54 protein-coding genes and 2 pseudogenes (1 of these 56 only partly in view) are annotated in these 56,196 nt (G+C 67.3%); 25 read left to right on the top strand and 31 right to left on the bottom strand.

Features of this window, described 5'->3' with window-relative positions; genetic code table 11:
- The 4 genes from FGL98_RS11450 to FGL98_RS11435 all read right to left on the bottom strand — a co-directional run.
- Window positions 1-783, bottom strand: the 5' portion of a protein-coding gene (locus FGL98_RS11450) for an exodeoxyribonuclease III (protein ID WP_146316901.1). 12 nt of this gene lie to the left of the window's left edge; only the first 783 of its 795 coding nucleotides appear in the window; the start codon lies at window positions 781-783; its stop codon lies off the left edge, out of view.
- Between the two features lie 73 nt (window positions 784-856).
- Complete coding sequence (locus FGL98_RS11445) at window positions 857-1,273, bottom strand: DoxX family membrane protein (protein WP_146316900.1); 417 nt, start codon at window positions 1,271-1,273, stop codon at window positions 857-859.
- A gap of 174 nt (window positions 1,274-1,447) precedes the next feature.
- Window positions 1,448-1,846 carry a hypothetical protein gene (locus FGL98_RS25415; RefSeq protein ID WP_186526111.1) on the bottom strand — a complete coding sequence of 133 codons (399 nt, stop codon included), beginning with the start codon at window positions 1,844-1,846 and terminating at the stop codon, window positions 1,448-1,450.
- Between the two features lie 114 nt (window positions 1,847-1,960).
- On the bottom strand, window positions 1,961-2,416 hold the full coding sequence (locus tag FGL98_RS11435; RefSeq protein WP_146316899.1) for a hypothetical protein: 456 nt from the start codon (window positions 2,414-2,416) through the stop codon (window positions 1,961-1,963).
- A 176-nt stretch (window positions 2,417-2,592) separates the two neighbouring features.
- Between FGL98_RS11435 and FGL98_RS11430 the strand changes: the two genes are divergently transcribed.
- Window positions 2,593-2,787: a hypothetical protein gene (locus FGL98_RS11430; RefSeq protein ID WP_146316898.1), complete on the top strand. Its 195-nt coding sequence runs from the start codon at window positions 2,593-2,595 to the stop codon at window positions 2,785-2,787.
- Between the two features lie 23 nt (window positions 2,788-2,810).
- Here FGL98_RS11430 and FGL98_RS11425 read toward each other — a convergent pair whose 3' ends face one another.
- From FGL98_RS11425 to FGL98_RS11410, 4 genes are all read right to left on the bottom strand, one after another.
- Window positions 2,811-3,386, bottom strand: a complete 576-nt coding sequence (locus FGL98_RS11425) for a peroxidase-related enzyme (RefSeq protein ID WP_146316897.1) — start codon at window positions 3,384-3,386, stop codon at window positions 2,811-2,813.
- 96 nt (window positions 3,387-3,482) lie between these two features.
- Entirely contained in the window at window positions 3,483-3,692 is a 210-nt protein-coding gene (locus tag FGL98_RS11420) for a CsbD family protein (protein WP_146316896.1), read from the bottom strand.
- Window positions 3,693-3,787: 95 nt separating this feature from the next.
- Window positions 3,788-4,258, bottom strand: a complete 471-nt coding sequence (locus tag FGL98_RS11415; RefSeq protein ID WP_146316895.1) for a hypothetical protein — start codon at window positions 4,256-4,258, stop codon at window positions 3,788-3,790.
- 52 nt (window positions 4,259-4,310) lie between these two features.
- Window positions 4,311-4,784, bottom strand: coding sequence for a hemerythrin domain-containing protein (locus FGL98_RS11410; protein ID WP_146316894.1), 474 nt, complete (start codon window positions 4,782-4,784; stop codon window positions 4,311-4,313).
- A 270-nt stretch (window positions 4,785-5,054) separates the two neighbouring features.
- On the opposite strand from FGL98_RS11410, the gene FGL98_RS11405 reads away from it, so the two are divergent.
- On the top strand, window positions 5,055-6,635 hold the full coding sequence (locus tag FGL98_RS11405) for an amino acid permease (protein ID WP_222432128.1): 1,581 nt from the start codon (window positions 5,055-5,057) through the stop codon (window positions 6,633-6,635).
- A gap of 7 nt (window positions 6,636-6,642) precedes the next feature.
- Here FGL98_RS11405 and FGL98_RS11400 read toward each other — a convergent pair whose 3' ends face one another.
- A complete protein-coding gene (locus tag FGL98_RS11400; RefSeq protein ID WP_146316893.1) occupies window positions 6,643-7,812 on the bottom strand; it encodes a pyridoxal phosphate-dependent aminotransferase in 1,170 nt (389 codons plus the stop codon).
- Window positions 7,813-8,120: 308 nt separating this feature from the next.
- On the opposite strand from FGL98_RS11400, the gene FGL98_RS11395 reads away from it, so the two are divergent.
- Both FGL98_RS11395 and FGL98_RS11390 read left to right on the top strand, forming a co-directional pair.
- Window positions 8,121-8,456, top strand: a complete 336-nt coding sequence (locus FGL98_RS11395) for a PadR family transcriptional regulator (RefSeq protein WP_146316892.1) — start codon at window positions 8,121-8,123, stop codon at window positions 8,454-8,456.
- A gap of 2 nt (window positions 8,457-8,458) precedes the next feature.
- Entirely contained in the window at window positions 8,459-9,103 is a 645-nt protein-coding gene (locus FGL98_RS11390; protein WP_146316891.1) for an HAAS signaling domain-containing protein, read from the top strand.
- Between the two features lie 107 nt (window positions 9,104-9,210).
- Here the strand turns inward: FGL98_RS11390 and FGL98_RS11385 are convergent, their stop codons facing one another.
- The gene (locus FGL98_RS11385; protein WP_146316890.1) at window positions 9,211-10,563 is read right to left on the bottom strand and encodes an MFS transporter; all 1,353 of its coding nucleotides are present in this window, start codon (window positions 10,561-10,563) and stop codon (window positions 9,211-9,213) included.
- Between the two features lie 9 nt (window positions 10,564-10,572).
- Entirely contained in the window at window positions 10,573-11,838 is a 1,266-nt protein-coding gene (locus FGL98_RS11380; RefSeq protein WP_342779969.1) for a hydroxyacid-oxoacid transhydrogenase, read from the bottom strand.
- Between the two features lie 96 nt (window positions 11,839-11,934).
- Here FGL98_RS11380 and FGL98_RS11375 point away from each other — a divergent pair, with 96 nt between their 5' ends.
- The gene (locus FGL98_RS11375; protein WP_146316888.1) at window positions 11,935-12,729 is read left to right on the top strand and encodes an IclR family transcriptional regulator; all 795 of its coding nucleotides are present in this window, start codon (window positions 11,935-11,937) and stop codon (window positions 12,727-12,729) included.
- A 9-nt stretch (window positions 12,730-12,738) separates the two neighbouring features.
- Here FGL98_RS11375 and FGL98_RS11370 read toward each other — a convergent pair whose 3' ends face one another.
- Window positions 12,739-13,443, bottom strand: coding sequence for a GntR family transcriptional regulator (locus FGL98_RS11370; protein ID WP_222432127.1), 705 nt, complete (start codon window positions 13,441-13,443; stop codon window positions 12,739-12,741).
- Window positions 13,444-13,450: 7 nt separating this feature from the next.
- Here FGL98_RS11370 and FGL98_RS11365 point away from each other — a divergent pair, with 7 nt between their 5' ends.
- The 3 genes from FGL98_RS11365 to FGL98_RS11355 all read left to right on the top strand — a co-directional run bounded on the left by FGL98_RS11365 (window position 13,451) and on the right by FGL98_RS11355 (window position 18,260).
- Window positions 13,451-16,300 carry an FAD-binding and (Fe-S)-binding domain-containing protein gene (locus FGL98_RS11365; protein ID WP_146316886.1) on the top strand — a complete coding sequence of 950 codons (2,850 nt, stop codon included), beginning with the start codon at window positions 13,451-13,453 and terminating at the stop codon, window positions 16,298-16,300.
- Window positions 16,301-16,632: 332 nt separating this feature from the next.
- The gene (locus tag FGL98_RS11360; protein ID WP_146316885.1) at window positions 16,633-17,496 is read left to right on the top strand and encodes a hypothetical protein; all 864 of its coding nucleotides are present in this window, start codon (window positions 16,633-16,635) and stop codon (window positions 17,494-17,496) included.
- 29 nt (window positions 17,497-17,525) lie between these two features.
- Window positions 17,526-18,260 carry a class F sortase gene (locus FGL98_RS11355; RefSeq protein ID WP_146316884.1) on the top strand — a complete coding sequence of 245 codons (735 nt, stop codon included), beginning with the start codon at window positions 17,526-17,528 and terminating at the stop codon, window positions 18,258-18,260.
- Window positions 18,261-18,320: 60 nt separating this feature from the next.
- Here FGL98_RS11355 and FGL98_RS11350 read toward each other — a convergent pair whose 3' ends face one another.
- Together FGL98_RS11350 and FGL98_RS11345 are read right to left on the bottom strand one after the other, a co-directional pair.
- Window positions 18,321-19,325 (bottom strand): phosphotransacetylase, encoded by a 1,005-nt coding sequence (locus tag FGL98_RS11350; protein WP_222432126.1) that lies wholly within the window; start codon window positions 19,323-19,325, stop codon window positions 18,321-18,323.
- A 78-nt stretch (window positions 19,326-19,403) separates the two neighbouring features.
- Window positions 19,404-20,765, bottom strand: coding sequence for an aspartate aminotransferase family protein (locus tag FGL98_RS11345; RefSeq protein ID WP_146316883.1), 1,362 nt, complete (start codon window positions 20,763-20,765; stop codon window positions 19,404-19,406).
- A 237-nt stretch (window positions 20,766-21,002) separates the two neighbouring features.
- Here FGL98_RS11345 and pdxR point away from each other — a divergent pair, with 237 nt between their 5' ends.
- The gene (gene pdxR, locus FGL98_RS11340; RefSeq protein ID WP_146316882.1) at window positions 21,003-22,463 is read left to right on the top strand and encodes a MocR-like pyridoxine biosynthesis transcription factor PdxR; all 1,461 of its coding nucleotides are present in this window, start codon (window positions 21,003-21,005) and stop codon (window positions 22,461-22,463) included.
- A gap of 16 nt (window positions 22,464-22,479) precedes the next feature.
- On the opposite strand, the gene FGL98_RS11335 is transcribed toward pdxR, so the two are convergent.
- From FGL98_RS11335 to xsc, 3 genes are all read right to left on the bottom strand, one after another.
- Complete coding sequence (locus tag FGL98_RS11335) at window positions 22,480-22,968, bottom strand: MarR family winged helix-turn-helix transcriptional regulator (protein ID WP_146316881.1); 489 nt, start codon at window positions 22,966-22,968, stop codon at window positions 22,480-22,482.
- Entirely contained in the window at window positions 22,958-24,391 is a 1,434-nt protein-coding gene (locus FGL98_RS11330; protein WP_222432125.1) for an MFS transporter, read from the bottom strand. The genes FGL98_RS11335 and FGL98_RS11330 overlap by 11 nt, the downstream gene beginning before the upstream one ends.
- Before the next feature lie 197 nt (window positions 24,392-24,588).
- The gene (gene xsc, locus FGL98_RS11325; protein ID WP_146316880.1) at window positions 24,589-26,400 is read right to left on the bottom strand and encodes a sulfoacetaldehyde acetyltransferase; all 1,812 of its coding nucleotides are present in this window, start codon (window positions 26,398-26,400) and stop codon (window positions 24,589-24,591) included.
- Window positions 26,401-26,586: 186 nt separating this feature from the next.
- Here xsc and FGL98_RS11320 point away from each other — a divergent pair, with 186 nt between their 5' ends.
- From FGL98_RS11320 to FGL98_RS11310, 3 genes are all read left to right on the top strand, one after another.
- Window positions 26,587-27,411, top strand: coding sequence for an IclR family transcriptional regulator (locus tag FGL98_RS11320; RefSeq protein ID WP_146316879.1), 825 nt, complete (start codon window positions 26,587-26,589; stop codon window positions 27,409-27,411).
- A 120-nt stretch (window positions 27,412-27,531) separates the two neighbouring features.
- A complete protein-coding gene (locus tag FGL98_RS11315) occupies window positions 27,532-28,554 on the top strand; it encodes an AAA family ATPase (RefSeq protein ID WP_146316878.1) in 1,023 nt (340 codons plus the stop codon).
- The gene (locus tag FGL98_RS11310) at window positions 28,554-30,287 is read left to right on the top strand and encodes a cobaltochelatase CobT-related protein (protein ID WP_146316877.1); all 1,734 of its coding nucleotides are present in this window, start codon (window positions 28,554-28,556) and stop codon (window positions 30,285-30,287) included. The genes FGL98_RS11315 and FGL98_RS11310 overlap by 1 nt, the downstream gene beginning before the upstream one ends.
- 36 nt (window positions 30,288-30,323) lie before the next feature.
- Here FGL98_RS11310 and FGL98_RS11305 read toward each other — a convergent pair whose 3' ends face one another.
- On the bottom strand, window positions 30,324-31,613 hold the full coding sequence (locus FGL98_RS11305; protein ID WP_146316876.1) for a D-arabinono-1,4-lactone oxidase: 1,290 nt from the start codon (window positions 31,611-31,613) through the stop codon (window positions 30,324-30,326).
- 239 nt (window positions 31,614-31,852) lie between these two features.
- On the opposite strand from FGL98_RS11305, the gene FGL98_RS11300 reads away from it, so the two are divergent.
- From FGL98_RS11300 to FGL98_RS25410, 4 genes are read left to right on the top strand one after another with little or no spacing between them, the layout of a single operon-like run.
- Window positions 31,853-32,074: a DUF3311 domain-containing protein gene (locus tag FGL98_RS11300; protein ID WP_146316875.1), complete on the top strand. Its 222-nt coding sequence runs from the start codon at window positions 31,853-31,855 to the stop codon at window positions 32,072-32,074.
- The gene (locus tag FGL98_RS11295) at window positions 32,071-33,543 is read left to right on the top strand and encodes a sodium:solute symporter family protein (protein ID WP_146316874.1); all 1,473 of its coding nucleotides are present in this window, start codon (window positions 32,071-32,073) and stop codon (window positions 33,541-33,543) included. The genes FGL98_RS11300 and FGL98_RS11295 overlap by 4 nt, the downstream gene beginning before the upstream one ends.
- Before the next feature lie 35 nt (window positions 33,544-33,578).
- The gene (locus FGL98_RS11290) at window positions 33,579-35,252 is read left to right on the top strand and encodes an amidohydrolase (RefSeq protein ID WP_146316873.1); all 1,674 of its coding nucleotides are present in this window, start codon (window positions 33,579-33,581) and stop codon (window positions 35,250-35,252) included.
- 47 nt (window positions 35,253-35,299) lie between these two features.
- Window positions 35,300-36,211 carry a CobW family GTP-binding protein gene (locus tag FGL98_RS25410; RefSeq protein WP_186526110.1) on the top strand — a complete coding sequence of 304 codons (912 nt, stop codon included), beginning with the start codon at window positions 35,300-35,302 and terminating at the stop codon, window positions 36,209-36,211.
- A 100-nt stretch (window positions 36,212-36,311) separates the two neighbouring features.
- Here the strand turns inward: FGL98_RS25410 and FGL98_RS11280 are convergent, their stop codons facing one another.
- From FGL98_RS11280 to FGL98_RS11255, 6 genes are all read right to left on the bottom strand, one after another.
- Entirely contained in the window at window positions 36,312-37,130 is an 819-nt protein-coding gene (locus tag FGL98_RS11280; RefSeq protein ID WP_246136511.1) for an ABC transporter ATP-binding protein, read from the bottom strand.
- Between the two features lie 44 nt (window positions 37,131-37,174).
- Window positions 37,175-38,239, bottom strand: coding sequence for a taurine ABC transporter substrate-binding protein (locus tag FGL98_RS11275; protein WP_281289172.1), 1,065 nt, complete (start codon window positions 38,237-38,239; stop codon window positions 37,175-37,177).
- Between the two features lie 50 nt (window positions 38,240-38,289).
- Window positions 38,290-39,147, bottom strand: coding sequence for an ABC transporter permease (locus tag FGL98_RS11270; protein WP_146316869.1), 858 nt, complete (start codon window positions 39,145-39,147; stop codon window positions 38,290-38,292).
- Between the two features lie 532 nt (window positions 39,148-39,679).
- Complete coding sequence (locus FGL98_RS11265) at window positions 39,680-40,696, bottom strand: aldo/keto reductase family protein (protein ID WP_146316868.1); 1,017 nt, start codon at window positions 40,694-40,696, stop codon at window positions 39,680-39,682.
- Between the two features lie 119 nt (window positions 40,697-40,815).
- Window positions 40,816-41,502, bottom strand: a complete 687-nt coding sequence (locus FGL98_RS11260; RefSeq protein WP_222432123.1) for a DUF5995 family protein — start codon at window positions 41,500-41,502, stop codon at window positions 40,816-40,818.
- 140 nt (window positions 41,503-41,642) lie between these two features.
- The gene (locus FGL98_RS11255; protein ID WP_146316867.1) at window positions 41,643-41,984 is read right to left on the bottom strand and encodes an antibiotic biosynthesis monooxygenase family protein; all 342 of its coding nucleotides are present in this window, start codon (window positions 41,982-41,984) and stop codon (window positions 41,643-41,645) included.
- Window positions 41,985-42,065: 81 nt separating this feature from the next.
- On the opposite strand from FGL98_RS11255, the gene FGL98_RS11250 reads away from it, so the two are divergent.
- On the top strand, window positions 42,066-42,362 hold the full coding sequence (locus tag FGL98_RS11250; RefSeq protein WP_222432122.1) for a DUF1905 domain-containing protein: 297 nt from the start codon (window positions 42,066-42,068) through the stop codon (window positions 42,360-42,362).
- A 75-nt stretch (window positions 42,363-42,437) separates the two neighbouring features.
- Here FGL98_RS11250 and FGL98_RS11245 read toward each other — a convergent pair whose 3' ends face one another.
- Entirely contained in the window at window positions 42,438-43,319 is an 882-nt protein-coding gene (locus FGL98_RS11245) for an SDR family oxidoreductase (protein WP_146316866.1), read from the bottom strand.
- 84 nt (window positions 43,320-43,403) lie between these two features.
- On the opposite strand from FGL98_RS11245, the gene FGL98_RS11240 reads away from it, so the two are divergent.
- Together FGL98_RS11240 and arr are read left to right on the top strand one after the other, a co-directional pair.
- The gene (locus FGL98_RS11240; protein ID WP_146316865.1) at window positions 43,404-43,982 is read left to right on the top strand and encodes a TetR/AcrR family transcriptional regulator; all 579 of its coding nucleotides are present in this window, start codon (window positions 43,404-43,406) and stop codon (window positions 43,980-43,982) included.
- A 143-nt stretch (window positions 43,983-44,125) separates the two neighbouring features.
- Window positions 44,126-44,536, top strand: a complete 411-nt coding sequence (gene arr / locus FGL98_RS11235) for an NAD(+)--rifampin ADP-ribosyltransferase (protein WP_146316864.1) — start codon at window positions 44,126-44,128, stop codon at window positions 44,534-44,536.
- Window positions 44,537-45,130: 594 nt separating this feature from the next.
- On the opposite strand, the gene FGL98_RS11230 is transcribed toward arr, so the two are convergent.
- Window positions 45,131-45,343, bottom strand: coding sequence for a hypothetical protein (locus FGL98_RS11230; protein ID WP_146316863.1), 213 nt, complete (start codon window positions 45,341-45,343; stop codon window positions 45,131-45,133).
- Between the two features lie 17 nt (window positions 45,344-45,360).
- On the opposite strand from FGL98_RS11230, the pseudogene FGL98_RS27105 reads away from it, so the two are divergent.
- The 3 genes and pseudogenes from FGL98_RS27105 to FGL98_RS25405 form a co-directional block, all read left to right on the top strand.
- Window positions 45,361-45,909 (top strand): annotated as a pseudogene (locus FGL98_RS27105) (DUF222 domain-containing protein); the annotation flags it as partial.
- Window positions 45,910-45,929: 20 nt separating this feature from the next.
- Window positions 45,930-46,094, top strand: a pseudogene (locus FGL98_RS27100) (HNH endonuclease); the annotation flags it as partial.
- Window positions 46,095-46,244, top strand: coding sequence for a hypothetical protein (locus FGL98_RS25405; RefSeq protein WP_186526118.1), 150 nt, complete (start codon window positions 46,095-46,097; stop codon window positions 46,242-46,244).
- 148 nt (window positions 46,245-46,392) lie between these two features.
- On the opposite strand, the gene FGL98_RS11220 is transcribed toward FGL98_RS25405, so the two are convergent.
- From FGL98_RS11220 to FGL98_RS11205, 4 genes are all read right to left on the bottom strand, one after another.
- Window positions 46,393-47,643 carry an MFS transporter gene (locus FGL98_RS11220; RefSeq protein WP_146316862.1) on the bottom strand — a complete coding sequence of 417 codons (1,251 nt, stop codon included), beginning with the start codon at window positions 47,641-47,643 and terminating at the stop codon, window positions 46,393-46,395.
- Between the two features lie 57 nt (window positions 47,644-47,700).
- A complete protein-coding gene (gene ald / locus FGL98_RS11215; RefSeq protein WP_146316861.1) occupies window positions 47,701-48,816 on the bottom strand; it encodes an alanine dehydrogenase in 1,116 nt (371 codons plus the stop codon).
- 214 nt (window positions 48,817-49,030) lie between these two features.
- Window positions 49,031-49,582 (bottom strand): DinB family protein, encoded by a 552-nt coding sequence (locus FGL98_RS11210; protein WP_146316860.1) that lies wholly within the window; start codon window positions 49,580-49,582, stop codon window positions 49,031-49,033.
- Window positions 49,583-50,007: 425 nt separating this feature from the next.
- Window positions 50,008-51,213, bottom strand: coding sequence for a PucR family transcriptional regulator (locus tag FGL98_RS11205; RefSeq protein WP_146316859.1), 1,206 nt, complete (start codon window positions 51,211-51,213; stop codon window positions 50,008-50,010).
- 83 nt (window positions 51,214-51,296) lie between these two features.
- Here FGL98_RS11205 and FGL98_RS11200 point away from each other — a divergent pair, with 83 nt between their 5' ends.
- Window positions 51,297-52,382 (top strand): ferredoxin reductase, encoded by a 1,086-nt coding sequence (locus FGL98_RS11200; RefSeq protein WP_146316858.1) that lies wholly within the window; start codon window positions 51,297-51,299, stop codon window positions 52,380-52,382.
- A 37-nt stretch (window positions 52,383-52,419) separates the two neighbouring features.
- Complete coding sequence (locus FGL98_RS11195; RefSeq protein ID WP_146316857.1) at window positions 52,420-53,595, top strand: fatty acid desaturase family protein; 1,176 nt, start codon at window positions 52,420-52,422, stop codon at window positions 53,593-53,595.
- A gap of 10 nt (window positions 53,596-53,605) precedes the next feature.
- Here the strand turns inward: FGL98_RS11195 and ilvA are convergent, their stop codons facing one another.
- Entirely contained in the window at window positions 53,606-54,853 is a 1,248-nt protein-coding gene (ilvA, locus tag FGL98_RS11190; protein WP_146316856.1) for a threonine ammonia-lyase IlvA, read from the bottom strand.
- 84 nt (window positions 54,854-54,937) lie between these two features.
- Here ilvA and FGL98_RS11185 point away from each other — a divergent pair, with 84 nt between their 5' ends.
- A complete protein-coding gene (locus tag FGL98_RS11185; protein ID WP_186526107.1) occupies window positions 54,938-56,077 on the top strand; it encodes a MalY/PatB family protein in 1,140 nt (379 codons plus the stop codon).
- Window positions 56,078-56,196: the final 119 nt, after the last annotated feature.

The following is a 56,196-nucleotide window of genomic DNA, read 5'->3' as shown; positions in this document are numbered from 1 at the left end:
GTAGTCGACCACGACGGCCGCGTGATCACTCCATCGATGCGCGTAGGTCGCCGCTCGCCCGACCCACGCCTGCCGCACGCCGACGGCCAGGTCGGGCGTGGCGATCTGGTAATCGATGCGCCAACCGGCGTCGTTGTCGAAGGCCTTTCCACGCCAGGACCACCAGGTGTAGGGGCCGTCGACCTCCCCCGCCTGCGTGCGCAGCACGTCCACCCAGCCGTCGTCGAACCAGCCGGACAGGTGGGCCTGCTCCTGCGGCAGGAACCCCGCCTTGCCGCGGTTGCCCTTCCAGTTCTTCAGGTCCAGGTCGCGATGGCAGATGTTGAGGTCACCGGTCAGCACGACAGACTCGTGCTCCTTGAGCAGCGCAAGCCGGGCGGTGATCGCCTCCAGGAACGCATACTTCTCCTGCTGCTTGGCGGTGCCCGCCTCGCCGGTGTGGACGTATGCGGACACGACCGTCACCGAGTGACCGCCCTCCGGCTCGACGACTGCTTCCAGCCAGCGCCCGCCGCGCTCGTGGTCGTGCAGGCCGGACTCGCGCGCGGTGACCGGGTGCGGGCTCAGCACCGCAACGCCGGCCCGCCCGGCGACATCCGAGGGGGCATGCGCGAGGTTCCAGGTGGTCAGCTCGGTCCCGGCCAGCGCCTTGGCCAATTGCTCGTCGCTCGCGCGAACCTCCTGCACGGCGATCGCATCGGCGTTCTGCGCGGCGAGCCACTCCAGTCCCCCACGGCGAGCCGCCGCCCGAATGCCATTGACATTGGCCGTGATGAGTCGCATCACGCCATTGTCGACGACGCCCCCATCGGCTGACGGCCCGGGTCGCCGGTCAGGGCGCCCTGGCGGATCGACGTCAGTCGCCTCGTCTGCGGCCCAGCGCGTCGATCAGCAGCCCGGTTCCGATGCCGAGCATCCAGACGTCCTTGCTGATGGCGGTGCCCTGCTGGCTCGGCCACATGCTGCCCGGCTCGCGCAGGGCCGGTGTGCGCGCATACATGCCGACCAGGCCGCCGGAGAATCCGGTCAGCGCTGCGCCGGCGATCTTTGCCGGGACCAGCGGCGTCAGCAGAAGGACGCCGGTCACCATCTCACCCACCGACAAAGCCTTGAGGAAGGTTGTCGGCTTCATGCTGCGCAGGAAGGGGTAGGCGCCCGCCGCCATCCCGTGCAAGCCCTGAGCCTGTTCCTCGTCGCCATCCCATTTGCTCAATCCGGAATGCAGAATGTAGGCGCCGGTCGCGACTCGCGTGGGTAGGTTACGGAACTTCATGACGCCTCCAACGGTGTGGCCACCGCAATAGTTGATTTGTTGACTACTTCCTCATTGTGCTCCGCCGTGCCGTAATCCGGCCAGTCCGCAGGCCGGCAACTCGCCTGTAGGGACGGCGCGGCAAACGGCCGGCGCGAACAGTGTCCGCACCGGCCGCTGCTGCAAGCAGGCAGCTTAGAAGCCGCCGCCTTCGTTGTCGCCCTGGTCGCCGCCCTGGTCACCACCGCCGCCCTGCTGGCCGCCCTGGTCACCGCCACCACCGAAGCCACCGGAGTCGCCGCCCTGCTGGCCGCCCTGGTCACCACCGCCGCCCTGCTGGCCGCCCTGGTCACCACCGCCGCCCTGCTGGCCGCCCTGGTCACCACCGCCGCCCTGCTGGCCGCCCTGGTCACCGCCGCCGCCCTGCTGGCCGCCCTGGTCACCGCCACCACCGAAGCCACCGGAGTCGCCACCCTGACCGCCACCCTGCTGGCCGCCCTGGTCACCGCCACCACCGAAGCCGCCGGAGTCGCCACCCTGCTGGCCGCCCTGACCGTTGTCGTTGTTCTGCTGGTTCTCGTCCTCGAAGCCCATGCTCACTCCTTGAAGTGCTCGGTGATCTCGGTTTGGCGGCGTCATTGCCGCCTTTTGAAGATAACCACAGATGAGGCGTGGGTGGGGGCTCAGAGCTTGAACAGATCGCCGGATTTACTGCCAGGTACGGTTTTTCTGTGAGCAACCTGGATCGGCGACCTCGCGCCCTTGCGCTGTCACCACGATCTTGGCCACCGTCGCCCTCTGCGGATGCTCCGGCGGCGCTCCGAGTGGAGCAACCAAACCCGCTGCCCCTACGTCGAACTCGGCTGCGGCATCGGCAGCGGGCTCGGCACCGTCCGTCAGCGACACGTCACCGGCCTCGGCGTCACCAGAGTCTGCGGGTGCACCGCATCGGGCCGCGCTGAAGACGATGCTGCTTGTCGACTCCGACCTGCCGAGCGGGTGGGAGCCAGCCACCAACACCGAAAGCGACGACCCGACTTCGGGTGCGGCGGTCGACACCTGCATCGGCCTGAAGGACACTTCCGCCGACAAGGTCGGGACAGCCACGTCGGACGACTTCAACAAGGGCCACGCGCCCATCTCCTCAGGTGCCGACAGCTTCACGTCCGACGACCCGATCACCCAGCATCGAGACGCATTCAACAACCCCAAGAAGCTGCAAACCTGCCTCGCGACGGCGATGCGCACGCAACTGAAGGACAGCGCCCCCTGCGGGCGGCTCGATCGGGGACATTGCGGTCACGGCCACCAGGGGCCCAGCAGCGGGCCAGCCGGCCAGCGTGGAGGGCTCGATCGGGGCATCGATCAAGCTGAGCGCCAACGGGCACACGGCAACCCTGTACCTGCAGCCGACCTATCTTTCGCGCGGCACCGTCCGGGCACGGGTGACCTTCGAGGACATCGCGGCCACGGTGCCGGCCAGCCTGCAGAACACGCTCGTCAACGCCGTGGACAAGCGCCTGCCCTCCACCTGACCCACCGGGCGGCCGACCGTGGGCTACTTCTGTCTCGGCACCCGCCCCATCAGGTAGAACTCGACGTTCGGCATCAGTCTGGTCGTGCTCGCGACCCTGTTGCTCAGCCCGAAGAACGCGGTGATCGACGCGATGTCCCAGGCGTCCTCGTTGTCGAAGCCATGCGCGCGTAGGGCCGCAAAGTCGGCGTCGTCGACCTCGTCACTGGAAGCGTTGACCTTGTGCGCGAACTCCAGCATGACGCGCTGCCGTGCGGTGATGTCCGCCGTCCGGAAGTTGGTGGCGACCTGATCGGCGACCAACGCCTTCTTCTCATAGATCCGCAGCAGCGCACCGTGCGCGACGACGCAGTAGGTGCAGCTGTTGGCCCCGGAGATGCTGGTCACGATCATCTCGCGATCGCCCTTGCTCAGGTGTGACTCCTCTCGCCCCATCAACGCGTCGTGGTAGGCGAAGAACGCACGGAACTCCGCCGGCCGACGAGCCAGCAGCAGGAACACGTTCGGGATGAAACCTGACTTCTCCTGGACCTCGAGGATGATCTCGCGGATGTCCTGCGGCACCTCGGCGAGTTCAGCATAGGGATAGCGCGGCTGCATACCCGCAGCCTTGCACAGTCTCGCCCGTAGGACAGCAAAGCGGTGACCACCTGGGTGGCCACCGCCTCCGCGCCGGGTATGCCGGTGCGCTGCGAACTAGTTGTCGAACGCGTCCTTGGCCTCGTTGGCGGCACCCTTGATGTCGCCGTCCTTGAGGTTCTCTCCGGCCTGCTTCACGCCGGCCTCGGTCTGCGTTGCCCGCCCCTGTGCTTCCTGGTCCCGGTCACCGGTCGCCTTGCCGGCGGACTCCTGGGCCTTGCCCTTGCCCTTGTTCATGAGGTTCGAGAGGTTTTCCTTGATGCCCATGCTTCTGCGCTCCTTGCTGTTGAGCAAACGGTCGCTTCATTCCTACCCCGCATTCGGCCCAAGATCCAGTTCGGAGCGGGTCGGCGGCGCAGATCTCAGCCGGCGAGCGCGGAACCCAGGGCGATCAGCACCAGCGTGAGCAGGCCGATCAGCGCCCGCAACCAGGCGGCCGCCCGCGCGTCGCGGTCGATACGGGCGGCCAGGGCTTCATCGGTCGGGCGATCGAGCAGTGCGCGTCGCAGGCGGGTCATCCGGCGCGCCTGCGCCACGCCCACGACGGTCACCACCACGAGCAGGACGGCAAGGCCGGCGGTGGCGTATGCCGTCCCGCCCCAGTGGATCTGCGTCATCAGGCCGGCGCCGGTCCCCAGCATCACGACCAGGGCCACACTGGCGACCACGCCATAGGTGCGACCCAGCGCCCGGAAGAAGGCCACTTTCGCGGGGGCGTTCAGGGTGGTCACTGCGACTCTTGCCACCACGGCGATGGCGACATAACCACCGACCCAGATCGCCGACGAGAGCGTGAAAAGGCCGAGCAGGATCGCGCGGGCGGCGTGGGGCATGGCGTGCTCCAGGTGTGTCAGATGCTGGACGGGTGCGAGACGGAGGTCGAGCTCAGGCGCCGGTGCGCTCGCACACCCAACCATCCGGCATACTCCCCGAGTCCAGGAAGTCGGTCAGCCGTGCGGTCGTGGCGTCGTCGAGGGCGGCATCCACCTGCGGGTAGATGATCGGCTCCTCCTTCGTGTTGTGCGCATCCAACTGACCGAGCAGCTGGTCACACAGTTCGTAAACCACACTGGACCTGGGGTCCTCTTTCAGTTGCATGGCAAGCAGATCGAGGGTCGCCCACAGCTGCCCGTGCTCCCGCAGCATCACAAAGACCGGGGCGACCATCCCGCCGGCGCGCAGCGCCGGGAAGACGAACTCCTCCTCGAGGTAGATGTGCCGCCGCAGTCCCTCCATGGCAGCGGTGAGGGGCGACGTGTCGAGGCCTTCCTCCGACATCGCCGCGACGAAGGTCTCGATGCCACCGTCGATCTCGTGATGTTCGCGCTCCAGCGCGGCGGCCAGCATGCCCTGCTCCATCAGCATCTCCTTGAACTCACCGTGGAGTCCTTCAGTAAATACGACTCGATGTAGTAAATACTACCCGGTTCCCGCCCGTGCAATTGCGCACTCGCCGTGCGAACGATCCACAGCGCGCACCGCTACTGCTGGCTCCCTCAAGCGACGTGAAACTGGCACTCAGAATGCCAGCCATCGGGTTCTACGGTTGCCTGAGGCCCCGACGTGAGGGGAATCACATCACCTACAACGCGCGAACGAGCGCGGGTCGTCGACCAGCACGGAGGGCACATGCACACGGACGAGATCGAATCGGCTGAGGAGTCCGGGCTCGGCAAAGGGCTCAAACAGCGCCACATGAATCTGATCGCCCTGGGCGGAGTGATCGGCGCGGGTCTCTTCGTCGGCAGTGGCGTGGTCATCCAGTCGGCCGGGCCAGGAGCCGTCGTCTCGTTCGCCGTCGGCGGAGTGATCATGGTGCTCGTCATGCGGATGCTGTCGGAGATGGCGGTGGCCCGTCCCGCGCTCGGTTCCTTCTACGTCTATGCCCGGCAGGCCATGGGGGATCGCGCCGGTTTCACCGTGGGCTGGCTCTACTGGTACTTCTTCGTCATTGTCGTCGCGGTCGAGGCCGTGGCGGGCGGGCGCATCCTGCAACTCTGGGTCCCGAGCGTGCCGCTCTGGGTGCTCAGCTTCGGGCTCCTGGTCGTCCTGACGGGCACCAACATGGTCTCGGCCCGCAGTTACGGCGAGTTCGAGTACTGGTTCTCCTCGATCAAGGTCATCGCGATCACCCTCTTCCTGGCTGCCGGCGTGCTCTACCTGACCGGCTTGTGGCCGCACTCCGAGCCGGGTCTGTCCAAGCTCGTCGCGCACGGCGGGTTCACCCCGATGGGCTGGGGCGCTGTGCTGGCGGCCGTCGTGCCCTGCATCGCGTTCTACACCGGCGCCGAGATCGTCACGATCGCCGCCGCGGAGTCGGCCGAGCCGAAGGCCGCGGTCGCCCGGGCCATGAAGACGATCGTCCTGCGCGTGATGACCTTCTACGTCGGCTCGATCTTCGTCGTCGTGTCGGTGCAGTACTGGAACGCCAAGAACGTCAGTGTCAGTCCGTATGCAGCAGTGCTGGGCCAGCTGAACGTGCCCGGCGTCGAGACGATCATGAACATCATCGTCCTGACCGCGGTGCTCTCCTGCCTGAACTCGTCGCTCTACACGTCATCGCGGATGCTCTTCGCCCTGACCCGGAACGGCGATGCGCCGAAGTTCTTCACCCGCCTGTCCAAGTCCGGGGTGCCGCGCAAGGCGATCATCGCCGGGACCACGGTCGGCTACGTGTCCGTCATCGCTGCCTACACCTCGCCGGATCTGGTCTTCAACTTCCTGGTCAACTCGTATGGCGCGGTCGCGCTCTTTGTCTATCTCGCCATCGCCATGTCGCAGGTGGTGCTGCGGCGCCGACTGGAGCGCGAGGACCCCGGCTCGCTGACCCTGAAGATGTGGCTTTTCCCCGGCCTGTCCTACGCGACGATTGCCGCCATGGCGGCCATTATCCTCGCGATGGCGTTCGACCCCAACACGCGCAACGAGTTCTGGCTCAGCATCGTCACCCTGGTGGTGACGCTGATCGCCTACGAGATCAAGGTGCGTATGCAGCGCCGCGGGCGCGGCGGTGAGACCCCGACTGGGGGTGGGACCTCACCCGAGGCATCACCGGCCGTGTCCGTGCCTCCTGCTGCGGTCAAGGTCGGAGCCTCGAACCCGCTCGACGATCCCGCCCTCGCGCTGATGTCGCCGAGCGACCTGAAGACCACGGCCACACGGAGGACAAGCCTGATGCGGCACCACAAGCGGCCTGAGGCCACCCTCTGAGGCACCGCTACGCGGAGCGCCTGAGGTCGTCCAGGTGAGCCAGGATTCGCCGGCACCCCTCGGCGGCGGCGTCCGCGGGCAGCGCGGTGGACAGCCGCACGTATCGATCGGACAAGGGCCCGAAGGTCGATCCCGGGGCCACCGCTACACCCTGGGCGGCGAGCAGGCTTTCGGCGAACTCGGCAGAGCTGCGCCCGGAGCTGCTGATGTCGACCAGCACGTAGAACGCCCCCTGGGGCTCGACGGCCAGCAGACCGGTGGGGCCGAGCAGATCGACCACGACCCTGAGCGTCTGGGCATAGCTGCCCCGCATCGACTCGACGCAGTCCTGCGGACCGGTCAGCGCCACCTCGGCCGCGACTTGGGATACGGTCACCGGGCACGAGGTGAGTGGTTCGACGAGCTTGGCGGCCGCCTGGATGACTGGTTCACCGGCCACCAGCCAGCCCAGCCGCCAGCCCGTCATGGCATACGACTTGGACACCCCGGACAGCATGAGGACATGGTCGGTGAGCCCGAACTGCACAATGGAGTGATGGCGGCCCTCGAAGACGAGGTCCTCGTAGATCTCGTCCGACAGGAGGTAGATGCCCCGTTGTTCGGCCAGGTCGGACAGGTCCCGCATGGCCTGTGCGTCGAAGACCGCGCCGGTGGGGTTCGACGGTGAGTTCACCACGATCAGCTTGGTGCGGTCCGTGATCAGTCGCTCCAGTGCGGAAACGTCGATCGAGAAGCCTCGGGATGCTTCGAGGGCATAGCTCACTGCCGTGCCCCCGGCCACCGTCACCGCAGAACGATAGTTCGGCCACCCGGGGTCGGGCACGAGCACTTCGTCGGTGGGGTTCACCAACGCCTGGACCGCGAGCGCCACTCCCATGACGGCGCCGGAGGTGATGCACACGTTGTCGACGGAGACCGAGATCGAGTTTCGCTCGGCGACTCTGCGCGCCACTGCCTCGCGCAAGCTGAGGAGCCCGATGTTGGGGGTGTAGCCGGGCAGGTGTGAGCCCAGCCGTTCGGCGACAGCCGATCTGATGTGGGCGGGCGTGTCGAAGTATGGTTGGCCCACCTCCATGTGGATCACGCTGGCGCCCCTGCGCTCCGCCTGCGCCGCCATCATCATCAGGGCCCTGATGCCGGACGGCACGATCTCGTCGACTCTGTGTGCTGTGGTCATTGCGCGGTCTCCCGATCCGTGCCGATTCCGCCGCCGAAACCGGCCCTGAGATGTCTCTGACTCTGTGTATGGAGATCCGCGGCGAACAACCCACCATCATCGGGATCCTGGCCTACCCGGTCCACCGTATAGCCGGCACCGTCCGGCGCCGGGTTCGCGGCGGCGGCATGCGACCGGCAATGGTGTTCGGGGCCGGACACCCGTCAAGGCCGAGCGGTACCCGCCATGCGTTGCCGGTCGGTGGCCATGGCGCGGGCGGCCCGTCTCGCGGGCTTGACGAGTAGGTGTCACCTAGTACTATGTGACACATGGAAGCGGGGCAGCTGCTCACTCACCTGCGGCGGGGAACGTTGGAGTTCTGCGTGCTGGCGGCGCTGCACGGCGGTGAGCGGTATGCCGGGGATCTGATCGCCGAGCTGGGCGCCGACGGCGTACTGGTCACGAGCGAGGGCACCGTCTATCCACTGCTGGCCCGGCTGCGCCGAGACGGGATGGTCGAGTCGACCTGGCGGGAGTCCGCATCCGGTCCTCCGCGGCGCTACTACCGTCGGACCCGTCGCGGTGACGCCGCGGTCCGGCATTTCACCGACCAGTGGGGCATCTTCCGGGACGCGGTGGACCGCGTGCTGACCGAGGAGCAGTGACCATGTCGAATCTGACCGCACCCAGCGTGCACCACTACCTGGACGAACTGGATCGGGCGCTGCACGACCTACCGCGTGCTCGCCGCCGGGAGATCCTCCGCGACATCAGCGCACACATCGACGCGGCGTTGGCCGACGCGCCCGAGCAGTCGCCGGCGGTGATCGCCACCATTCTGGATCACCTCGGCACACCCACCGAGATCGCCGAGGCGGCCCGCGCGGAGCTGCCGCCAGACAGGTCGCGGATCGCGGCCCGCGATGTCATCGCGATCGTGCTGCTGCTCGTCGGCGGGGTCGTCGTGCCGTTCGTTGGCTGGCTCGTCGGCGTGGTGCTGCTGTGGACCTCGACCGCCTGGCGCACCAGGGACAAGCTCATCGGCACCCTACTGGTGCCCGGCGGCCTGTTCGCCCCGGTGCTGCTGGGCGGCGGGGCTACCTTCTTCGCCAGCACGACCGAAGACGCCAGTTGCGGTTCCGTGTCGGCGCCGACCCCATCCAGCGCCGCCACGGTCGTGCAGCAATGCACCACCACCGGCGGGCCCGGCATCTGGTCGACGATCCTGATCATCGTGCTCCTGATCATCACGGTCGGCGGACCGCTGTTCAGCACCTTCTGGCTCATCCGCCACGCCCGCCGCACCGCATAGTCCGGTCCCGTCACGTGCAGCCCACCTTCGCGCCCTCGAGATGTCATTATCCGGGCGTATTTCGCGACTTCGGGCGGAATACTGCGACGTCGATGCCGGGGACCGGCCTACACGGTCAGTGCCGATTCGATCCGGGTGCGCTTGGTTCGGGCCGGCGACTGCGGACGAATCATCAGCGTGCACACCGCGCTGATGACGCCGGTGATCACGAAGTAGCCGATGATCAACGACACCCCGCCACCTGCTCGATCCAGCAGGAACGTCAGGACCAGCGGTGTCAGACCCGAGGCCACGATGCCCGACATCTGGTACACGACGGAGATGCCGGTGTAGCGAACGTTCACCGGGAAGAGGTCCGCGAAGAACGCGGCTTCCGGGGCATACAGCACGGGGTAGAGAATCCCCAGTGCCAGCACGATGCCCACGCCGAGCAGCACCGCGTTGCCCGTGTTGATGAGGGGGAAGGCAATGAACGGAGCGATCGTCGCGAGAACCACTCCGAGCAGATACGTCCGCCTGCTGGTGAACCGGTCACCGAGGTAGCCCCAGACCGGGATGAAGACGAGCAGGGCAGCGGCTCCGATCATGACCGAGATGAGAGCGGGCCCACTTTTCAGATGCAGGGTGCCCGAGGCATAGGAGATCGAGAACACGGCCCAGGCGTTGAACGCCACGCCCTCGACCCAGCGAGCACCCATGCCAAGCCACAGGTTCCGACGGTTGGTGGGACTGGCCACCAGGTCTCGCGCCGGGATCTGCGAGCGCTCCTGGCGCTCCTCCAGCTTGATGAAGGCCGGGGACTCCATCACCTTGAGCCGGATCATCATCCCGACGACTACCAGCAGCAGGCTCAGCCAGAAGGTGATGCGCCAGCCCCAGGCCGTGTAGGAGGAGTCGCTCATGATCGCGCCGATGAACGCGAAGATTCCGGTGCCGAGCATCAACCCGACGGCAAGGCCCATCTGTGGCACGGACCCGAAGAGGGTGCGCCGCCCCTTCGGCGCGTACTCGACGGACATCAGCACCGCGCCGCCCCACTCGCCACCCACGGCAAGTCCCTGGAACACCCGCAGCACCACCAGGATGATCGGGGCTGCTACGCCGATCGTGGCATAGGTGGGGATGCAGCCGATCAGGAAGGTTGCGACGCCCATGATCATCATCGTCATGACCATGCTCTTCTTGCGGCCGACCTTGTCACCGATGTGACCGAAGATCAGGCCGCCGATCGGCCGCGCGACGAAACCGACCGCGAAGGTCGCGAAGGCGAGCAGGGTGCCCACCACCGGGTCATGGCTGGGGAAGTACTGCTTGTTGAAGATCAGACCCGCGGCCACTCCGTAGAGGAAGAAGTCGTACCACTCGATGGTCGTCCCCATGACGCAGGACAGCAGCACCGTGCGCAGCTGTCGCCGGTCCGGCGGCTTGTCCACTGACTTGGTCGTGCCGAGATCAGCCATGTCAGCTCCTCAGAAGGATGCCCGGAAGATGTCGCCGAGTGCTTCGGCGGTGACCGGACGTGGGACGACCGAGAGCTGACGACTCTGCTTCATCGCACCGGCGACAAGAAGATCGATGTCGGACTCGACGTAGCCGAACGTGCTCAGGCTGGTGGGGATCCCGATATCGGACATCAGGTCGCGAAGGGTGCCGGCCAACGCCTCGGCCCCGTCGACGGTGGTGAACGTGCGCCCGGACAGCAACTCCGCCGCCCGAAGGTGGCGCTCCGGGTCGCCCGGATAGGTCCAGTTGAAGACCTGCGGCGCCGTGACCGAGACGGCCTGCCCGTGCGGAACCATCGGCATCTCCGGGTAGCCGGCGGCCTTGTAGCCCTTGACGGCGCCGGCGATCGGGTAGGCGTTCGCGTGCGGCAGGTGGGTGCCGGCATTGCCGAAACCCGTTCCGGCGTAGGTCGATGCCAGCGCCATCTGCGTGCGAGCCTCGAGGTCGCGGCCGTTCATGACGGCTCGCCGCAGGTTTGCACCTACCAGCTTGAGCGCCATCTCGCACCAGACGTCACTGATCGGGTTGGCCCCGCAGAACGCCGGGCGCGCCATCGGGTCGGCCGTGGCGGGCTTCGCGTCGAACCGCACACTCGTGTAGCTCTCCAGAGCGTGGGACAGCACATCCATACCGCTCGCGGCAGTGACCTCCGTCGGCAAGCTGATCGTGGTGGTGGGGTCCACGATCGCCAGGACCGGCCGCAGCGCGGGGTGGCTGACTCCGGCCTTCAGGTGCATGGAGAGCAGGTCGACCACACAGATCGTCGTCGACTCCGACCCGGTGCCAGCGGTGGTCGGCACCGCGATCAACGGCTTGAGGGGGTTCGTGGGCACCCGTCCCTGACCGATCGGCGGGGTGATGTAGTCCAGCAGGTCACCGTCGTGCGTCGTCAGCAGATTCACGGCCTTCGCCGTGTCGATCGACGATCCGCCGCCGACCGCCACGAAGCAGTCCCAGTCGCGCGCCCGGGCGAACTCGACCGCCTCGGCGATCGAGTCGTCGGTGGGCTCCACACCGACGCGGTCGTAGACCTCCGTTTCGATGCCGACGGCCTCCAGCGATGCGCGCACGCGGGCCGGTATGCCGGTCTCCGCGACACCCTTGTCGGTCAGCACGAGCGCGGACCGTGCCTTGCGGGAGCCAACCTCAGCGCCGATCTCGTCGAGCGCGCCGACGCCGAACTTGAGCGGCGGCGCCGCCCAGGTGAACACGGACTCGTTCATGGTCTGCATATCGTCCTCCATAATGTGGTGATTACCGCCACACTATAGATATGTGAGGTGCCTCACAAGAGTTCGTCGCATGTCATTTTCAGTAGGCTCGGGGTCATGACCTCGGCCAAGCCCTCGCCAGCCCATCCCGGCGGCACTCAGGCGATCCAGCGCGCGCTGGGCCTGCTGCTGGCCCTCTCCGAGCACGACGAGCTGACCATCACGCAGCTGGCCGGCCAGACCGGCCTGACCGCGGGAACGACGAGCCGGATGGCCAAGGCGCTCGCGGCCGAGGGAATGATCCGACGAAATCCCGTCACGGACGCCTACCACCTGGGCGCCCGCACCGCGCTGCTCGGCCAGGCCGCGCAGCGCGTGCTGGGACTGGACAAGGCCCTGCCCGCCATGCGCGAGCTGGCACGCCAGACCAAGGAGTCGGTGAACCTGAGCATCCGCGAGGGGCCGGAGTCGGTCGTGCTGCTGCGGGTGCAGTCGACCCTCCCCCTGCGGTTCGAGCAGACCATCGGCGCACGGTTCCCGCTCTACAGCACCGCGTCGGGCAAGGTGATTCTTGCCTTCGGCGAGGCGCCGGAGGGCTACCTGCAGGCCTTGCCGGAGCGGCTTGACCCCGTCGCGCCCGGGACCCTGGCGACCCGGGGTCAACTGATCCAGCAGCTGGAGGAGATCCGCGGGCGCGGCTACGCGGTGGACGTGGAGGAGAACGTCGAGGGCGTGCGATGCGTGGGTGCACCGGTGCTGGACGAGTCCGGACATGCCCACGCGGCGATCGTGCTGCAGGCCCCCGCTGTGCGGATGCGCCGCGACCGGGTGGCAGCCCTCGGGCCTCTGGTGATCGACACAGCCGCCGAGGTGTCGCACGTCGTGCCGGACGACACCTCCTTGAGCCACTGAGTCACTGAGTCACCTGTCCTCGTCGACGACGTCCTCCCACACCTCAAAGGCCGCGCTGTCCCCGTCCTCCCAGCACTGCTGCACCAGCAGCCGCCCGGTCGCGACCAGGTGCCGGTGCATCGACATCTCGGCGCGTGCGGCATTTCCCGCCACGATGGCATCCACGAATGGCTGATGTTCACCGAGTATGTCGGTCAGTGAGCGTGAGCGGCCCATTGTCGAGGGCCCCAGGGCTCGGGTCACGTCGCGAAGCTCCTCGATGACCGCCGTTGCGCGGCCATTGCCGGCGATCCGCATGATCTCGTGGTGCAACGCCTGGTCGTGCTGAGCGAATGCGGCTGAATCGTCCTGGCCGGCGGCACGGGTCATCCCGTCCACGGCGTCGGTCAACCGGTCGACGCCTGCCACGCTGCGGACGGCCGCCGCGCGCCGCGCCGCGGCCGGTTCCAGCGCCAGGCGCAGCGCGAAGATCTCGGCCACGTCGCGTGCGCCGGGCACCACGATACGAAATCCACGGTTCCGAGTGAACTCGATCAGACCTGACTCCGCCAGGGCGAGCAACCCCTCACGCACCGGGCTACGGGACACCTCGAAGCGATCTGCCAGCTGCTGGACCGAGTACAGCTCATCGCGCAGCAGCGTCCCGTCCCGGATCCAGGACCGGACCTGGGCCGCCACCTCTTCGGCAAGGGTTGCACTCGCGTGATTGACCATGAGTAACATGTTACACGTGACTGAACTCCTCTCTCGACTCCGCGCTGCCGGCGTCTCACAGGTCGCGGACGACACCACCACAGCGGCCGCCTATTCCTCCGATGCCTCGCTGTATCGGATTCCCCCACAAGGGGTGGCATTTCCCCGCACGTCCGAGGAAGTCGTCGCCGCATTCCACGTGGCCGGCGAACTCGGCGTGCCGGTCACCGCGCGCGGTGCCGGCACCTCGGTGGCCGGCAACGCCGTGGGTGCCGGGCTCGTGCTCGACCTGTCGCGCCACCTGAACCGCGTCCTTGAGATCGACCCAGCGGCCGGCCTGGCCGTGGTCCAGCCCGGCTGCGTGCAGGCCACCTTGCAGGATGCGGCGGCGCAGCACGGCCTGCGGTTCGGCCCCGACCCCTCCACGTCCACGCGCTGCACCATCGGTGGAATGGTGGGCAACAACGCCTGCGGGTCGCGGACCCTGGGCTACGGGCGGACGGTCGACAACGTGGAGCGGCTCAAAGGTGTCTTCGGGACCGGGACCATGTTCGACCTGACCGCGGTGCAGCCCGGCGCGCGCGGCAAGCGGCCGGTCGACGTCGAAGGTCGTGCCCTGCACGATCTGGTCGCCCAGAACCTGGAGACCATGCGCACGTCGTTCGGGCGCTTCGGCCGCCAGGTGTCCGGCTACAGCATGGAACATCTCCTGCCGGAGCGCGGCTTCGACCTCGCGCGGTTCCTGGTTGGCACCGAGGGCACCCTCGGGCTGATCACCGAGGCGACGGTCCGGCTGGTGCGTGACCCCGCGTACCGGGTCATGGTGGCGCTCGGCTATGCCGACATCGCCTCCGCCGGAGACGCCGCGCCGATGATCCTGCGGCACCGACCAACTGCGTGTGAAGGACTCGACGCCCGACTCGTCGACGTCGTCCGCGAGCGCCGCGGCGCCGACGCGGTGCCCGTCCTGCCGTCCGGGGCGGCGTGGCTGTTCGTGGAGCTCACTGGTGGCGCGGCCGGCGAGGTCGCCGAGCGGGCGCAGGCTCTAGCGGCGGACAGCGGGGCGGGGGCCCTGCAGACCCGGATCGTGAGCGACCCCGGCGAGGCGGCCGCTCTTTGGCGAATCCGGGCGGATGGCGCGGGACTTGCCGGACGGTCACCCGCCGGCAGGCCGGCGCATGCGGGTTGGGAGGATGCCGCCGTTCCCCCCGAGTCGCTCGGCTCCTATTTGCGGGACTTCGACCTCCTGCTGAACGAGTTCGGGCTGACGGCCTCACCCTTCGGACACTTCGGAGACGGTTGCATGCATGTCCGCCTCGACCTGCCAATGGATCGACCCGACGGGTCGCAGGTGCTGCGGGCGTTCATGATCGACGCCGCGAAGCTGGTGTCACGATACGGCGGTTCCTTGTCCGGTGAGCACGGTGACGGGCGAGCCCGGAGCGAGCTCCTGCCCCTGATGTACCCCGCCGAAGCGCTTCGCCTCTTCGGCGAGGTCAAGCGCATCTGCGACCCGCGGGACCTGCTCAACCCCGGGGTGCTGGTCGATCCCGCGCCGCTGGATGCAGACCTTCGCTTTCCCGCACCGCCGGTCCCACCGCGGCAGCTGGCCTTCTCCTGGACGAAGGACGGCGGCGACCTGAGTCAGGCCGTCCATCGCTGCACCGGTGTCGGCAAGTGCCGCGCGGACAACACCGCGACCGGTGGAGTCATGTGCCCGTCCTACCTGGCGACGGGCGAGGAGAAGAACTCGACACGAGGCCGCGCCCGAGTGCTGCAGGAGATGATCAATGGCACACTCGTGCAAGGTGGTTGGCGTGCGCCGGAGGTGCACGAGGCTCTCGATCTGTGCCTCTCCTGCAAGGGCTGCGCCTCGGACTGCCCGACCGGGACGGACATGGCGGCCTACAAGTCCGAGGTGCTGCACCAGTCTTACCGCGGTCGGATCCGGCCGCGGTCCCACTACGTGCTCGGTCGACTGCCCCGGTGGGCGCGCCTCGCCGGCCAGCTCCCACGGTTCGCGAACGTTGTGCTTCGGGTCGGTGACAGGATCCCGTTGCTGAAGAAGGCCGCGGGCGTGGACCCGCGTCGCTCCTTACCGCAGTTCGCGCCGGTGAGCTTTCGACAGTGGGCTGCACGCAATGGTGTCCGGCCGTTCGACCCGGATGCGATCCACGGACGGCAGGTGCTGCTGATGGTCGACACGTTCACCGACCACTTCTCCCCCGAGGTCGGTCAAGCAACCGTCTCGGTGCTGCGAGATGCCGGATATGAGCCGGTCACGACACCCGAGGCGGCGTGCTGCGGCCTGACCTGGATCTCCACCGGCCAGCTGGACGCCGCGCAGCGCATCCTGGCGGCCACCGTGGCGCAGCTGATCGCCCCGGCAGCCGCCGGACTGCCCATCGTCGGCATGGAGCCGTCGTGCACCGCGGTGCTGCGCCACGAGCTGACAGAGCTTGTCACCGGCCCCGAGGCGACCGCGGTCAGCCGCCGGGTGCTCACGGTGGCCGAACTGCTGTCCGGCACGCCGGGATGGGAACCGCCGGACCTGACCGGACGCCGGGTCGTGGCCCAGCCGCACTGCCATCACCACGCGGTGATGGGCTGGTCCAAGGACGCCGAGCTGCTTCGCCGCGCGGGTGCGGAGGTGACCCGGCTGGGCGGCTGCTGCGGCCTGGCCGGCAACTTCGGGGTGGAGCTGGGCCACTACGACGTGTCCGTGAAGGTCGCAGAGCACGATCTGCTCCCCGCGGTCCGGTCGATGGGTGCGGACGACACGATCCTTGCCGACGGCTTCTCCTGCAGGACGCAGCTGGCCGACCTGACCCAGCGGCGCGGAATACACCTCGCGCAGCTGCTGGAGGCAGCGGAGTAGCCCGTCCCCCTGCGTCCAGCGCATCGGACCGTTCTGCCCTCCTGGGAAAAGTCGTTCGCGGAAGTACCAATCCGCCGGCGAGTGGGCGACGAACTACTCATGTTCGTCGGCTTGACGATCTCCCTCTGGGTTGATCCGTGGCTGCGAGGTCACGGATCAACCTGGATCAACGGGAACCGTGAGCAAGGGCCGGTGAACACTGCCACCACCGCGGGTTTGATCTCGCGGCGGCGGCGGAGCAATGCGCATCGGGACGCCTGACATGCCCGGGTGTGCCAAGCAGCCGGCGGTGCAATCGCCCTGTCGGCGTCCGAGGGAGAAAGAAGCTAGTCATGCAGAAGAAGAAGCTATTGCTGTCGGCCCTGCCAGTCGCAGCCTGTGTTGCCGCACTCGGCGCCGGAGCTCCGGCTGCGCACGCCGCCGGCTCGGGCGGGACCAGCTACCAGGCGAACCTGGCCGCGGTGTCCCCGAACGCTCCGGCCGGCGCAGTCTCCGGGCAGCTCATGCTGACCTTGAACGGCAACCAGGCCACGGTCACCGAGCACGTGTCCGGCCTAGCCGCCACCCTGCCGACCGACAAGAAGACTCTGACCGCGCTGGGTATCCCCGTCGCGTTCGCCGGCGCACCGTTCCCGCACGTGCAGCACATCCACATCAACGGCCAGGACTCCTGCCCGACCGCCTCCGCCGACACCAACGGCGACGGCGTGATCAGCACCGTAGAGGGCCAGCCCGCCTACGGGATGATCGGCACCACCTTGTCGGTCAAGGGCAGCACCGGCGCGTCCGCGGCCACCGACGTGACCGTCGCACCCAGCGGCGCGAACTTCACCTACAAGCGCACCTTCACGATGAACCAGACCACCATGACGGCGATCAAGAACAACAAGGCCGTCATCGTGGTGCACGGGCTGAACCCGGCCAACGCACCCAAGGCCTCGCTGACCACGGCGAACTCCCTGGGCGTGACACTGCCCGGCGCGACCAAGAAGCTCGCACTGATCGGCACCGCGCCGACCCTGTGCGGCAAGCTGGTGGCCTCGCAGATGAACACGATGCCCTCCGGTGGGGTGCAGACCGGTGGCGGGTCCACCTCCGGAACCCAGGACCTCGGCCTGTACTACGGGGCCGGCGCACTGCTGCTGGGCGCGGGCGCGGTCTTCGAAATCCGTCGCCGCTACGCCAAGCAGCACTGAGCAGGATCTGATCAGGAACTAGGTCCTTCATGAGTACAAAGCAACTCGGCTACCGCGGTCGTCATCTGATGACCGCGGTAGCCGCGGCGCTACTGGCCGCGGCGATCATCCTGGTGATCGTCGCCTCCCGGGCGCAGGTGCATGCTGCCTCACCCGCGGCGTCCGCCGCGAACCCGGCCGCCGAAGGGAACCTGCCCGCACCCACGGTCCCCGGCACGCCCGGCGCCCGGCCATCCGCATCCTCCGGTTCCTCGGCGAGCCCGTCCACGCCACCAGTGGTTGGCCCGGTACTGCCGCGATCGAAGCCAGTGGCGCTGAGCATCCCCGCGATCGGCATCAAGCACGCCCACCTCGCCGGATACGGCACCAACAGCACCGGCGCGATCGGCATCCCCCCGGCAACCGGCGGCGTGCCTCCGGGCTGGTACACCGGCTCCCCGACGCCCGGACAGGTCGGACCCTCGGTCATCGTCGGCCACATCGACTCGGCCGCCGACGGGCCCTCCATCTTCTTCCGCCTCGGTCAGCTCAAGCCCGGAAACACGGTCCAGGTCACACTGGCCGACCACACCGTGGCCACCTTCCGGGTCGACAGTCTGGAGAAGTACCCCAAGAACCACTTCCCGACCCAAAAGGTCTACGGCAACATCAATCACGCCGGACTTCGACTGATCACATGCGCCGGCCAGTTCGACCGCGCCTGGGGCCACTACCTGGACAACGTCGTGGTCTACGCTCACCTGGTCAGCAGCCACACCAGCTGACCCGAGCCGGCCATCCGCCCGCGGCCGGGCCGCTGAGGTCGGCTCGGCTGCCTCCAACGGTTATGCGCTCTGGTGACTTTCGGCCGGGACCAGCTGCGCGGCTGCCGACGCCTGCAGGGCGCTGATCAGCGCAACGCTGACGACGTCCTCCGCGTCGCAACCGCGGGACAGGTCATTCATCGGTGCCCGCAAGCCTTGCAGGATTGGCCCGTAGGCGCGAGCTCCGCCGATGCGCTGGGCGATCTTGTAGCCGATGTTGCCGGCCGCCAGGTTGGGGAAGACGAAGACGTTGGCATGCCCGGCGACGTCCGACTGAGGTGCCTTCGTCCGGCCCACAGTGTCCACGAATGCGGCGTCGAACTGTAGGTCGCCGTCGATGCACAGATCGCTGCGCCGGTCGTGGACCAGCGAGGTCGCCTCCCGCACCAGGTCGACGTCCTGGTGCGAGGCGCTGCCGTGAGTGCTGAACGACAGCATCGCGACGGCCGGCGTCGTGCCAGTCAAGGTCGCGAAGGTGCCCGACGTGCCGATCGCGATCTCCGCCAGTCCGTCCGCATCGGGGCTGGGCACCACGGCGCAGTCGGCGAAGGCCAGGCGGCTCGCGTCGGACAGCTCCATCAGGAAACAGCTGGACAGCAGAGACGCCGACTCCTGCAGACCGATGACCTGCAGGGCCGCCCGAATCACCTCGCTACTCGAGCAGGTCGCACCGCCCACTGCGGCATCCGCCGTGCCCGCACGCACCATCGCTGCCGCGACGTACAACGGATCCGACAGGCACGCTGCGAGCCGCTGCTCATCCCAGTTGCGCCGCTGTGCCACCTGACTCAGCACGGCGCGGACCGGTGCGTTCGCCGCCTGCTCCATCGATCGGTAGTCGACGTCGGACGGCAGCGCGCCGACCGCTTTGCCCAGCAGGATCGGCGTGACACCCGCGTCGATCAGCGACTCGCATGCGGCACGCACCCGCGGGTCGTCGCCTTCAGCCAGCACCACGCGGGGAGAACCCATTCCGTAGGCATCGGCGATCCGCTCGGACCACAGCTCATTGAGCGTGCTCGGCACAGTGGCGCTCCTTCGTTCGCGAGTTCTGCTGGTGCGCCCGGGCACGGCTGCCCAGCCGTGCCCGGGTCATGCGACGGACTAGACGATCGCCTTCTCGACGTTCGTCAGGATCTGGTCGACGCCGTGCAGCAGGACGTCCAGCTCCTTCTCGCCGGCGACGAGCGGCGGCGAGATCATCAGGTTGGTCGCGCCACGGTCATCGCCACGCAGCAGCACACCCGTGCTGGCGAAGGACTCGGGCAGCACCTTGCGCAGCACCGTGAGCGCCTCCTGGTCGGTGAAGTCTCGACCGGCATCCCGGTCCGCCATCATCTCGACGCAGTAGAAGTATCCGGCGCCTCGCACGTCCTTGACGCTGCGGTGCTCCGACTTCAGGGCCTGCAGCGACTGCATGACTCGTGGCCCGTTCGCCAGCACGTTGTCCAGCACCTTCTCGTCCCGCATCGCCGAGATGTTCGCGGTCGCAACGGCCGTCGAGATCGGGTGGCCACCCCACGTCGCGCCGTGGGTGAATGCTCCACCAGTGGGCGACTCATAGAGGCGTTCCAGCAGATCCGTGCGGATGATGACGCCGCCCAGCGGCGCGTAGCCGGAGGTCGACCCCTTGGCGAAGGTGATCAGGTCCGGTGTCACACCGGTGAATCCGGCGCCGAACCAGTGACCCAGGCGACCGAAGGAGCAGATGACCTCATCGGACACCAGCAGGATCCCGTGCTTGTCACAGAGGTCGCGCAGCGCCTGCCAGTAGCCATCGGGCGCAACCAGTGCGCCGCGACCGTTCTGCACGGGCTCGGCGAAGATCGCAGCGATCGTGTCCGCACCCTCGCGCTCGATGATCTCCTCGAACCCCTTGACGCAGTCGAGGTCCTCGGCGGGCCCGCAGTCCCCCACGTAGCCAAGCGTGTTCGGCGCAGCGAACGTCCCGGGCATCAGGGGGCCGAACTGCTTCTTGATATTCGGCAGCTGGGTGACGGCAAGGGCGCCCAGCGTCGTGCCGTGGTAGGCCATGTTCCGGCTGATGATCTTGGTGCGCTCCGGCTGCCCCTGGGCCTGGTGGTACTGCCGGACGAACTTGATTGCCGACTCGACTGCCTCCGAACCGGAGTTGACGAAGAAGGTCGTGTCCAGGCCTTCGGGAGCAAGCTCGGCGATGAGGCTTGCCGCATCGATCGCGGCCGGGTGCGCCATACCCCAGTTGCTTGCATAGGCCAGTTGCTCGAACTGCGCGGCCGCGGCCGCGGCGATGTCCTTGCGACCATGGCCCATGTTCACGCAGAACAGCCCCGCCAGCCCGTCCAGGTGGCGATTGCCATCGCTGTCGGTCAGGTAGCAACCGTCGCCGGACACGAAGATCGGGAAGTCACCGCCTACCGTGTCGCTACGGGTGAAGTGCTGAACAAGGTGCTTGCGCGCACGATCGCGTAGCTGCTGGGTCTCCATGGCCGGACTCCTTCGATGGTTGCGTAGGTGCAGATATGTCGAGCATCCATCTCTTTCTGGCACCTCGCCAGAACCAGATGAGACCCGATCGAGGGAGCCAGATGCTGGTACTGTCAAGAGGCGCAGACCTGGTGCGTGTCCAGTCCAGGTCGGGCGTCCCAGCATGAGCACGGGATTGCTGGCGATCCCGCTGGGCTGCTGGGGCTTTCGCGCCGACTTCGAACCGATGGAGGAGCCATGCCTCGCACGCTCATCAGCATCGACCGCGAGTCCTCGGAGCCGATCTACCGTCAGGTCCGCCGCGGTATCGAACGCGGCATCGCGACCGGGACCTTCGACCTGTCGCACCGCCTCCCGAGCTCGCGCGAGCTCGCCGAGGAGCTCAGCGTCTCTCGCAACACCGTCACACTGGCCTACGAGGAGCTGATCGCCGAAGGACTGATCCAGGGCCGGGAGCGCAAGGGCCTATTCGTCAACTCGGAGATGGAAGCAGCCCGCGCCCACCAGCCGAGCACGCCGGCGCCCCAGATCCAGTGGGACAAGCGGATTCGGAGCTTCCCCGACGCGGACCTGCCGCACGTCGAGAAGTGGCCCGACTGGCACACCTACGCCTATCCGTTCGTTGCCGGGCAGGTGGACATCGACGGTTTCCCGGCGCGCGACTGGGTCCGCTGCCTGCGCGACGCGCTCTACAAGCCGCATGCGTATGCCAGCCTGCGCGACAGCGTGGGTGACGACGACCCGATGCTGGTCGACCAGATCAGGCGTCAGCTGCTGCCCTCTCGCGGCATCCACGTCGACCCGGCCCAGATCATGATCACCGTGGGATCCCAGCAAGGCATGGATCTGCTCGCCACCTTGCTGCTGAACTCCAGGTCGACCGTCGCGCTCGAGGATCCGGGATACCTGGATGCCCGGCACATCTTCCGACGCTCGGGAGCCCGTGTGTATGGCGTGCCCGTGGACGAACGAGGCGTGCGACCACCCGAGGACCTGACCGGGACCGACCTGATGATGGTCACGCCGAGCCATCACCACCCGACCAACGTGACGATGGCGATGGAACGGCGAATCGATCTGCTGAGCAAAGCATCTCGGGCCGGTACCATTCTCATCGAGGATGACTACGACAGCGAGTTCCGCTACCAGGGCAGTCCGACGCCGGCGCTCAAGGCCCTCGATGAGACCGGTGACGTGGTCTACCTCGGCACCTTCTCCAAGTTCCTGTCGCCCGGCCTGCGGCTCGGCTATCTCGTCGGCCCGGAGCCGCTCGTCCGTGAGCTGCGCCAGCTGCGGCGGTACGTCCTGCGGCATCCTTCGGGCCACCAGCAGCGCGCCATGGCGTTACTCATCGAGAGCGGCGACTACCACCGCTCCCTGCGACGGCAGCGCGGCCGGCTCAAGGAGCGCTGGGAGGCGATCACCGCCGCCGCGGAGGAGTTCCTGCCCTGGCATCCCACCGACTTCCCGCCCGGCGGCATGAGCCTGTGGGTGACCGGACCACCGCGGCTCGACGCGCCCGGCCTCAGCCACGAGCTGGAGGCACAAGGAGTGCTCCTCGAACGCGGTGACATCTACTACTACGCAGATCCGCCACCACGCAACCATCTTCGGCTCGGCTATGCGGCGATCCCGCTGCGGTCCATCAGGGACGGCATGCGGATCCTCGGCGAGGGCGCGCGTCGCCAGCTGCGCTGACCGATGCAGGTCGCTCCTACGCGTCGGCCGGGGGCTGGTCGAGCAAATCGGCAAGCCGGTCAAGTGCGGGTAGCGCGTTCTGGATCGCTCTCTGCTGTGCGGCGGGGAGCGACTCCAGTGCGAGGTTGATGTGCCGCTCGTTTGCCTCGATCCACGACTCCAGCTGGGCGGTGCCCGCTGCGGTCAGGCTGACTGCGGCAACCCGCCGGTCGTCGGGGTCGACCGCTCGCTGGACCAGGCCGGCTGCCATCAGCTGGGTGATCAGGGTGCTGACGGTGCTGGAGGCCAGCCGGCGGCTGGTCGCGATGTCGCGCACGCGCATGGGTGACTCGTTGGCCAGGACCTGTAGGAGCTCGACCTGTGCCATCGGCAGCTGTTCCCAGGGGTAGTCGGTGCGCACGGTGGCTCGCAGCGCCCTTCGGAGCCGGGTGACGACCTCGGTCAGGCTGTGCACCTGGCTGGGCACGGGTGCGGTCGCTGGGGGCGCGGGCTGCTCAGGCGGCATGCTCGGACTCTAACCGTTGCCGTCCACCGCTGGTGGCGATCGTGGCGAGGGCAACGACCAGCAGGACCAGGACGACGGCCCGGAAGCGGGCGGGGTCGGAGAGGGTGTCGGTCAGCTGCCAGGTGATGGTGACCAGGGCGACGCCGAGGGCGGTGCCGACGGAGCGGCCCATGTTGATCAGCCCGCCGCCGGTGCCGGAGGAGTCGGACGCCAGCCTGCCCATCACGAGCGCGTTGTTGGCCGGGGTGAAGATGCCCAGTCCGAGGCCCAGGAACGCGAGGGTGACCGGCAGCATGACCTGGTCGCCCGGTGCGGTCAGCATCGCGGCGAGGGAGGTCGCGCACAGCAGCGCCCCGACCACGGCTCGCCTCGCGTTGGACCAGTGGCGTGGCAGCGCCTTGTCCAGGCCCAGCGCGGCCAGGGCGAACCCGACGGGGAGGGCGGTCAGGACCAGGCCGGCGGAGAACGCGGACCGGGACTGGGCCTCGAACGCGACGGGCACCAGGACCAGGGGCCCGAACAGCACGAGATACCCGAACAGCGCGCCGGCCAGGTTGATCAGCAGGCCGGGAGTCTTCAGGACCGCGGTGGCCACCAGTGGCTCAGTGACCCTGCTCTGCCGGCGGATCATCAGGGCGGCGCAGGCCAGCGCGGCGGCGAGCAGAACGAATGCGGTCCAGGCCGGCCAGGGCAGCCCGGAGAAGACCGACAGTGCCATCAGCACCGCGGTGGTCACGGTGGCGAGCAGCACGACGCCGGACCAGTCGAACTGGTGGCCAGGGTGTCGAGCCCGGGTGCGGGGCAGGAAGTAGATGCCGGCGAGGACGCCGAGCACCCCGACCGGCGCGTTGATGCCGAAGACCCACCGCCAGCCGATGGTCGAGACCAGCAGGCCGCCGACGGTCGGTCCGAGCGCGAGCCCGAGTGCCTGCGCGCCCGCCTGCACACCCAGCGCCGTGCGCATCTTGGCTCGCGGCGCGCTGGTCACCACCAGTGCCACGCTGTTGGCCTGCAGCAGCCCCGCGCCGACTGCCTGCAGGACTCGGAAAGCGATCAGCGAGGTCAGCGACCAGGCCAGACCACAGGCCACCGAGGCCAGAGTGAACACGGCGAACCCGTAGAGGTAGAAGAGCTTGCGGCCATGGGCGTCGGACAGCCGGCCCAACGGGACCAGCAGGGCCGCAAGGACGATCAGGTAGGACAGTGACACCCACTGGATCCCGGCGAGCGACGCACCGAACTGACGACCCAGCGACCCATATGTCAGCGTGACGATGCTCGCGTCGAGCTGCCCCATGAATGCGCCGAAGCACACGGTACCGACCGCGAACCACCAGGCATTGCTCCGGCGGCGCACCCAGTCCGGACGAGCTCGCTCGTGCCCCAGCACGGCGACCGTATTCAACACCGGTGCTATCGACACAGACCGACTCCAATTTCACGAAATATTTGTTTGTTACAAAATAGTTCGTAGACAGAAATATTGTCAATTGCGCTGGGGAGCCCGCCCCTCCAGCGGCACCTACCCCCGGCTTTGGTCTGCCGACGGCGCGATTCACCCCGCCTGACCAGTTGGTAGGCGGGGTGAATCGTGCCGTCGCACGGAGGGTGTGGTGTGGATCAGACGTAGTCGGTGTACTTCTCCAGCAGCCGCACCGGCTTGTTCAGCGCATCGCGGCGGAACGGGTCGCCCAGCTCGCGGGTACACATGATCTCGATGACCGTGGTCCTGCCCTCGTTCATCTGGGCGTCGATCGCGGCCTTCAGGGCCGGGCCGACCTGGTCCAGCTGGTCGACCCGCACGCCGGTGGCGCCCATGTCCTTCGCGAGGTCCGCGAAGCTGGGGTTCTCCAGCTCGCCGGCAACGAAACGGCGGTTGTAGAAGTCCACCTGGTTCTTCTTCTCCGCGCCCCACTGACGGTTGTGGAAGACCACTGCCGTCACCGGGATGTGGTGGCGAGCCGCGGTCATGACCTCGACCATGCTCATCGACCATGCGCCGTCGCCGGCGTAGGCGACGGCCGGACGATGCGGGGCTGCCGCCTTGGCGCCGATGATCGTGGGCAGCGCGTAACCGCAGTTGCCGAAGCTCATCGGTGCGAAGAAGGAACGCGGCTCCTCGAAACGCAGGTAGGAGTGCGCCACCGAGTTGATGTTGCCGATGTCGGTGGAGACCATCACGTGCTCGGGCATGGCCTTCTCCAGCTCGCGCAGCACCTGCCGCGGGCTGAGCCAGTTGCCCTCCTCGCCCTTGGCTTCCTCGATCATGTCGAGGCTGTACTCGTCCTTCTCGTGCAGCCAGCCGTCGAGCTCGGTCTCCCAGGTCTCCTTCGCCTGGCGGATCGTCTCAGCGCGGGTGTCCTTGGTGGTGTCACATGCCAGCTCGCGCCCCTCCAGCCGGCGGGTCAGGTCGGCCGCCGCCGCCTTGGCGTCACCGCAGATGCCCACGCTGATCTTCTTGACCAGTCCGAGCATCGTGCTGTCCGCGTCGACCTGGATGATCTGCGCGTTCTTCGGCCAGTAGTCCAGGCCGTACTGCGGCAGCGTGCCGAACGGGCCGAGCCGGGTGCCGAGCGCGAGCACGACATCCGCCTGGCTGATCAGCTCCATGCCCGCCTTGGAGCCCTGGTAGCCCAGCGGTCCGGCCCACAGCGGGTGGCTCGCGGGAAAGCTGTCGTTGTGCTGGTAGCTGTTGACCACGGGTGCGCCCAGGCGCTCGGCAAGCGCGATGCACTCGTCGAAGGCGTCACCCTGCACGACGCCGCCACCGGAGACAATCACCGGGAACTGGGCCGTCGCCAGCAGATCGGCCGCCGCCTTCAGGCTGGCCTCGCCGCCGGGTCCACGGTCGAGGACCTGCGGCATCGAGATCTCGGTCTCGCACTCGCCGTAGAAGAAGTCGCGCGGGATGTTCAGCTGGGTGGGGCCCAGGTCGCTCTTGGCACGGTCGAAGGCCCGGGCGGTCAGCTCAGCCATCCGGGTGGGGTTGTTGACGTGCGCCTGGTACTTGGTGAACTCCTGGAACATCGGCAGCTGGTGTGCCTCCTGGAAGCCGCCCAGGCCGATCCCCTTGGAGCCGGTCTCCGGGGTGATCATCACGACCGGGCTGTGGGCCCAGAACGCCGCCGCAATCGCGGTGACACAGTTGGAGATGCCGGGACCGTTCTGGCCGATGCAGACACCGTGCCGGCCGGTGGCCCGCGCATAGCCGTCGGCCATGTGGCCCGCGCCCTGCTCATGCACGACGGGGATCAGTCGGATCCCGGCCGGGGCGAAAATGTCCATGGCATCCATGAAGGCCGAGCCCATGATGCCGAAGATGTCGGTGATGCCGTTGGCCACAAGGGTCTCGACAAACGCCTCGGACGGGGTCATCCGCTGCACACCCTTGGCAACGGTCCGCCCATCAGGCGTGGAGGTGGTGTCAGTCATCGCTGCTCCGATCGGTCAGAAGGTGGGGCGCTTGGCTCCTGGCCGCACACCATTTCGAAAATTACTGTTGAGCACGTCGTTAATCGAAATCTCAAACTGACTAGACCATAGAGACTCCGCGCGCGAGAGTCAACGTTTTCGAGACGCGGAGTTCCAAAGTTAGAGATATTGCCCTAGTGTGCTCTTATGTCCGCGAGCCATGACGACCTCACTGCACTGTCGAACATCGACGGCGACACCCCCACCCTGCGCCTCTTCGCGCTGCTGGAGCTGATCTGCTCCAAGGACGAGTTCGTCTCCCTGCAGGGGCTCGTCGCCGAGACCGGGCTGCCCAAGCCGACCGTGCACCGCATGCTGGGCCAGCTCGAGTCCGGCGGCTTCCTGGTGCGCCAGAACGACGGGCGGCTCTATGGCACCGGTGTCCGGCTGCGCCGGCTCGCCGAGAACATCCTCATCAACGCGACGCAACACGGCGCACGGCACGCGATCCTCAAGCACCTGGTCGACCAGGTGGGCGAGAGCTGCAACGTCACGGCCCTCTCCGGCAACGAGGTCGTCTACCTCGACCGGGTGGAGACGTCCGAACCCCTCCGCTTCTATCTGCACGCCGGATCGCGGGTGCCGGTGCACGCCTCCGCCAGCGGCAAGATGATCCTGTCGCAGCTGCCGGTCTCCCAGCGGCACAAGCTGCTGGCGCACGCTCCGCTCTCATCGCACACCGAGGCGACCATCACCGGCCTCGAGGCCCTCGAGGCCGAGCTGGACCGAACCCGCGAGCGTGGGTATGCCCTGGACGACGAGGAGTACCTGCCCGGACTGGTCTGCTTCGCGGTCCTGGTGCCCGCCGAGCACGGTCGCAGCAACCTGTGCGTGGCGGCGCAGGCACCGGCCCTTCGGATGTCTGCCGACAACGCCGACGACGTCCTCCCCGCTCTTCGTGAAGCGGCCGCTGCTCTCGCAGAGGTCGAGCACGAAGGATCGGTCTCCACCGAACAGGAAACCTCAGCATGACCACCCCACAAAGTTCTCCACTCGCAGGCTCGCTCCGATACTTTGCGAGGACCCCGGCATGACCACCCCACAAAGTTCTCCACTCGCAGGCTCGCTCCGATACTTTGCGAGGACCCCGGCATGACCACCCCACACAGTTCTCCACTCACGAATGACGCTCGCACCCCGGACACTTACGTCGACGTCCACGAGACCTTTGGCGTGCGTAGCCATTTTCGCGTCCCGGCGTTCAGCGAACCCGACGAGTTCGTGCCCGAGATCGACCCGGCCTACCGGTTCGACAGCGAGGTCACGCTGGCCCTGCTCGCCGGATTCGCCCGTGATCGAAGGGTCCTGGTGCAAGGCATGCACGGCACGGGCAAGTCCACCCACATCGAGCAGGTCGCCGCGCGCCTCAACTGGCCCTGCGTGCGGATCAACCTCGACGGGCACCTTTCTCGCCTCGACCTGATCGGTCACGACTCCATCGTGTTGGAGGAGGGCCAGCAGGTCACCCGGTTCACCGAAGGCATCCTGCCGTGGGCCCTGCAGCGCCCGATGGCCCTGGTGCTCGACGAATACGACGCGGGCCGGCCGGACGTCATGTTTGTGATCCAGCGGCTGCTCGAGCGCAACGGGCACCTGACTCTCCTTGAGCAGAACCGGGTGATCAAGCCGCACAACGGCTTCCGACTCTTCGGCACCAGCAACACCGTCGGCCTGGGCAACCTCAACGGGCTCTATCACGGCACGCACCAGCTGAACCACGCCCAGCTGGACCGATGGAACATCGTCGCCTCCCTGTCCAGCCTCAGCCAGGAGGCAGAGACGGCCGTGGTCACCGCGCAGGTGCCACAGATGGCCGGGCGTCCCGAACAGCTGGCGCAGATGGTGCAGCTCGCCCGCCTGACCCGCGCCGCCTTCCAGGCCGGCGACCTGTCCACGGTGATGTCCCCCCGCACGGTCATCAGCTGGGCCGAGAACCTCGAGCTCTTCGGCGACGTGTCAACGGCATTCCGCCTCTCCTTCCTCGGCAAGTGCGACGAGGCGGAGTACCCGGTCATCGAGGAGCTCTACCAGCGCTGCTTCGACGCCGAGCTCGCCATCCCGCACCAGAGCTCGCCCGCCGGCCACGGCCCGACCCTCGTGCCGCGCACGGCCTGATGAGCACCCCGGTCGCACCGGCCGAGCTGCCGGCGCTAGAGCGGGCCCGGCTCACTCAGCGCGCCGACGAGCTGTCGCTGGCCTGCGTCCACGCGCTCACCGGGCTCCCGGGGGTCCGGCGGCGAGGTCGCCACTGGTACGACGCCGACACCCGTCTGGCCATGCCTGCGCCGCAGCTGCACCCGCGAGCGGAGGAAGACACCTGGAGCGACTTCCGTGGCGCAGCCGACGGCGTCGCCGGTCGGCTCACCTTCACCGATCCGAGGCTGTATGCCGAGCAGTCGCCGGCCGGGGCGGGCACCGCAGCGCTGGTGTTCGCTGTGCTGGAGCAGGTGCGAGTCGAGGCGCTGGTGCCGAAGGCGCTCGCCGGGGCGCGCCGCAACCTGGCCAGGCGCCACAAGTCCTTCGTGCGCCAGTTCGTCACCCACGGTCTCACCGAGACCGAGCGTGGCCTGCACGTGCTCGCGATCGACCTCACCGCACGCGTCCACGTGCTGGGGTCACCCATCGAGGACGACCTGGCCGACCTCGTCGAGTCGACCCGCTGGGGTCTGGCCGGCGAAATCGGCAGCGACCTGCGAGCACTGCGACGGCTCACCGAGGACCAGCGGGCCTATGGCGAATGCGCACGGCGGGTCTGCCTCACGGTCACCGAACGCCTTGAACAGCACCAAGACCCGGAGACCGACTCCGACACCGATACCGAAGACGGCGTCTCGAGCGCGGGGTTCTCGCTGCTGGTGGGATTCGAGGGTGACCAGGCGACCACGGTCGCCACCACGGGGCGAAGCAGGGTGCGAGACGGCAGCGCCGACCGTTACCACGTCTTCACCCGCTCCTACGACCGGACCGAACCCGCGAGCACCGTCGCGCGAGCCGACGTGCTGCGCCGGCACCGCGTCGAGCTCGACGCGCTGGTGCGCGAGAGTGCGGTTGCCACTCCGGTCCTCGCGCGCCGGTTGCGGACCCTGCTGTCCGCACCGCAGGCACCCACCTGGTCGGACCACGAGGAGCAGGGCGTCATCGATCCGCGTCGGCTCTCCGGCGTGATCACCAGCCCGCGCGATCACCGCGTCTTCCGCCTGCCGATGCAACGGGTGGCACCCGCAGTAAGTGTCACCCTGCTCCTCGACCTGTCGGGGTCCATGCGCGCCCATCGGGAGTGGGTTGCGACGCTCGTCGACCTGGTCTCTCGCGCTCTCGACCAGGCGGGGGTCGTGCACGAGGTGCTCGGCTTCACCACCACGACATGGCAGGGCGGCCCCGCCCGCAAGGAGTGGGAGCGCTGCGGACGTCCCACCCAGCCCGGGCGGCTGGCCGCGCTACGCCACCTGGTGATCAAGGATGCACAGAGCACCTGGCGCCGGAGCCGGGACTCGTTCGGGGCGATTCTGGCGAACGAGACCTACAAGGAGGGCGTGGACGGGGAGGCCCTGCAGTGGGCCGCCGGCCGTGCGGCCTCGCTCGACACCGACCGGCACCTGATCGTGGTGCTGTCGGACGGCAGCCCGTCCGAGCGATCCACCGCCCTGGTCACCGACGAGCACTATCTCGGGCAGCATCTCAGCGAGGTGGTCGAGCAGGTCGGCCAGCAGCCAGGATTCGCCGTTGCAGCCCTCGGTCTCGGACTTGACCTGAGCCCGTACTACCAACACTCCCTCGTCGTGCACGATACGGAGCCGGCGTCGATGCACTCCGGCATCCGCGACCTGCTCACGCTACTGCGCGGATAGCCGGGCGCCCGCGCACCGCCGGACAAAGACTGGGATCTAGCCCGGCAGTATGCGGTCGAGCCACGCGTTGCCGAATACATGCTGTGGGTCGACACGTTCTCGCAGCTCGGCGAAGTCGCGCCACCGTGGATAGGACCGCGCCAGCTGCTCGGCGTGTGCCACAAAAACCTTCCCCCAGTGTGGGCGCGCCCCCATCGGCAGCAGGGCGTCCTCGATCGGGTGCAGCACACTCTCGACGGCTGCAGGCTCACGCAACCAGGTGAAGTGCACAGCAACCACGTCGGCGCCGTAGGCCGGGCTGAGCCACAGGTCATCGGCCGCGATCGAACGAATCTCCGCCACCTGCAACACCTCGCGCATGCTGGAGCCGAGCACGCGCAGCGCCTGGAGTGCATCCCGGGCGACGGCACGCGGCACGAGGTACTCGCTCTGCAGCTCCTCGCCGCGGCTCGGAGTGAACTCCAGTCGAAAGTGCGGAAGTCGCTGCGCCCAGGGTCCGCGGTCGCCGGTCTGGTCGGTGATCGCTGCGGTGTCCGCGTCCCGCAGCATGTGCAGCGGTATGCCGGACCGCGTGGCTCCGAGCAGCTCCGCAGGGGGCGCTCCGTCCCGGTCCTTCAGCCACACCTGGTCGACCTCGTCGTGCTGCCAGGTCGTGAAGATGCTGACGCTGTAGTGATCTCGCGTGATGGCGTCGTAGTCGTCCAGCACGGTGGACCAGGGCATGCCGGTGTAGACCGCCTGCCACAGGTCGAAGGTCGGCTCGATGTCGAGCACCAGCCGGGTAATGATCCCGAGGGCGCCGAGCCCGACCACGCTGCCGACGAAGTCCGCGTCGCCTCGGCTCAGTGTGCGGATGACTCCGTCCGGCCCCATCAGATCGATGCCCGCCACCGCGGCCGCAAGCGACTGGTTGCCGTCGCCGGAGCCGTGCGTGCCGGTGGACACCGCACCGGCCACCGAGATGTGCGGCAGCGACGCGAGGTTCGCGAGCGCCCAGCCCTGGGCCTGCAGGACTGGTGCCAGCACGCCATACGTCACACCCCCACCAACGCTGACCTGGCGCGCAGCGGTGTCGATCTGGATGTCTCCCGGAAGGCCGACGGTCGAGATCAGCACACCGTCCGTGTCGGCAATGGTGTTGAACGAGTGCCTCGAGCCGAGGGGCCGCACCCGGCGACCGCCGGTCACGACGTGGCGCAGCTCGTCAAGGCTGCGCGGCCGGGCGAACGTGCTTGCGCCGTAGGTGATGTTGCCTGCCCAGTTGGTGTTTGTGGTCACCGTGCATCTCCCGCGCTCGAGTCCGAAGGCAAGTATGTCGCTCACCATGGCAGCTACTACCAGGTAGGCACGGTCGGGGCATCTGGACCCTCCGTCCGTGCAGAAACTGGCCCTAGCCGCCGTCCCGCCGCCGGGTGCATGCTGCACAATAACGTTCTTCTATATATGCATCCGGATGCTCGGCTCCGAGACCCGCCGGTTGTTGACTGTCTCGGATCATGCGGTTTCGGACCGCTTCGCCCCCGGCCGCCACCTTGGCCGACTCCGCCCCCTTCGAGAGGCAGCACATGATCAGAAGTTGGCCCAGTCTCCTCATCGGCCTGGGAATCCCCGTCATCGCCGTCCTGGGCGGGATCGTCGCGTTCGCCGACACCTCCGTCTTCGTCTTCGGCATCCCACTGCTGTTCTTCTGGATCTTCCTGTGGTTCCCGTTGACCAGTCTGTGCCTGTGGATCAGCTGGCACTTCTTTGACCGCCAGGCCTACCCCTCGGATGTGGTGTCCTCATGATCGTCGCAGTGATCTTCTTTGCCATTCTGGCCATCTCGGTGGGCGTGTCCGTCTGGGCACGCAAGGGCCACACGAACTCCGGCATCGGTGAGTTCCTCGTCGGCGGCCGATCGTTTCCCGCCTGGCTGGTGTACTTCCTGGCCGTCGGCGAGGTCTACAGCATCGGCACCATGATCGGCCTACCCTCCGGCATCTACGCCAAGGGTGCCAGCTACGGCGTGTGGTTCCTGGGCTACATCCTGCTGGCGTACCCGGTCGGCTACTTCGTCGCTCCGATGGTCTGGCGGGCGGGCAAGAAGTACGGTGCGATGACGCTGCCGGATGTCTTCGGCAGGCACTTCAAGAGCCGTCCGCTGGAGCTGATCACCTGCCTGGTGATGCTGGTCGGGCTCATTCCGTGGGGGCAGTATCAGTTCATCGGCCTGCAGGTCGTGCTGACGAGCATCGGCGTGCATCTGACCAAGGTCACCGCTGTGATCCTCGCCGCGATCATCGCCTTCATCTACGTGTCCGTCTCCGGGATCCGGTCACCCGCGTTCGTCTCCATTCTCAAGGACAGCCTGATGATCGCGGCGATCGTGGTCATCGGTGCACTGGCCCTGAGCCACAGCGGGGGCACGGGGGCCACGTTCCATTCCGCCACGGTCCCGCACGGGCTGGTGACCATGACCGGCGGTCCGGTCATCGTCTTCGCGCTGACCACGATCGTCATGCAGGCCGTGACGTTCTACCTCGGCCTGAGCTCCAGCTATGTCTTCCCCGCGAAGTCCGAGAGAGCAGTCAAGTCGTCCACCGTGTGGATGCCGATGTACATGCTCATCTATCCGTTCTTGATCTTCGCGACCTACTACGGGGTGTCGCACAACAAGGGATCCAAGACCCCGAACACGATCTTCATGGTCATCTCCAGGGAGCTTCTGCCGGACTGGCTGCTGGGCATCGTCGCAGCCGCGGCCGGGCTCTCCGGAATCCTCGTCCTGGCCGTGACCGCACTGTCCCTCGGTGGCGTCGTGACTCGCAATGTCGTGCCGAATGTGGCAGTTTCACGACAGCGTCGTATCACGACCGTGGTCATCGGTGCCTTCATCATCGTTGCGGCGGCGATCACCTTGACCGGCTCAACGCTGATGCTGACGGTCCTCACCCTCATGTACGTGTTCTTCGCCCAGCTGATCCCCTGCTGGATCGGCGTCCTGTTCTTCAAGGGCCTGCGACCCATACCCATCTGTTGCGGGATGGTGGCCGGGATCGCGATGGGCATCGTTCTGTACGAGTGGGCACCCACGATGGGTGGCGTCAACAGCGGCATGGTCAGCCTGGGCGTCAATGTCGTCGTGACGATCATCGGCAGCATCCTGTCCAAGAAGCCGTCGGTGGACCCGATCCGACTGCTCACGACGGCCGAGGTCCACGCGGCGCAGGAAGTACCCGAGACGCCGAATACCACCTCCGTCGACGCCACCGCCTAACCGATCCATCCCGCCAAACCGAAGGAATCCGTCGCATGACCGCTGAACCCACTCTGACCATCTACCCCGCCCGGCTGGTGCGCACCATGGACCCGGCGCGGCCGACCGCGCAGGCCGTTGCGGTCCGCGGGGACCGGATCCGGGCCGTCGGGACGCTGGAGGAGCTCAAGGCCTACGGCCCGGCTCACATCGACGACCGGTATGCCGACGCGGTGATCTTTCCCGGGTTCGTCGAGGCGCACACGCACATGGGGTCGGGCGCGATGTGGCAGTGGACCTACGTCGGCCACAGCGAGCGGACCGATCCGGGAGGCACGCGCTGGCCGGGTTGCGACAGCATCGAGGCGGTCATCGCACGACTCAAGGAGGCGGACGCCGCGCTCGACGATCCGACCGCCCCGTTGTGCGCCTGGGGCCTGGACCCCATCTTCTTCCCCGGCGACCGGCTGGACCGGCGTCACCTGGACCAGGTGTCGAGCACCCGGCCGATCGGCATCACCCACCAGAGCGGGCACGTGATGACGGTGAACAGCGTGGCCCTGAAGCTGGACGGCATCACCCGCGACACTGCCGTCGAGGGGGTTGTCAAGGACGGGTCCGGCGAGCCCACCGGCGAGATGCGCGAACCCGCCGCGATGGCTCTGATCGGCAGCGCACCATCCACCCTCGACCTGCGTGCCGCGAAGCGCGACGCCTCGGGGATCAAGCTGTTCGGCGCGGACGCCCGCAACCACGGCGTGACCACGCTGGTGGATCTGGGCAACACCCAGCTGCTGGAGGACGGCTACCCGCAGTGGCTGCACGGGGTCGTCGATGACGAGGACTTCCCGGCCCGCATCTCGATCTTCCACATGGGTGGCGGATTCGGCGGCGCGATGGACGTGCCCGCCGCGGTCCGGCGACTGCATGAGCTGCGCCGCGGCAACAGCGACAAGCTGCGCTTCGGCAACGTCAAGTTCATCCTGGACGGGTCGAACCAAGGATTCACCGGCCGGCTGCAGTCACCCGGCTACCTGCCCGACGACCGGAAGGGGATCTGGGTCATCCCGCCCGAGCAGTTCGCCGAGCTGTTCGGGCAGTACCACGCCGCCGGCCTGACGGTGCATGCGCACTGCAACGGCGACGAGGCGACCGAGCTGTTCCTGGACACCGTCGAGGACGCCCTGGAGGCCCACCCGCGCTGGAACCACCGGCACACCGTGACCCACTCCCAGCTGTCCACGGCGGCGCAGTACCGACGGATGGCAGTGCTCGGCATGTGCGCGAACATCTTCTCCAACCACACCTGGCACTGGGGCGACCAGCACCACGACATCATCCTCGGCCCGGATCGCGCGGCCCGGATGAACGCCGCCGCGACGGCACTGCGCTGCGGTGTCCCGATCACCTTCCACTGCGACACGCCGGTGACGCCGTTGGATGCGCTCGCGACGGCCAGCCATGCCGCAGCGCGCCTGACTCCGAGCGGTCGGGTGCTCGGCGAATACGAGCGGATCAGTGTCCCAGAAGCGCTGCACGCCATGACGATCGGCGCGGCATACACTCTGAAGATGGATCACGAGGTCGGTTCGATCGAGGCCGGGAAGTATGCAGACTTCGCGATCCTCGGGCAGGACCCGTTCGAGGCCGACGCCGTCGGCCTGCGAGACGTGCCGGTGCACGGGTCCGTCGTGGGCGGCAGGCACTTCCCTGCCGGATCCGGCGACTGAGTTTCGTGACGCCCGAAGGACCCCTTGAGCCGCCCAGCACCGTCCCAGTGACGGTGTTGGGCGGCTACCTCGGCGCAGGCAAGACCACGCTGATCAACCGGATCCTCGCTCGCGCCTCGGGTGAACGGATCGTGGTGGTGGTCAACGACTTCGGGGCAGTCAACATCGATGCCGAGCTGATCCGGTCTCGCGACGGGAACACCCTCGAGCTGGCCAACGGCTGCATCTGCTGCGACCTCTCGGGAGGAATGCCGGCCGTCATGTCACAGATTGCCGCGATGACCCCAGCTCCGCAGCAGGTGCTGATCGAGGTCAGCGGAGTCGGCGACCCCGGCCCGGTGGCCGCGTGGGGCGACCATCCGGGTTTTCGCCGCGGTGGAGTGCTGGTGTGCGCCGACGTCGAGACCATCCAGGACCGCGCCCACGGGAAGTGGGTCGCGGACACCGTTATGCATCAGCTGCATTCGGCAGACCTGCTGCTCCTGACCAAGACCGATCTGGTCGATGCCGAGCAGACCGACGCGGTGGGGGCCTGGCTGCACACCACAGTGCCCGGCATTCCGGTGCTCCCGCTGCACGGCCTCGATCCCGCTGTCCTGCTGGACATCGCACCGGGCCGACCCGACACCGCCGCGCCCGAGCATCATCAACCGCACCCAGATCACGCAACGGCCTTACTCACCTGTGCCGACCTCGTCGATCGTGAGGCGTTCGGTGCTCGACTGGACAACCTCCCCGAGGCCGTCGTGCGATGCAAGGGGGTGCTGCGCACCACCGACTCACCCGACCGGCGCACCATCGTGCATGCGGTCGGGCGGCGGCAGTCCTGGGAGGACGGCGGGTCATGGTCCTCGACAGACCACGCCTCCCGGATCGTGCTCATCGCGGCGCCGGGTTCGGGCGAGGTGCTCGCCGACGTCGTACGTGAGTGGGCGCCGACGTGGTCACCAACCACGTGATCGCACACACACCGACCGCCGCTGGTTGAGCCGGTGAGCGCGCAGCGCGAGCCGCGTCGAAACCTGGTGACCCGCAGCGCGCTAAGCTCAGCCGCGCTTCTCAGACGTGTAGCCCGTGGATGTAGTCATCGATCTCTTGCCGCGCTCGATTGAACTCGACGTTCGCACGTGCCACCTGGAACGAGGGTTCGCCATTGTCACCGGCAAGGTCCATGCGCACGTCCTTCTGGTGAACGATGCGCCCGGGCCGCGGGCTCATCACAACCACCCGCGTTCCGAGAAAGACCGCTTCCTCGACGCTGTGGGTGATGAACATAATGGACTTGTGGGTGGTGCGCCACAAGCGGAGCAACTCTTCTTGAAGCGTTTCGCGTGTCAGCGCGTCGAGAGCTCCGAAAGGTTCATCCATCAGGATGACTTCCGGGTCATTTGCCAGGACCCGAGCAATCGCCGCACGCTGTTGCATGCCTCCGGACAGCTCGTACGGCGCACGGTCGCGAAATTCTGACAACCCCATCATGTCGAGATAGTTGTCCACTCGTTCGCTATAGGACTCCTTCTTCTCCCCGGCCATGCGAGGGCCGAACGACACATTCTGGGCCACCGAGAGCCACGGAAACAGGGTGGGCCGTTGGAACACGACGCCGCGAGCGCGGTTGGGACCGGTAATGGGATCCTTCCCGATGGTGATCTCTCCCTCTGTGGGGACGAGGAACCCGGCAAGCATCTGCAGCAGCGTGGTCTTGCCACAACCCGATGCACCAACGATGCACACAAACTCACCGGGGTCGATCCGCAGGTCAACCTCGTCGAGCGCGTGCACGCGGACGTCTTTGGTCTCGTACCAGTGGCTGACGCCGTTGACCGCAACCGCATGCGCCTCCGAGGCAGACCCGGCCCTCCTATCGGAAGAGGGCACCTCGTCCAAAGTGACACCCTTACGCATCCTCATCGCATTCCCCATCAATTGTTGGACACTTTGCTCAGATACGTTCCGTTTACCGCGTCCTTGAACGTCGACGCCGCCGGGCAGCTTGGGATAAGGGTCTGCGACTTGAGGAAATCACAGGTCTTGTCCAGGGTGCTGGCCAGGGCGCCGGGCTTGCCGTCCGGTCCGAGGTACTCGCTGCCGAGCTGCTCCTTGCCGGTGAGGAACACCAATTCCTTCATCTGCGAGGACGCATCGGCCTCGGTGATCTGAAACTCATCCGCAACGATCTTTGCAGCGCCCTTCGGATCGGACTTGATCATCTTCACTGCCCGGTCTTCCTGCTTGAGCCAGCCAGAGACCACGTCCGGGTTCTTCTTGGCGAACGACTTCGCCACGATCGCGAGATCGGCCGTCACCACACCCTTCTTTGACAGCTGCTTGCTCGAGATGATCACCTTGCCGCCGTTGTCCTTCATCTTCGCCAAGGTGGGCTCCCAGATGTATGAGCCGACAATGTCGCCGCGGGTCCATGCCGCAAGCGCCTCGGGCGGCTTCATGTCAAGGACTTTGACCTTCCCGTAGACGCCCGCGTCCTTCAGCGCCGCGATCAGGCTGTATTGCGTGGTGGATCCGAAGGGTGTGGCGATCGTCTTGCCGGCGAGGTCGGCAACCGAGTTGATGCCCTTGTCCTTCTTGACAACAAGCGCCTCGTTGTCGCCCTCGATGTCATAGATCCAAGGGACCTCGAAGCCCAGACCCTTGGCGACGGCTGTCGACACTCCTGTCGATCCAACAAGGCCGACATCCACCGCCCCGGATGCCATCGCCCGGACGACATCCTGCGCCGCATCGAACTGGGTCCACTCGACCTTGACGCCCTTGAGGTTCTTCTCCAGCCACTTCTCGTGCTTGACAATCGGTGCACCGTTGGGAATCACCTGATACGCAATACGAAGGGTGGTGTCGCCACCGGATGCTCCCTTGGAGCTCCCGCCACTACTCCCGCAGGCGGCAACCAGCGTCAGGGCCACTAGTCCCGCGCCCAGCGGGAGAGCTCTACGAACTCGGCCAAGGCGGCGGTTCCCGAGGTGATTCATATCAAGTTCCCTTCGATGGTCCATAGATTTTTGAGCTGCGTCATGCGCGCTCAGCCCTTGCCTTGCCAAGGAACAACCTTGCGGGAGGTGTACTTTATGGCGCTGTCGAGAATCACTCCAGTAATCCCCATGACGATGATTCCCATGAAGATGACGTCACTTTTGAGGTATCTGCTGGCATCAAGGACCATCCAACCAATACCCGAGTTTGCCGCCACCATTTCGGCGGCGACCACGGTCGTGTAGGTGAATCCCAGCGCTACACGCATTCCGGTGAAGGTCGCTGGAAGCAGTGACGGCAGGATAATTGCGCGCAGTACCTGGGATTTGGATGCGCCCAAAGATCGCGCAGCATCGACGCGGTCGGTCGGCACTCCACGTATGGCGTCGACAACTGCGATGAAGATCGGCGCGAACCCGGCCAGAAACAGCAACGCAACCTTGGACGTCTCGCCGATCCCGAGCCAGATCACCAGAATGGTGTAGTAGGCCAACGGTGGTAGCACCCGGTAGAAGTTGACCAAGGGGTCAAGGGCGGCTCGCAACCGTTGGTTCGCGCCGACCAGGATTCCCAAGGGCACCGCGAGGATGCTAGCCAGCGCGAAGGCTATGAGAACCCGGCGAACGCTGATCAGAAGTTGAATGATTAGCGAATGACCTTGATAGCCATCGAAAAGTGTTCGCGTAAATGCCTGCCACGTGGCGGCCGGCGATGGCACAAAAAGCGGCTGCACCAGTTTAGCCGCGGTGATGATCCACCACACGACGATGATGCCAATAATGACCGCCGCGGTGATCGAAAGATTGCCCACGGACTGTCGCCGCTCTCGACCGCTTCGCTTGGCGGGGCCGCCTCCGTCCGGAAATCTGCTCCCGGCGGCTCGCGCAGTTTTGCTTTGCAGGGCCATCGAACCTCCTCGGGCGCGCCATACGTCTTGAGAAACCTCTGCCGGTCCACCGCAACGCTTCGTAATGGCGGGCCCAGTCTGTCTTTAAGCAATTCCCAGCCTGCTTTGAAGTAACTGTGATTCACTGCGCCTGCAGCTGCAAGGTCCAGATGTGCATCGTTCAAAGGGGCCAGATGCGGAGCGAGGCAGCGGCACTGCACCGATGTCAGGACGCGTGATCGTCGCACCCACGGGTGGCGACTGTCCCGGGAGTACGCCGAGCGCGAGTGGGCGCCGACCTGGTCACCCGCCACCTGATCGCTCGGCATCTCTACGGCGGCGCTCACCGGGTCTCGATCAGCGTGTCTGGTCGAGTGCCGGCTCAACCACTCACCGCTGGTCGAGTGCCAACTCAACCAGCGGCGGTGGGTGAGCCGGTGAGCGCGCAGCGCGAGCCGCGTCGAAACCCGGTGACCCTCGCCCACTCGCGCTGGTCGAGTAGCCGAGCCCCTGGGCGAGGCGTATCGAGACCCGGTGACCCGCAGCGCTACGCTCAGCCGCGCTTCTCCAGCTGAGAGCGCTGCGGTGACTTCGTCAGGGACGGGTCGCGCTGCACGACGGGCTCCAGCGCCTCGTCGATCTTGGCGAGTAGGTCGGCTTCGAGCTTGACCCCGACGGCCTTCGCGTTCTCCTTGACCTGCTCCGGACGGGACGCCCCGAGGATCGCCGCGGACACGTTGTCGTTCTGCAGCACCCAGGCGACCGCGAGCTGCGCCATCGAGAGCCCGGCCTCCTTGGCGATCGGCTCGAGCAGCGCGACGCGCTCCAGGATGTCGTCCTTCATCAGGTCGCCGATCATGTTGGCGCCACCCTTGTCGTCGGTGGCGCGCGAGCCGGCCGGCGGTGCCTGGCCGGGCTTGTACTTGCCGGTCAACACGCCCTGGGCGATCGGCGACCAGACGATCTGACCGATGCCCAGCTCCTTGCTGGCCGGGACGACCTCGGACTCGATGACTCGCCAGAGCATGCTGTACTGCGGCTGGTTGGAGACGAACGGGATGCGCAGCTCACGCGCCAGCACGTGGCCCCGACGGAGCTGGTCGGCGGTCCACTCCGACGCACCGATGTAGTGCGCCTTGCCCGCCCGGACGACGTCGGCGAAGGCCTCCATCGTCTCCTCGAGCGGCGTGCTGTGGTCGAAGCGGTGCGCCTGGTAGAGGTCGACGTGGTCGGTGCCGAGGCGCCGAAGTGATCCCTCGATCGACTCCCGAATGTGCTTGCGAGACAGGCCGTGGTCGTTCTTGCCACCCGGGCCGGTCGGAAAGTAGACCTTCGTGAAGATCTCCAGTGACTCGCGGCGCTCACCCTTCAGTGCCTCACCGAGCACCGACTCGGCCTTCGTGTTGGCATAGACGTCGGCGGTGTCGAACGTCGAGATGCCCTCGTCGAGCGCGGCGCGCACACAGGCGAGCGCCTGCTCCTGCTCCACCTGCGATCCGTGGGTCAGCCAGTTGCCGTAGGCAAGCTCTGAGATGCGCAGTCCGCTATTACCAAGGTTTCGAAACTCCATGCTGACGACCCTACGACCTGGCTCCCGCACCGGCGCGGCACGTCCCCGATGTATGCCGCGTGCGGCCGTCTGACTGCTCCTGCATTTGCAGCGTCGTCGTGGGTGGGACCCCGTGAGCTTCAGGGGATCGGAGTGAGAAGCACCCTCGTGGCCATGCCGACGGTGTCCGCGAGTCCGTCGAGGAATCTGTCTCGCAGGAACTCCACCCGGCGCAGCTCCCAGAGAGTCTCGGCCGTCACCCAGGAGATGTCCCGCGCCTTGTCGATGTCCCACGCGCTGATCAGGTGGGCGACGGGGCCGACGCGGTCGTCCACCTGACGTTCCAGCCCATCCAGGAAGGACCGCCGGATCGGGGCCTCGGCCTGGGCGAGGACCGCGTTCACCGCCTCGTAGTCGTGGTGCAGGTTGCTGGGGTCCATGCTGTGCGCCGTGCACGTGGCGATCACCGCGACCGGAAGGTCGTGCTCAATGTGGGTGTTCATCCCCGCGATCGCATACTGGACCGGCAGCCGTCCGCGGCCGCGCAGCTCGAACAGCGGTCGCCATTCGGTCGGCACAGTTCGCCGCACCGCGTCTGCCTCGTATGCCGCGAGCCACAGGTTCGCGAATGTCACGTCGAGGTCGGCCATGACCTTCGGGCTCAGAAAAGCGCTGCTACCGGCCGGTTTCGCAAGGATCTCGGCGATGCTCTCGGTCACCGTGAGGTACATCCGGTTGAACACCGCGACCCCGTCATCAACCGGAAGCGCCGCGTCGATCGCGCGCATCCGGGCAATGACGCCCTCGACTGTCGTTGGCAGGCTCACAGGACTGAGTATTCACTCTGCCCCTCAGGATGCAACCGCGACGGGCTCACCATTCCTGGCAGCCTCTCGAATGAGCCTGGCCGTCGCGGGTGGAGAGTCGCAGGGTGGAGATCAGAAAGGCCGCGTGGACCAGGCCGTGGTCACTGTCCGCCGGGCGTTGCCCCCGAGCCACCCGCCACCTCGTAGTTCCACACCTCACTGTGGGTGGAAACGGGGCCCTGTGCTTCACCACCTGCCCGCTCAACGGCAGACCGGTGACCATCGGCGAACTCGGGGGACCTGACCCAGGCCTGGAATGACTCCTCGTCGCGCCAGCGGGTGATGACCAGCCACTGTTCCCTATCGTCGGTAGGGCGGAGCAGCTCGAAACCTTCGAAGCCATCGGCGCCGTCGACCGCACCAGCTCGGGCAGCGAATCGATGAGCCAGCTCATCGCCCGAACCGGCGGGGACAGTGATTGCGTTGATCTTGATCGTGGTCATAAGGCAAGACTGCCATCCAGGACTGGGTCATACGACACGTGCGCCCCGCCCGCCGACAGGCAATTGGCGATACTGAGGCGTATGGAGCTGATGGACTTCCAGTTCGAGGGTCAGGTCGTCGAGTGGCGCGGACCTGCGCCGTTCTACTTCGTCGCCATCCCGGAAGGAGAGACTGCGGACATCAAGTTAGCCGCCACGGGCATCGAGTACTGGGGCCAGGTGCCGGTGATGGTGCGCATCGGCGGGACCGAGTTCACGACGGCGCTGTTCCCCAAGGACGGCAGCTACCTGCTCCCGCTGAAGAACGTGGTTCGCAAATCCGTCGGGATCCAAGTGGACCAGGTCGTGGCGGTGGCATTGAGTGTAGGACGCCCGTAGGCGAGGCGGCGTCGGCGTCGGCGTCCTTCGATGCGACGGATTGAGGTAGCAGCGGGTTCTCGGGTGAGCTGCGGGTCAGGGCTCGATGTTCTCCAGGTCCCGCAGCAGGTTCGGGTGCGTCGGCTGCCAGCCGAGTCCTTCTCGAGTGGCTGCGCTCGAAGAGGGTTGGTCCGTGGCGAAGATCTGACCAAGCGGTCCGAACGATTCCGTGGGTACAGGCTCGACCGGTAGGCCGAGTCGACGTCCGATGACTTCCGCGATGTCCCGGACTGTTTCGCCCTCGTCATCTACCGCGTGCCATGAGCTGCCGGCGGGCGCGGACTCCAGTGCGAGCCGGAACAGCACTGCGGCGTCGAGCGCGTGGACGGCGGGCCAGCGCTGGGTTCCGTCGCCGGGGTAGCCGGACCTGCCTGTTTGGCGAGCGATCTGGGTTAGCAGGCCGGCGAACCCGCCGTCACCGTTGTTGTGGACCGTGCGCGGCAGTCGCACTGCAGTGGCTCGGACCCCGCGCGTAGCCAACTCCAGGATCTCGGTCACGGTGCGGCCGCGGCCGCCGACTGGGCCGTCGGTGGACAACGGGTCGGCCTCGGTGGATGGACGGCCTGGCACCCACGGCGTGCCGGAGACGGTGACCAGGGGGCGATCGCTGCCAAGCAGGACCCCACCCAGGGTGGTGAGGGCGGAGGTCTCCTCGGCAATCGCCTGCGCGAGCACTTCGGGGCTGGTGAAGTTGTTGGCAAAGGCGAGGTGGATGACACCGTCGGACTGTGTGGCGCCTGCGCGCAGGACGTCCAGGTCGGCGAGGTCGCCGCGGATCGCCGCACCTCCTGCTGCTTCGACAGCATGTGCAGACCTGTCGGAGCGGGCGAGTGCGAGAACGGTGTGGCCGTTGCCAAGGAGCTCTGCGACGACGGCGGTGCCGATGAGGCCGGTACCGCCGGTGATGAAGACATGCATGGGACCCGCCTACAGTGATGGGATAATAGTCCCATCAACTTAGCACGTGATGGGACAAGTATCCCATCACGTAATATGTGCGTCATGGCACGATGGGAACCAGGGGCGCGCGAGCGGATCGTTCTCGCTGCCCTCGACCTATTCACCGAACAGGGATACGACGGCACCACTGTTGCGCAGATCGCCGAGCGCGCCGGCCTCACGAAAAGTACCTTCTTCAGACACTTTCGCGATAAGCGCGAGCTCCTCGCCGCTGGTCAGGAGACGCTGAGCCGCTTGTTGGCCGAGGGCATCGCCGAGGCGGCCGAAGGGGCCACTCCGTTGGCGGCGGTCGCGGCCGGCCTCGAGCGAGCTTCCACCGAAATGGGCCCGATCAACCGTGAGCTCGGTCCCCGGATCAGTGCGGCCGTCGCTGCCAGCACCGAGCTTCAAGAGCGCGCCATCCTGAAGAACGTCGGCCTCGCAGCCGCCATGACTGACGCACTGGCGGCTCGCGGCGTGCCCGACCCGGTCGCGCATCTCGCCGCCGAGATGGGCGTCCTCGCGTTCAAACGCGGCTTCGCCGAGTGGTCCGAAGGTAGCGGTGCGGCTACCGATGACCTCGCCCCGTACACGCTGGCGGCGCTGCACGATCTCCGAGCGGCAAGCGCATCACTCGGATAGACGAAATGACTCGCACACCCGGGCGGGGTGTGCTTGACGCCCGAACGCGGCGGACGGACGCCTCGGGCGCGAAGCGTTCCTCGACATCGCTACTGGGCGCGGGTTTCCGGACCGTGAGGTTCAAGTGGATCTAGGCTGTGGTGGTGAGTGACGTGCTGGGTGGTGGGCCGTTCTTCCACGGCACGAAGGCCGATCTGCGGGTGGGTGATCTCCTCACGGCGGGTTTCAGGTCGAACTACCGGCCCGACGTGGTGATGAACCACATCTACTTCACCGCGCTGCCCGACGGTGCCGGACTCGCCGCGGAGCTCGCGGCGGGCAAAGGTGCTGCGCGGGTGTACATCGTCGAGCCCACTGGGGCGTTCGAGGACGACCCGAACGTGACCGACAAGAAGTTCCCCGGCAATCCGACCCGGTCCTACCGCAGCACGGAACCACTCAGGGTCGTCGGCGAAGTGGCGGACTGGACACGGCAGACCCCTGAGGCGCTGCAGGCATGGCACGAGCGACTGGCGCCAATCCGCGCGGATGAGCGCGGCGAGATCATCAACTGATCCGCGAGCGGAACCGGGTTGATGCCAGGTTGGCGGCGTAGGTCAGGCCATCCGATCGCGCATCCTACTTGCTGCGTCATTCTGGCGGAGTGACGCAGCGTCGTTGTTGTGCTGCGCACGGCTCAGTTGGCGAACAGTCGGACTGTGCTTGACCAATTCTTCGAACACTTGTATGATAAATTTTGGAGTTCGAGAAGGGCGATGCGTTCCGGCGGAAGAAGCCTCCCGCCGGTGATGACGGCGCCCGGTCGGCGGCATCAAGGCGACCGCCGGATGACGAGGCAGGGTGCACCGAGCCTCCGATTTCGGCCTGGCCGGGAGCTTCTGACGAGCAGGTGGACGCGGCGCTGCGCGCGGCATACCGGGAGGCTGCGCGAGCGGCACTGGATGCCGATGTGAACCCAGTGGACCTGTCGATCTATCAGTCGACCTCCGACGGCGCGAAGGCGTTGGGTGGGGCCGGCGTCACCCCGGGCACTCCGAACGGGTTGCTCAAGCCCGGGGGCCGGTCCCGCGGCACTGGCCGAGCTGAGGTACCTCGCCCCGGTCCCGTCCCGGCTGGCGGCGGCGTCGCGCCAACTCGGAGCCGACGAGCTAGACGAGGGTGCCCGGACAGGCCTCCCGCATCGCGACGGCGGCGTCGATCATCAACGAACCGAAGAACGCATGCCTGCGGGCAGCCCTGGCTGCCGGGATGTCAGTGCGCGGGCGGTGGCCGTGGCGGTCCGTGAGGTCGACCAGGCTCAGGCCGCGTTGCCGAACGCTTCCCGGGAGGAGCTCTTGGGTTACTACCTGGCCGTCGGGCATGACAGCTCCAGCAAGAACTGCGTGAGCTGCCCAAGCGGATCGTGGCGGTTTTCGGTGGGGACGAGGACACCAAGAATGAGGAGAAGCTCTCGAAGTTGGAGTCGCTGCGCTGGAGTGAGCTTGCGACCGGGTTGACGCGGCTCGAAGGTGAGCTGTCCCCTGCGCACGCCGCGATCTTCAAGGCAGCCGTGGAAGCGCTCGCCGCACCCCAGGGCGGCATCAACCTCGAGACCGGCGCGGCGGAGCCCGACCTACACAGTGCGGGCAAGCGCCGCGCCGACGCACTGATGGAGCTGATCAGTGCCGGGCTGCGAGTCGGGGACGGCGAGCTCTCCGGCTCCGCGCCCACCAAGTGCTATGTCACGATCCCACTCTCAGTGCTCATCGGTGTGGTCGTGTCCACTGCCTTGGCAACCACAGCCGTCGGGGACGTGCTGGACCCAGGCACCGCCCGGCAACTCGCCTGCGACGCGCAACTGGTTCCCGTGGTTCTGGGCACCAGGTCCCAGCCACTAGACGTGGGGCGCGCATCTCGACCATTCACGGCAGCCATTCGATCCGCAGTCGCCCACCGCGACACCGGTGGATGCACCTTCCCGGGAATGGGGGCACCTCCCGTACGGAGCGAAGCGAGGCGGGGGAGGGCCGGCCGGTGCCATGGTGCGAGGTCCACCACGCCGTGCCGTGGTGGGTGGGCGGCGCGAGCGAGTTGTCCAATGGGACTCTCTTGTGCTCGAGACACCATCACATTGTGCACAACAAGGGCTACCTACCGTTCATCAGCGACCGTGAGGTCATCTGGAACCTGATCCCCGGCAGGATGCCCTCCAAGCCGCTGTCACCAGACGACCCGCGCATCCACGGGCCTGGCGCGCCACCCGGGTATCCCGCCACCGGGTGACCTCGCCCGAGCCTCGACTCGCACAGGCAAGCGCCCTGGCCGTCGGCTGCGTCCGACGACTCAAACCAACTACGCCACGTCCGCCTTCGACCGCGGTGCAGCGTGTTCCCGGAAGAGTGCGACGACGGCGGTATGCCGGTCTCCCGCCCTACGTCTGCGCGGCCATCTCGACGTCCGCGCTGTTGGTCACCGGCTGGTCGGCCAGCGGCAGGTGATCGGACATGATCCGCGCAAGGACCGTGCCGATCACCGTCACCACGATCAGGACCACCCACACCGGCGAACGTCCTTGCGCAAGCAGCCAGGAGAACGTCACCGGCGCGATGATCGACGCAACGGTCCACGACAGTTGATAGACGCTCATGTAGCGACCGCGCAGGTGGTCCGGCCGACTGTCGGTCGCGATCGTTGTCAGGACCGGCCCGGCGAGCACCTCGCCCACGGTGTAGATGCCGACCGCGACCAGCATCACGGTGACGGCGGGTGCCACCGCAAGATGGCCGGCCAGCGCCATCAGCATGAAGCCCGCGGCAAATCCGAGGTTGGCGACACCGATGATCCGCCAGCGCACATGTCCACGCATCTTGCGCACCGCGAAGCTCTGCCCGAACCCGACCAGCACCGTGTTGATCGTGAAGATCGTGCCGGTGACCCAGCCCGGCAGGTGGAGGGTCTCCACGGCATACACCGGCATGACGTAGTTGAGCGCGATGCTGCACAGGGCGTAGGCGAGATTGGACAGGACGAGCAGGTAGTAGGGCCGATCGCGGATGATCTGTGCCCATCCCACGTGCCGCTCGTCGACGGGCGGCGCCGGCGCCTTGTGCGCACGCACGGTACTCAGCAGGACCAGCGCGAGCAGGTAGGACAACACGTTCGCGGCAACCATCGCTCGGTATGCCGTGGTCGTGCCGATGCTGATGGCCAGGCCGGCGAGGAGGCCACCGGCAGCGAACCCGACATTGCGCAGGGCACCGATGAAGCCGAACCACAGCTCGCGCTCCCCCGGGAGAGTGATCGCGGCAACCATCGGTGAGTAGGACGACCAGAAGGCCGCCTGGCCGATCGCCACCACGATCGTCACGCCCTGCACGGCTGCATAGCTGTGCGCGACGAGGTACCCGGCGAAGCCCGCTGCCTCGATCGCATTGGCCGCCAGGAGCACCTGTTTGGCTCCGACCTTGTCCACCACGTGCCCGACCACAAGCACCGCGGGCACGGCGACCGCAGCGGCCACGGACAGCGCCAGCCCCACCTGGGGCAGGCTCAAGGAGGTGGTCGCGAGGAAGTAGAGCACGGACACCGGCATGAAAACCCCGGTGCCCACAGCATCCACGGCCATCGACGTGATGAACCGGCGGTGCCGGGACACGTCGGGCAGACCAAGGCGCTCAAGCATGTGGAAGATCCTGGCACCTCAGGTGCACTTGAGGTCAACTGGTTATCTTCTGGCCGGTCAGGAAAGTGCAGTCTCCAGCGGCGTGTGGTCGAGGCCGAGCGCACCGGCGACGGCCGCATTGACCAGTCGGCCGTCATGGGTGCTGAGGCCGAGCGCAAGGACCGGGTCGTCGCGCAGCGCCTGCCGCCAGCCCTGGTCGGCCAGCTCCTCGGCATACGGCAGGGTGACGTTGGTCAGCGCATAGGTGGACGTATGCGGAACCGCACCAGGCATATTCGCGACACAGTAGAAGATCGACTGCTCCACGGTGAACGTCGGGTCGACGTGGGTGGTCGGGTGGGAGTCCTCGAAACAGCCGCCCTGGTCGATGGCGATGTCGACGAGCACTGAGCCCGGCTTCATCCGGGCGACCAAGTCGTGCGAGACCACCATCGGCGCCTTCGCACCGGGCACCAGGACGGCGCCGACCACGAGGTCTGCATCGCACACCGCGGCCTGCACCTGGTAGGCGTTGGACGCGATCGTCTGCAGGTGGCCCTGATAGATCCGGTCGGCCGACCGGAGCTTGTCGATGTCCTTGTCGAGCACCAGCACCTCGGCCTGCATCCCCAGGGCGATCGCGGCCGCGTTCATGCCCGAGGTGCCGGCGCCGATCACGACGACCTTCGCGGCGTGCACGCCGGAAACCCCACCGAGCAGGATGCCGCGACCGCCACCGGAGCGCATCAGGTGGTAGGCGCCGACCTGGACGGCGAGCCGCCCGGCGACCTCGCTCATCGGCGCGAGCAGCGGCAGCCCGCCGTCGGAGGTCTGCACGGTCTCGTAGGCGATCGCGGTGATCTTGCGGTCCAGCAGCTCGCGAGTCAGACGCTCGTTGGCGGCCAGGTGCAGATAGGTGAAGAGCACCTGCCCCTCGCGCATCCGTGGGTACTCCTGCTCGATCGGCTCCTTCACCTTGAGGATCAGCTCTGCGGACTGCCACACCTCATCGGCGGACTCGAGAATCTTCGCCCCGGCATCGGCATACTCGTGATCCGGGATCGAGGACCCGACGCCTGCACCACGCTCGACGCACACGTCGTGCCCGTGCGTGGTCAGCTCGTGCACCCCGGGCGGCGTGATCGCCACTCGAAACTCGGTGTTCTTGATCTCTTTCGGGACGCCAATCCTCATCAGTCACCTGCTTCATCGCGCGAGGCCGGCCAACCGGCCGTCCTCCCTCACTCTGGCACTGCGCGGGCTGCTCGGCCAGATTGATGCACACGCAAATCTCCTGCACCAACCGACGCACCCTCCCGCACCCTCCACCCCGCCCATCTGTGCACTTTCGATCGAAAGGCGCACCTACAGCTGCGCCTTTTGAACCAAAGTGCACAACTCGCTGGGGCTACTGGCCGGTGCGGCCGTCGATGCACTCGCGCAGCAGGTCGGCATGCCCCAGGTGGCGCGCGTACTCCTCGATCATGTGCACCAGCAGCTCTCGCAACGAGATCGACTGGTCCTCCCAGTGCCCGACGACCTCCAGGTTCGGCGCCCGTTCGACGTAGGCCTGCGCGTAGGCGACCTCCTCGCTCCAGGCCCGCCACGCCTCGTCGACCATCGCATCGTCCGCCGCCGCGTCGTTCCAGTCCGCGTCCCGGTCGTCCGCCCGCCGGAAGCGACGGGGCGCGTCCTCGCCCGCCATACGCTGACGAAACCAGGTGCGCTCGACGTCTGCCAGATGCCGGATCAGGCCGAGCAGCGACATGCTCGAGGGCGGCACCGCCCGCCGCGCGAGCTGCTCGGCGGTCAGATCCGCGCACTTGAGCTCAAGCGTCATCCGGTAGACGCGCAGGTAGTCGGTCAGCACCCCGAGCTCGCTGCCGTCATCGATGGACGCCTGCTGTCGCGGGTCGTCGGCAGGGTCGAGCCACAGGTCGGGATAGCGACGTTCGGACATGCCTTCATCCTGGTCGAGTCGCGCACGCGGGGCCAGTGGTTTTGACACCCCGCGGAAGTTTTCTTGGCGCCACGGGAATTAATCGGAGGGGCCCTCCGTTCTACCGAGTGATCCCCCACCCAAACCGGCCCGGGCATCGCCGTAGGCGAGCTCAGTGCCCCCGATCAAGGGAGACATTTATGCCTCAATCGTCCCGCGTCGTCAGGTCCACGACCCAGCAACTACTCATGCGGCAGCGTCGTCTGGCGCACCTGACACCGCATCAGCCCGTCCCGCTGCGCCCCATGAAGCGGATCGACAACCAGCCTTCCGCTCCGACCTCCCGGTAACCCGCTGGTTGGGTAGGCGCGGCGGAGGACCAACCGCCATGGCCGTCAACGCGATTCGTGCATACGAACAGCGCCAACCTTCAGGCAGGTCCAGGGTCAAGCGGGACTGGCATTTTCGCATCCGAGTGCCAGAACCAGCTCGAGCACCCGGTCCGGGTCGTCCAGGCGGTCCCCGAAGAGCTCACGGATCTGCCCCATCCGGTAGCGCACGGTCTGCGCATGCACGTGCAGGTCGGCGGCCACGGCATCCCGCCGGCCCTGGTGCAGCAGCCAGGAGCCGAGCGTCTCGCTCAGCCGGGCGATGGTGGCGGGCGTGAGATCCGCCAGCGGTTCCAGTGCCCGCTCGCGCAGATCGGCGTATGCCGTGCCATCCGCCCGCAGCACCAGCTCGGGCAGGTGCAGCTCGGTGTCGACGGGAGACGACCGGCCACCTGCCAGCGCCAGGTCATGAGCCCGCCGCGCCCGGCCGTGTGACTCGCTGACCCGGACCCATGGCCGGGCCGGCCCGACATACGCCCCCTGGCTGCGCAGCGTGCGCAGCAGGTGCACCCGGCCGGGGCCGTCCGCATCCGGCACCAACAGGGTGGCGATCTCCGGTTCGCCGGATTCGCCCTGCTCGTCGGCCGCGCGCAGGCACCGCGAGCCGAGCCGGGTGAGCACCGCGCCCGCTTCCGGCTCCGGCAGCAGCACGGCCGTGAGATGCACCGGCGGCGACCACTTGGCGCGCCGCGCGAGAATGAGCAGCTCCTCCTCGCCCTGCCCCGCAATCAGGGCGGCCGCGAGACGTTCACGGCGCCGCTCCTGCACGCGCCCGCTCGCCGCGAGCTCGTCCGCGTGCCCCGAGACGCTCGCCGCGGACAACCCGTCGATATAGGCAAAGACCAGCTCTGCGAACCGGCCGAGGTTGCGGGCATCGACCCCGGCGTCCACGGTCGTGGCGGCCATCTCGCGCCAGGCCACGCGAGCCCCGACCCGATATGCCGCGAGCAGCGAGTTCATCGACCGGCCACTGCGCGCCTCGCCCCGTCCAAGCGCGTACGCCCCGTCCAGCGCCGGGCGCATCGGGGTCGACCTCGCACCACGGGCACTGCCGGCCGCCATTCGCAGGAACCCACCGAGGGCCACCTGGACGGACCTCTCGATCGTGTCGGCCATCTCACCACGCAGGGCTCGCGCATAGCTGGGCACCTCGTCGATAATGGCAGCGACGCAGCGTTCTGCGACTTCCGGCAACTGCCGCGTCAACTCGGTGAGGACGCTACGCGGGATATCCGGGCCGCCATCCGCCGAAACATCGCTCATTTTGTTCGCTCCGCACAACCGAGTGGAAGAGGTTCACCGCGTACGGTCAAGATATTAGACCCTTGAGACAGCATGATGGAGATATGACCCCGCCGACCCAGGAAGACCGAGTCCCGGCCTGGCGTCACCACGCCTTCCGGATCGCCCGGGCAGCCACCACCCCGCTGCTGCCCGAGGACTACGTCGACCTCTTCAACCCGCTGCGCTCGCGCACGCACCTGCGCGGCCGGGTCGTTGCCCTCGAGCGGGAGACCTCCGACGCCATGACCGTGCTGATCCGGCCCGGCCGCACCTGGCGCGATCACCGGCCCGGGCAGTACACCCGCATTGGTGTCGACATCGACGGCGTGCGCATGTGGCGCGCCTACTCGATCACGTCCGGCCCGCGCACCGACGGCTGCATCTCCATCACCGTCAAGGCGATCACCGGCGGGACCGTGAGCACGCACCTGGTGCGTATCCTGCGACCGGGGCAGGTCATCCAGATGGAGCAGGCCGACGGTGAGTTCGTGCTGCCCAAGGTTCTCCCGGCGAAGATGTTGCTGCTCACCGGCGGCAGCGGGATCACGCCAGTCATGGGCATCCTGCGACATGCCGCCACCGACCTCGATGATGTCGTGCTACTGCACTCTGCGCCGCGACCCGAGGACGTGATCTTCGCCGATGAGCTGCGCGATCTTGCCGCCGGCGGCCATGTCCGTCTGCTGCAACGGCATACCGACACCGATGGGATGCTGAACCCCGCCGAGCTGGACGCCCTGGTGCCCGACTGGCGCGATCGGGAGACCTTCGCCTGTGGGCCCGCGGGGATGCTGGAGGCGCTCGAGGCGCACTGGCACGAGGCCGGCCTGGTCCATCAGCTGCACAGCGAACGCTTCCGTCCCGCGCTGACGGAGCCCGGCGAGGGCGGCACGGTGTACTTCACCGGCCTCGACCGCGAACTCGAATGTGACGGCGCCCGGCCCATTCTCGACGTCGCCGAGGACGAGGGCGTGATCATGCCCTCCGGTTGCCGGATGGGGATCTGCTACGGGTGCGTGCTGCCGCTGCGGGAGGGCGCGGTCCGCGACCTGCGCACCGGCGAAGTGACGACCGCGTCGCCCGGCGACGGCGTGCTCATCCAGACCTGCATCTCCTCCGCGGCTGGACGCTGCGACCTAGACCTTTAGCCACCAACGACTTTCGGCCCAACGAAAGGACCACACCATGACTGCCCTGCAGAAGAAGGAACACAACCCGATCGCGCACCTGAGCGATCAGGACATCGAGCGGCTCGGTGTCGAGCTCGACGCGATCCGCGACCAGGTGATCTCGACCCGCGGGTCGAGCGACGCGGCATACATCCGACGGGTCATCAAGGTGCAGCGCGGCCTGGAGATGGGCAGCCGCGCGGTGCTGCTCGCCTCCCGCTGGAAGCCGGCGTTCGTCGTGGGCACCGTCGGCCTGTCCGTCTCGAAGATCCTGGAAAACATGGAGATCGGGCACAATGTCATGCACGGCCAGTGGGACTGGATGCGGGACCCGAAGATCCACTCAACCACCTGGGAGTGGGACAACGCCTCGCCGGCGTCGCTGTGGAAGCACTCGCACAATGAACTCCACCACACCTACACCAACGTGCTCGGTCGGGACAACGACCTGGGTTACGGCATCATGCGCGTCGACGAGGACCAGCGGTGGTCGCCGTTCTACCTCGGGCAGCCGGTGTGGAACTTCGTCAATGCCTGCTTCTTCGAGTACGGCATCGCGGCCTACGATCTCGAGATCGGCAAGTACTTCAAGGGCAAGAAGAACAAGGAGATCTTCCAGCGCGACCTGAAGAAGGTCGGCGTCAAGATCCGCCAGCAGATGACCAAGGACTATGTGGTGCACCCGCTGCTCGCGGCACCCACCGGGTCCTGGAAGCAGACGCTGCTTGCCAACTACCTGTCCAACCTGACCCGGAACCTGTGGACGCACTCGGTCATCATGTGTGGCCACTTCCCCGAGGGTGTCGAGACGTTCACGCGCAAGTCCATCGACGGGGAGACCCGGGGCGAGTGGTACCTGCGGCAGATGCTCGGCTCGGCGAACATCAACGGCTCGCGCGCCATGCACATCGCGACCGGCAACCTCAGCTACCAGATCGAGCACCATCTGTTCCCCGACCTGCCGAGCAACCGCTACCAGGAGATCGCGCCGCAGATCCGCGACATCTTCAACCGCTACGGCTTGACTTACACCAGCGGATCGCTGCCCAGGCAGGTCGGCTCGGCGTGGATGAAGGTCATCCGGTTGTCGCTGCCCAACCACCTGGCCGCGAAGTTCGCGCCGCGCCCTCGCAAGGCGGCACCCGTGCCACTGCGCTTCAAGACAGCCGCCCCCAAGGCCGACGCCGCCTGACCCGGCCCGGTCACATCAGGAACTGGAAGAGCGGGCTGTCCGGATAGACCCGGGTGATCTGCGGCGGCGCAGCCTTCATCCGCGCCAGCAACGGCGCCAGGTCATCCGGTGACCCGAGCTCGATGCCCACCAGGGCCGGACCGAGCTCGCGGTTGTTGCGCTTGACGTATTCGAATCGGGTGATGTCGTCATCCGGCCCGAGCACCTCATCGAGGAACTGCCGCAGGGCGCCCGGCTCCTGCGCGAACTCCACCAGAAAGTAGTGCTTCAGCCCCTCGTGCACGAGGGCGCGCTCGACAATGTCGGCATACCGGCTCACATCGTTGTTGCCACCGGAAAGCACGCACACCACGGTGGATCCGGCGGGCAGGTCCAGGCCCTGCCGAAGCGCCGCGAGGGCCAGCGCTCCCGCCGGTTCGGCGATGATCCCGTCGGACTGGTACAGGTCGAGCATCTCGCAGCAGATCAGCCCCGCAGGGACCTCGCACAGCTCGGGACCGCGCTGCTGCACGACGGCGTAGGTCGCATCGCCGACTCGGCGCACCGCGGCACCGTCGACGAAGAGGTCCAGCTCCTCCAGCGTGACCGGCCCCCCCGAGGCGACCGCGGCTTTCATACCCGCGGCGCCCAGTGGCTCGGCGCCAATGACTCGGACCTGCGGATGCCGCTCCCCGAGCCAGGTCAGCGCGCCGGAGATGAGCCCGCCGCCACCGACCGGCACCGCCAGCGCATCCGGAACCCGGCCCAGCTGCTCGACGATCTCCCGGGCCACGGTGCCCTGGCCGGCGATGGTGCGCGGGTCGTCGAACGCCGGCACCACCACTGCCCCCGTGCGCGCCGCGTCCCGCTTGGCGGCGGCCGCGGCATCGTCATACGTGTCGCCGTCGATGATCATCTCGACGGCATCGGCGCCAAGTGAGCGCACCCGATCGCGCTTTTGGTGAGGCGTGGTGCGCGGCAGATAGATTCGTGCCCGTATGCCGAGCGCCGCCGCGGCATAGGCGACGCCCTGGGCGTGGTTGCCGGCACTCGCACAGACCGCGCCGCGTGCGGCTTCCTCGGGTGTGAGCTGGGCAAGCAGGTTGTAGGCACCGCGCAGCTTGTAGGAGCGCACCGGCTGCTGGTCCTCGCGCTTGAGCCAGACGTCCAGCCCGGTCAGCGCGGAGAGCCGCCGACTGGGTTCGAGTGGGGTGACGCGCACCGCGTCCCTCAGCCGCGCGGCGGCTCGATCGACGTCGTCGGCAGTGACCAGTGACATTTCTTCAGCCTGGCACACGGCTCACGCGCCGTGCGGTCCCGTCCGCCAGGCGACCGTCGTGGTCCAACCGGCATGATGGACGGCATGACCTTGCTGCATGACCGGACCGATGCGCAGCTGCGCGCCAGTGGCTGCGTCAAATGGGCACTGGCAGCGGCCGACGTGCTGCCGGCCTGGGTGGCCGAGATGGACTTCGCGGTCGCCGAGCCGATAACCACGGCGCTGCACACCGCGGTTGACCAGGGCCGGCTCGGTTACGGCCCGCCCGATGAACAGTGCGGGGTTGCCGAGTCGTTCGCCGCCTTTGCCGCCAGCCGCTGGGGTTGGCAGGTGGAGGCTGAGCGGGTGGTGCTGGCCGGAGACGTCGTCGATGCCGTCGCCCGTGTCCTCGACACGCTGGCCGAGGATGGGCCTGTTGTGGTTCCCACACCGGCCTACCCACCCTTCCTGACGGTCATCGGCCACACCGGCCGCAAGATCATCCCCGCGCCGCTGGACCCGGATGCTGCGGTGGCCGAGCACAACCTCGAGGCCATCGACGCCGCTCTGCGGGCGGGTGCCCGCACGCTTCTCCTGTGCAGCCCGCACAACCCGTGGGGTCGGTCATTCGGCCGGAGCGAGCTCGAAGCCCTGCGCGACGTCATCGAGGCACACGGCGCGATGGTCATTGCCGACGAGATCCACGCGCCCCTGACTCTGCCGGGTTCCAGTCACATCCCCTACGCCCGGGTCGCCAGCCCGGGCGCTCCGGTGGTGACGCTGACCTCGGCCACGAAGGCCTGGAACATTCCCGGCCTCAAGTGCGCCCAGATCGTATGCAGCTCAGCAGCGCAGGCCGCGCGGGTGCGAGCCCATCCCCTTCACCCTGGGCAGTCCGCGCTCGGCACCGTGGCCGGGCGGGCGGCTTACGAGCAGGGCGGTCCGTGGCTGGATGAGGTGATCGCCACTCTGGACGGCAACCGCCGGCTGTTTGCGCGGCTGGTGCAGGAGAAACTGCCGCGTGCGCGGATGCGCCCGCTGGAGGCGACCTACCTCGCCTGGCTCGACGCGCGAGCCTACGGGCTGCCTTCGCCGGGCGAGACCGCTCTCGACAAGGGCCGGGTGTGGGTGGACCACCGCCCGTGGGGGCCCGGCGGCGACGGTCACGTCCGGGTCAACCTCGCAACCTCTCCGGAGCGCGTCGCGGAGATCGTGGACCGACTCGCGATCGCCTGGGAGCACTAGCCTGCGTCTTTCACGGGTTGAGGTGTGACGCGCGGTCGGGGGACGTGAAAGTGCCTGTGCTGTAAGAGATACTTGGGTTTGCGACAACTCAGGATCTCTACAGGACAGGCACTTTCAAG

It is taken from the genome of Leekyejoonella antrihumi, from assembly GCF_007845645.1.
GTDB lineage: Bacteria > Actinomycetota > Actinomycetes > Actinomycetales > Dermatophilaceae > Leekyejoonella > Leekyejoonella antrihumi.
Note: the sequence above shows the minus strand (reverse complement) of the source record. Positions and strands in the feature narration are given on the sequence as shown.

Bases quoted from the DNA above. Each gene is read 5' to 3' on its own strand.
- FGL98_RS11355 (WP_146316884.1), top strand. From the start codon at position 17,526: ATGAGTACAAAGCAACTCGGCTACCGCGGTCGTCATCTGATGACCGCG.
- pdxR (WP_146316882.1), top strand. From the start codon at position 21,003: ATGCCTCGCACGCTCATCAGCATCGACCGCGAGTCCTCGGAGCCGATC.
- FGL98_RS11220 (WP_146316862.1), bottom strand. From the start codon at position 47,643: ATGCTTGAGCGCCTTGGTCTGCCCGACGTGTCCCGGCACCGCCGGTTC.
- FGL98_RS11420 (WP_146316896.1), bottom strand. From the start codon at position 3,692: ATGGGCATCAAGGAAAACCTCTCGAACCTCATGAACAAGGGCAAGGGC.
- FGL98_RS11275 (WP_281289172.1), bottom strand. From the start codon at position 38,239: ATGAATCACCTCGGGAACCGCCGCCTTGGCCGAGTTCGTAGAGCTCTC.
- FGL98_RS25415 (WP_186526111.1), bottom strand. From the start codon at position 1,846: ATGGGCTTCGAGGACGAGAACCAGCAGAACAACGACAACGGTCAGGGC.
- FGL98_RS11365 (WP_146316886.1), top strand. From the start codon at position 13,451: ATGTTACACGTGACTGAACTCCTCTCTCGACTCCGCGCTGCCGGCGTC.
- FGL98_RS11385 (WP_146316890.1), bottom strand. From the start codon at position 10,563: ATGGCTGATCTCGGCACGACCAAGTCAGTGGACAAGCCGCCGGACCGG.
- FGL98_RS11380 (WP_342779969.1), bottom strand. From the start codon at position 11,838: ATGCAGACCATGAACGAGTCCGTGTTCACCTGGGCGGCGCCGCCGCTC.
- FGL98_RS11185 (WP_186526107.1), top strand. From the start codon at position 54,938: ATGACCTTGCTGCATGACCGGACCGATGCGCAGCTGCGCGCCAGTGGC.
- FGL98_RS11405 (WP_222432128.1), top strand. From the start codon at position 5,055: ATGCACACGGACGAGATCGAATCGGCTGAGGAGTCCGGGCTCGGCAAA.
- FGL98_RS11315 (WP_146316878.1), top strand. From the start codon at position 27,532: ATGACCACCCCACACAGTTCTCCACTCACGAATGACGCTCGCACCCCG.
- FGL98_RS11290 (WP_146316873.1), top strand. From the start codon at position 33,579: ATGACCGCTGAACCCACTCTGACCATCTACCCCGCCCGGCTGGTGCGC.
- FGL98_RS11425 (WP_146316897.1), bottom strand. From the start codon at position 3,386: ATGCAGCCGCGCTATCCCTATGCTGAACTCGCCGAGGTGCCGCAGGAC.
- FGL98_RS11360 (WP_146316885.1), top strand. From the start codon at position 16,633: ATGCAGAAGAAGAAGCTATTGCTGTCGGCCCTGCCAGTCGCAGCCTGT.
- FGL98_RS11375 (WP_146316888.1), top strand. From the start codon at position 11,935: ATGACCTCGGCCAAGCCCTCGCCAGCCCATCCCGGCGGCACTCAGGCG.
- FGL98_RS11445 (WP_146316900.1), bottom strand. From the start codon at position 1,273: ATGAAGTTCCGTAACCTACCCACGCGAGTCGCGACCGGCGCCTACATT.
- FGL98_RS11370 (WP_222432127.1), bottom strand. From the start codon at position 13,443: ATGGTCAATCACGCGAGTGCAACCCTTGCCGAAGAGGTGGCGGCCCAG.
- FGL98_RS11205 (WP_146316859.1), bottom strand. From the start codon at position 51,213: ATGAGCGATGTTTCGGCGGATGGCGGCCCGGATATCCCGCGTAGCGTC.
- FGL98_RS11400 (WP_146316893.1), bottom strand. From the start codon at position 7,812: ATGACCACAGCACACAGAGTCGACGAGATCGTGCCGTCCGGCATCAGG.
- FGL98_RS11335 (WP_146316881.1), bottom strand. From the start codon at position 22,968: ATGCCGCCTGAGCAGCCCGCGCCCCCAGCGACCGCACCCGTGCCCAGC.
- FGL98_RS11200 (WP_146316858.1), top strand. From the start codon at position 51,297: ATGACCCCGCCGACCCAGGAAGACCGAGTCCCGGCCTGGCGTCACCAC.
- FGL98_RS11250 (WP_222432122.1), top strand. From the start codon at position 42,066: ATGGAGCTGATGGACTTCCAGTTCGAGGGTCAGGTCGTCGAGTGGCGC.
- FGL98_RS11265 (WP_146316868.1), bottom strand. From the start codon at position 40,696: ATGGAGTTTCGAAACCTTGGTAATAGCGGACTGCGCATCTCAGAGCTT.
- FGL98_RS11395 (WP_146316892.1), top strand. From the start codon at position 8,121: ATGGAAGCGGGGCAGCTGCTCACTCACCTGCGGCGGGGAACGTTGGAG.
- FGL98_RS11345 (WP_146316883.1), bottom strand. From the start codon at position 20,765: ATGGAGACCCAGCAGCTACGCGATCGTGCGCGCAAGCACCTTGTTCAG.
- FGL98_RS11320 (WP_146316879.1), top strand. From the start codon at position 26,587: ATGTCCGCGAGCCATGACGACCTCACTGCACTGTCGAACATCGACGGC.
- FGL98_RS11390 (WP_146316891.1), top strand. From the start codon at position 8,459: ATGTCGAATCTGACCGCACCCAGCGTGCACCACTACCTGGACGAACTG.
- FGL98_RS11270 (WP_146316869.1), bottom strand. From the start codon at position 39,147: ATGGCCCTGCAAAGCAAAACTGCGCGAGCCGCCGGGAGCAGATTTCCG.
- FGL98_RS11210 (WP_146316860.1), bottom strand. From the start codon at position 49,582: ATGTCCGAACGTCGCTATCCCGACCTGTGGCTCGACCCTGCCGACGAC.
- FGL98_RS11255 (WP_146316867.1), bottom strand. From the start codon at position 41,984: ATGACCACGATCAAGATCAACGCAATCACTGTCCCCGCCGGTTCGGGC.
- FGL98_RS11415 (WP_146316895.1), bottom strand. From the start codon at position 4,258: ATGCCCCACGCCGCCCGCGCGATCCTGCTCGGCCTTTTCACGCTCTCG.
- xsc (WP_146316880.1), bottom strand. From the start codon at position 26,400: ATGACTGACACCACCTCCACGCCTGATGGGCGGACCGTTGCCAAGGGT.
- ald (WP_146316861.1), bottom strand. From the start codon at position 48,816: ATGAGGATTGGCGTCCCGAAAGAGATCAAGAACACCGAGTTTCGAGTG.
- FGL98_RS11305 (WP_146316876.1), bottom strand. From the start codon at position 31,613: ATGGTGAGCGACATACTTGCCTTCGGACTCGAGCGCGGGAGATGCACG.
- ilvA (WP_146316856.1), bottom strand. From the start codon at position 54,853: ATGTCACTGGTCACTGCCGACGACGTCGATCGAGCCGCCGCGCGGCTG.
- FGL98_RS11240 (WP_146316865.1), top strand. From the start codon at position 43,404: ATGGCACGATGGGAACCAGGGGCGCGCGAGCGGATCGTTCTCGCTGCC.
- FGL98_RS11310 (WP_146316877.1), top strand. From the start codon at position 28,554: ATGAGCACCCCGGTCGCACCGGCCGAGCTGCCGGCGCTAGAGCGGGCC.
- FGL98_RS11410 (WP_146316894.1), bottom strand. From the start codon at position 4,784: ATGGAGCAGGGCATGCTGGCCGCCGCGCTGGAGCGCGAACATCACGAG.
- FGL98_RS11295 (WP_146316874.1), top strand. From the start codon at position 32,071: ATGATCGTCGCAGTGATCTTCTTTGCCATTCTGGCCATCTCGGTGGGC.
- FGL98_RS11230 (WP_146316863.1), bottom strand. From the start codon at position 45,343: ATGCCCGACGGCCAGGTAGTAACCCAAGAGCTCCTCCCGGGAAGCGTT.
- FGL98_RS11245 (WP_146316866.1), bottom strand. From the start codon at position 43,319: ATGCATGTCTTCATCACCGGCGGTACCGGCCTCATCGGCACCGCCGTC.
- FGL98_RS11195 (WP_146316857.1), top strand. From the start codon at position 52,420: ATGACTGCCCTGCAGAAGAAGGAACACAACCCGATCGCGCACCTGAGC.
- FGL98_RS11300 (WP_146316875.1), top strand. From the start codon at position 31,853: ATGATCAGAAGTTGGCCCAGTCTCCTCATCGGCCTGGGAATCCCCGTC.